The following is a 55,953-nucleotide window of genomic DNA, read 5'->3' on the forward strand; positions in this document are numbered from 1 at the left end:
GGCCAGGCCCATCGTGGCCGCCTCCACAAACAACGCAAAGGCGGCGTGCTGCTGGCCGGCGTCAAAACGCTGGCAGTCATCCATCAGCAGCAGGCTTGGGTGGGCGGGCAGCTCCCAGGGCAGCGGAGTGTCCGCGTCATACCACCCCACCTGCGCGCCCGCCGCCTGCCAACGCTTGGCCAGGGCGCGCAGCACATGCGTCTTGCCGCAGCCCGGCGGGCCCCACAGGAACACGGGCGGCGCCCCGGTACCCAGCGTCAGGACGTGGGTCAGCGCCGCCACGTTCGCGCCGGTCAGCAGGTTGTCAAAGGTGTAGTCGGGCTCGGGGCCCAGCGACAGCGGAATTTGCTTCAAACGACTCAAGCCTTGGGTGGTGGGCGCGGGCCAGGAACGGCACAGCATGCTGGGCGTGCAGTCCAAACGCATGCCAGGCGTGCAGTCCGACAACATGCCGGGCGTGCGGTCAGGCCGCAGGCTGGGTGGCGGTGAACGCCGGCCCCGCCCGTCCAGAAATGACCCCAGCGGGTCACCGGGACAGCAGCTCGGATTCTAAAGGGGCGCGGGGGTCCTGCCCGGGAAGCCTCCCGCCACCGTGCAGAACGACCGCCAACCGCCCCTTCAGTGAAAGGTGGCCGGCCCGTCCCGATCGCGGATCTGCTGGACGCATTGCGCCAGCTCCGTCTTCTCCGCGTGGTCTTCCGGCAGCAGCGCCACCAGGCGTTGCTGGACCGTCAACAGGCGCGGCAGGTCGCCCTGCTCCAGGTGGATCTGCTTCAGGTTGCGCAGCATGCGTGCCAGGATCTGGCGGGGGGATGCCGTGCCCAGGAAGGAATCCAGCGACATCGGCTCGCCGGGTGCCAGTCCTGCCCGGTCCCGCCAGGGGCTGAGGAATTCATCCAGTTCGCTGCGCCCCAGCGACCGCCCGCTGAAGGGATCCAGCACCACCTCGCCCTGTGGCAGGCGCAGCTTCATGAGGAAGTGCCCGGGGAAGCTGACCCCCTTCACCCGCAGGCCGACATGGCCGGCCAGTTCCATATAGATGATGGCCAGAGTGATGGGAATGCCCCGGCGAGTGGCGAGCACTTCGTGCAGGTAGCTGTTGCTGATGGCGTAGTAATCATTGACGTTGCCCGCAAAGCCGAGCTCGCCATGGAAGTACTGGTTGAGCATGCGCAGCCGGTGGCTGGGCGGCGAGTCCGCTGGCAGGCGCCGGCGCAGACGCTCCCCCAGCCGGTCCAGCTCGGCCAGCACCTGCTGCACATCCAGGTTGGGCATGTCGTCCAGCGCGATGGCCGCTGCGGCCTCCGCCAGATTCAGACCCTCGTCATCGGCCACCAGAGTGGCGAAATAGTCGAGGGCCGACGGGACCTTCCACTGCAAGGGCAAACTCATGGTGGTGGAGTCTACCCCCGCTCGATGGGCCTAGGGCCCATCGAGCCGCCCAAGGGGGCTCGGGCCACCTTGGGGCGGCGCGGATGATGGACCCCCGGCTGTTCGGGCCTCGGGCCCGCCCATCCGCCCCCCGTGGGGGCTAAGGGCCACCTTGGGGCGGCCCGGCGGTGGCCCTCTTCGCATACCAGAGCCCCGCTTGTACGACGCTTCGCGCGTTCGGCGCGACTCAATGCATCGAGGAGCCTTGGCCGAGAGCCCCCAACGCGGAGGGGCCGGTGGGGCCGGAGGGACTCGGTGCCCCGTGAATTGGGCTCAGGCGCGGCGCATGAAGTGGCGGACCTTGATGCCGGACATCAGCAGCAGAGCAAAGTACAGCAGGGCCGACGCCCCCAGACTCACCGCCATCCAGCCCGCGCGCACCAGTTCACGCTCGCCCAGGGCAACCCAGTCAAAGTGGCGGGCCAGCCACCATTGCAGCCCCCCCATGGCCACACTCGCAATGACCACGCGCAGCGCAAACCAGAACCAGCCCGGCGCAGGCCTGTAGCTTCCCAGCTTGCGCAGGCCCCAAAGCAGCAACGCCGCGTTGATGACCGCGCCCAAACCAATGGACAACGCCAGGCCAGCCACGCCAATCTTCAACCAGAAAACAAAAACACCGTTCATCACCTGGGTCAACACCAGCACCAGTAGCGCCACACGTACCGGTGTGCGCGTGTCCAGCCGCGCGTAATAACCCGGCGCCAGAATCTTCACCCCCACCAAACCCATCAAGCCCACGCCATACCCCATCACCGCCTGAGCGGTATGGCTGACATCGGCCGCCTTGAAAGCCCCACGCTGGTAAAGAACCGCCACCAACGGCTCCGCAAAGACCAACAACGCCACCGCACAGGGCAAGGCCAGCAGCAGCACCAGGCGCAGCCCCCAATCCAGCAGATCAGAATATTGCTGCGTGTCCCCCTGCGCCTGCGCCGACGAGAGCTGCGGCGTGAGCACCACGCCCAGCGCCACCCCCAACAAAGCAATCGGAAACTCCATCAGGCGGTCCGCATAGGTCAGCCAGGAAGCCGCCCCCTCCCCCACCGAGATCGCAATCTGGGTATTGATCACCAGCGACAACTGCGCCACCGCCACCCCCACCAGGGCCGGCGCCATCTGGCGCAACACCTGGCGCACCCCCGGGTGCGCCACCGCTTCACGAAACCCGGACAGCCGCCAGCTGATATGCGGCATCAACCCCGCCCGCTTGAGCGCCGGGATCTGCACCACCAGTTGCAGCACCCCACCAATCACCACACCAATGGCCAGTGAATAGATAGGGCGATAGCCCCAATCAGCCAGCAGCGGAGAAAGCCCGTAGCCCGCCGCAATGGAGGAGAGGTTGAACAGCACAGGCGTCACCGCCGGCACCACAAAACGCTTCCAGGTATTGAGGATGCCGGCCGCCAGGGCCACCAGTGACATGCACCCGATGTAAGGGAACATCCAGCGCGTCATGGTGACGGCAGCCTCATGCGCCGACTCGTTCAGACTCGCACCCAGTGCCAGCACCAGCAGCGGCGCCACCGCCACCCCCACAACACAGGTCACCAGTTGCACCCACACCAGCACGGTGGACACCGCATTCATCAGGCCATGGGTCGCCTCATCACCATCGCGCGCCCGCGCAGCAGCCAACGCCGGCACAAAGGCCTGCGAGAACGCGCCCTCGGCAAACAGGCGGCGGAACATGTTGGGAATGCGGAACGCCACCTGATAGGCGTCGGTCAGCGCATTGGCGCCAAACAGCGCCGCGATCATCTGCTCCCGGACCAGCCCCGTGATCCGGGACATCAAGGTGAAAACCGACACCACCGAGGCGGTACGCAACAGGTTCATGAGTGATCTGACGTGCCCCGGGCGGAAACAACAGTGGACATATGTCACGGCAGCAACCAGGCCGCGCCACGGCCGTCCGCCGTCGTATTGCCCCTGGGCCGAGAATGGGGACGGCGCATTATCAGCCTGCCTTTGGTCAGCTCCCTTTGATTTTCACTGGCGCACTGCTATACTCTTCGTCTTTGCACCATCTGGACACTCAAGACAATGGCAAGCTCTTCCAAAGCCAAGAAGAAAACCGTGCGTCTGGCCTCGGGCCGTAAGCGCGCACGTCAAGACGTCAAGCTGAACGCCGCCAACACGGCGCTGCGTTCCAAGTTCCGCACGGTCATCAAGAACGTGCAAAAGGCGATCGTCACTGGCGACAAGGCCAAGGCCGCCGACCTGTTCAAGGTTGCCCAACCCGTGATCGATTCGGTCGCTGACAAGGGCATCTTCCACAAGAACAAGGCAGCTCGCCATAAGAGCCGCCTGTCCGCCAAGATCAAGGCGCTGGCCGCCTGATAGCGACAACCAGCTCTGGTGCAAATAAAAGCCCGCTCCGGCGGGCTTTTTCAATGGGGCCCGCTTCGTGGCGGGTCTTCTCATTGAAGACTCGCCCAGCCCACATGCCGACACACGGCTCAAAAAAGGCCCGCTACCGCGGGCCTTTTGTTCTTCACGCACGCAACGGCATTGGCGAGCTGCCCACCACATCCCGGGCATGCAGCCAGTCCACCACGTTGCGCGCCACCCAGTCGCCATCGTCCAGCGGCAAGTCATGCCCCGCCTGCGCATGCAGGCGAAGCGGCACCCCCCAGGCCCGGCTGATCGCCTGGGAACAGCGCCAATCCACCAATTCATCACCCTGGCTGCACAACAGCAACATGGGCGCAAAGGGCGGGTTGAAGCTTGCGCGGTAACGCACCGCCGCCAGCAGCTGGCGCAAGGCATTGCGCCGGCGCACTGGATGCTCGCGTTGCAAACTCACCCAGTGATCCAGCACCTGTTCAGGCTGTCGCTGCAGGCGCGTGGTCATGGCCAGCACCCTCGCCTCCCGCTGCCGCAGGCTCAGCCGAAAAAGACTGAGCGCCAGCAATGACCAGTAGTTCGATGGCCGCAGGCGACGAAAGAAGGCGCTGAACGGACGCAGGCTGGTGTTGACCAACACCACCGCCTCCAGCTCCTTCGGATAGCGGCTGGCCCAGTCGCTCGCCACCATCGCACCGAGAGACATGGCCAGTACGTGATAAGGCGTCGGCACACCACGGCGCTTCAGCTCCGTACGGCACGCTTCCACCATGTCAGCCACGCGCGTGGGGCTGTCCACCTGGCACAAACGGCCGTTGCCCGGCAGGTCCAATAGCTCCAGCCGCACCTCCGGCTGCTGCGCACGCAGCGCGCGCAACAAGCGCACGGGAAAGTCACCCCAATGGCCACTCTCCCGCGTCAGCCCTCGCAGTAGCACCCAGGTCGTTGTGCTCATCCCCGGTTCCGTCGATACCAGCGAATCAGGGCCTGCTCCCCGTGGTCCCAGCGCGTGTCCGGCCCCGGCAGCCACCGGGAGGCGCTCTGTGTGGCGCGCGTCATGAAATCCATCCAGGCCATGTGTCTCCGTAGCACCCGCTGCTGTCTGTGTTCGATCAGCGGATTGAACATTCCGTGCCGGGAGAGTAGCTGCCTGGGATTTTTCTTCACCCACCGCCATGACCCCATTTCGAGCGTCATCGGCAGGAAGATCCCCCTATCCAAGGTGAGCGCCTCGTCATAAAGATGGTCCCAAAGATCGCCATGTGCCAGGTAGTGGCGGCTCTGTGGCTCCATGACGTAGGGATGCGGCGACAGGCCCTGGTCCAGCACCTCGCACAGCGCGTGCACCTCAGCCAGATGCGGCATCGGCCGACGGCTGCGCGCATAGGGAAACCAGATGCGGTCGTGCAGGCCGAAACCCGAGTGGCAATCAATGCTCAGGGAAAACGGCCGACCCAGCAACTCCTCCCGCATCAGCCGGCACAGGGCATCACTCTCCGGCTGCAGCGGGGCGCCGGCAGGGCCGCGATACCAAGGCAGCATCGGCCCGAGGCGATGCCCGCCCACCAGCCAAGGCACAGGCCGGTCCGCATCCTGCGGTCCGTTGCGCATCAGATCCACACCGGCCGGATTGGCGCGGCTGCCCTTCAGGATGCCGCCGGGATTGACCAGCGGCATGAACACCAGCCGCAGGGATTCCAGCTGCTGATGAAGGCCCACATCCCAGCGCAAGCGTCGCACCAGACTACTTAGGTAGGCCAATGCCACCTGCGCGCCTATGCGCTCCAGGCCATGCACGCCACCGATCACCGCCATCGCCGGCACGGACGGATCAGGATTCCCCAGTGTGACCGCCAGGACCGGCAAGTCGCCCTCCGGCACCCGCACACGCGCCAGTTCCCGGCAGTGCAGCAACGCACCACCCTGCTCTATCAGACGCAGCAGTTCATGGAGTTCAGGGAGAGCAGCAACGGCGGCGGACGCCGTTTCGGCGATGACCACAGCCATGGAGATGGGAGGAGGGTTCGGACGAAACCCAGCACCCTATGCGCAAACCGCCCGTCAGGCGATGGCCCGATCGGATCAGGGCTTGGCAGGTGGGTCCGGCAGCAGGCAGGCGTCGACCACCTGCAGCTTGTTGTCACGAGCGAAATTCATGACGAAGTCCCAGGCCATGGGCTCCACCGACTTCAGCGCCTCGTTCACGATGACGCATTTCACGCCATTGATGACGCGGGGCACGCAGTAGGGGGAGTAGCCGAGGTGGGCATCCCGGCCCGACCGCACGCCGCCCGGGCGGAAGCAGGACATGGCGCCTGCCAGACGCTCAGCCCAATCGCTCGGTCGAAAGGTGCGGCCATCCGTCGTGATTCCCTGGATGAACACTTCTCGCGGCTTGGGCTGCTCAGTCATGCGTCACTCGATCATTCCTAGCCCACGCCAATGGGCCGCAGGCAAAAACGTTATTGTGCCTTGGATGTGTTGCGTCGCAGCACACGGGGGGCATGCGCAGGCCGATATCCCGTGCGACATGCGACGCAAGCGGGACATTTTTCAAACCTGGCCCGTAGAATCAATCGCTCCTTTCGAGGAGCTTTTTCGTTGGTTTTTCGTTGTTCAGCCGGGCTTACCAGCCCGTGCAGCAACCCTTTCCACCCTGCTCTCACCACTGTTGCTGGAGACTTGATGAACGCCCAGGAGTCCACGTTCGCCGCCCCGACCGAACCCCATGTCATGCACACCTATGGCCGGCTGCCTTTTGCGCTGTCCCATGGTGAAGGCCTGACGGTGTGGGATACGGCTGGCCGACGATACCTGGACGCGTTGTCAGGCATCGCCGTCAACACGCTGGGGCACAACCACCCCCGGCTGGTGGCGGCCCTGCGGGACCAGGTCGGCAAGCTGATCCACACCAGCAACTACTACCACGTCCCGCTGCAGGAGCAGCTCGCCGCCAAGCTGTGCGAGCTCTCCGGCCTGACCAACGCCTTCTTCTGCAACTCCGGCCTGGAAGCGAATGAAGCCGCGATCAAGATCGCGCGCAAGTTCGGCCATGACCGTGGCAACGAGAACCCGGCCATCGTGGTGTTCGAGAAGGCTTTCCACGGCCGCTCCATCGCCACCTTGTCGGCCACCGGCAACCCCAAGGTGCAGGCCGGTTTCGGCCCGCTGGTGGAGGGCTTTGTCCGCGTGCCGCTGAACGACCTGCCCGCCCTGGAACGGGCACTGGCGCAGCACCCCAACATCACCGCCATCTTCCTGGAGACCATCCAGGGCGAAGGCGGCATCAACCCGGCACACATGCAGTTCCTGAAGGACCTGCGACGCCTGTGCGACCAGCACAACCTGCTGCTGATGCTGGACGAGGTGCAATGCGGCATCGGCCGCACCGGCAAGTGGTTCGCGCATCAGTGGGCCGGCATCCAGCCGGACGTGATGCCGCTGGCCAAGGGGCTGGGTTCGGGTGTCCCGATCGGCGCCGTGGTCTGCGGCCCGCGTGCGGCGAAGGTGATGGGCCCGGGCAACCACGGCACCACCTTCGGCGGCAACCCGCTGGCCATGCGTGCTGGCGTGGAAACCCTGGCGGTCATGGAGGCGGACCAATTGCTGGCCAACGCCTCCCGGATCGGCGCGGAGCTGAAGGCCGGCCTGGAAGCGGGCCTGGCCGGTGTGCCGGGCTTCATCGAGGTGCGGGGTTATGGCTTGATGATCGGCATCCAGCTGGACCGCCCTTGCGGCGCGTTGCTGGTCCAGGCCGCCGAGGAGGCGAACCTGCTGATCAGCGTCACCGCCGACTCGGTGGTGCGTCTGCTGCCGGCGCTTGTCATCACGAGCGCGGAGGCCGCCGAGATCACTGCACGCCTGGTGCCGTTGATCAAGCGCTTCCTGTCCGCCCCCGCACCATGAAACCAGGGAACAGCCTGATGCGTCACTACCTGCAGTTCAAGGACCTGCGCGCCGAGGAATACGCCTATCTGTTCGACCGGGCCTCGATCATCAAGCGGCGCTTCAAGAACTACGAGAAGTACCAGCCGCTGGTGGACCGCACACTGGCGATGATCTTCGAAAAGGCCAGTACCCGTACGCGGGTGAGCTTCGAGGCCGGCATGTACCAGATGGGTGGTTCGGTGGTGCACCTCACCACCGGCGACAGTCAGCTGGGCCGCGCCGAGCCCATCGAGGACAGCGCCCGCGTGATCAGCCGCATGGTCGACGTGGTCATGATCCGCACCTTCGAGCAGAGCAAGATCGAAAGCTTTGCGGCGCATTCGCGGGTGCCGGTCATCAACGGCCTGACCAACGAGTACCACCCCTGCCAGATCCTGGCCGACCTGTTCACCTTCATCGAACAACGCGGCATGGACCGACGCGGCGCCATCGACATGGACTGCCTCAAGGGCCGGGTCGTGGCCTGGGTCGGCGATGGCAACAACATGGCCAACACCTGGCTGCAGGCGGCCGAGATCCTCGGCTTCACGGTGCATGTCAGCACACCCAGCGGTTATGAGATTGATCCGGCGGTGGCCGGCATCAAGGACCGCAACTGCTACAAGGTCTTCAAGGACCCGCTGGAAGCCTGCCGTGGCGCCGATCTCGTGACGACCGACGTCTGGACCAGCATGGGCTATGAGGCGGAGAACGAGACCCGCCGCACCGCCTTTGCGGACTGGTGCGTGGACGCCGAGATGATGGCGCAGGCCAAGCCGGACGCCCTCTTCATGCACTGCCTGCCGGCTCATCGCGGTGAAGAGGTGGCCGCCGAAGTGATCGACGGACCGCAATCGGTGGTGTGGGACGAGGCCGAGAACCGCATGCACGTCCAAAAGGCGCTGATGGAGTACCTGCTGCTGGGCCGCATCGGCACCTGACGGTCACTTCACGGGCGCTGGCGCCGGGGATATGGGGCCTACCGGCGACCCCAGCGGACGCAACCCGTCCTCATAGGTGCCGGCCGGGTAGTGCCGCTGCAGCACCTTCCAGAAGGTACCTGTGCGGGCGGCGCGCTCCAGCGCCTCGGTCAGCACTTCCCTGTCATGGGCGGGCAGGTGGCGGGAGAGATAGACCCCACTCTCCCCCCACCCGAGCTCGCTCATGGGTTCGTAGCGCAGGCGCTCCAGCATGGCCCGGGTGCGGGTTTCCTGCATCAGCGTGCCGGCAAAGATCGAGGGCGTCATCAGCGTCACATCCGCCATCCCACGTTCCATCGCACGCGCCACGGCGACAGGGTCGGCCTCCAGCACCAGCCGGCGCTGTTCCCGCAGGGAATGGACCAGCTGCTGGTAGGCCTCGCCATAGTCGAAGCCCCGCACCAGGGCCACGCGCAGCTCTCGTCGTTCCGCCAGCTCGCGCATGCTTTCCACCGGCGGGCGGTCCGACAGCAGGGAGATCAGCACCGGGCGCGCGCGCGCCATCGCGATGAAATCCCCGCGCACATCGCGCTGGGACGTCCGCGTGGCCGGCACCAGCAGATCGGCACTGCCGCTGCCGAACATGGCCTCCTGCCGTGCACGCGGCACCACGGAGAAATCGAAATGGCAGCCGGTCTCCGTACTGATCTTGCGCAGCAGTTCGGGATAGACCCCACCCAGCGCGCCGCCGGAGGTCACCACGCTCATGCCGATGGGCGACATCGGCACCCGTATGGTTCGGGAACACTGGGCACGCACCGGCCCCGCCCCCATCAACAACGCCATCGTTGCCAGGGCTGTCACCACACGCCGACGCGCCACATCCGATCGGCCAAGGCCAAGCCAAGGACCGTCGCGGATCCCGAAATCCTGCTTACGCATGTTGTTCAACGCTCCCAGTGGCAGGGCTGCCCCGATCACCCGAATGGGCTGGGGTGCCCCATCTAGGGAACCTCTGCATAACGCTCGCGAGGAGTGATGCAGAGCTTCCCTGGAGGCATAGAGTAGCAAAGAGCACTGTCGGCGGTGCAGCCTCCATGCCGGGGGGCCTCTCTAAGGGGGCGGCACGTCGGTTGCCCGCGCTGCGTCCTGCGTTCCTGTGGCCGCAATCCCTCAGCCCATCGTCAGCCAGACATGGCATGCTCCAGTTCCAATGAAGACTGCATTGATTTCCGATCTGCACGCCAACCGTGAAGCCCTCACCGCCGTCCTGGCGCATGCGCGGGCCCAGGGCGTGGACCGTTTTGCCTTGCTGGGGGATTACGTGGGGTACGGCAGCGACCCCGCCTGGGTGGTAGACCAGGTGCGCGCGCTGAAGACCGACGGTGCCATTGTGGTGGTGGGCAACCATGATGTGGCGGTAGCGCGCGGCCCCAGCCCCACGATGAATGACGACGCCCGCACAGCCATCGAATGGACGCGGCTCCGGCTGGACGCCGAGCAATTGCGCTTCCTTGGCGAACTGCCCCTTCATCAGGTCAGCGACGACTGCCTGTTCGTCCATGCCAATGCCTTCGACCCCGCCGGCTTTGCCTATGTGCAGGGCCGCCTGGAGGCCATGCGCAGCCTGCATGCCACCGACTGCCGCTTCACCTTCTGTGGCCACATGCACGAGCCCATGCTCTACCACCTCTCCGGCACCGGCAAGGCGGGCGACTTCCGGCCGCAGCCCGGCGTAGCCATTCCGCTGCTGCCCAACCGCCAGTGGCTGGTCATCCCCGGCGCGTGTGGCCAGCCCCGGGATGGCAACCCCGCCGCCTGTTACGCCGTCTTCGACCACGAGCAGGGTGACTTGAGCTTCCAGCGCGTCCCCTACGACGTCGATGCCGCCGCTGCGGCCATCCGCGCCGCCGAAGGCTTGCCCCCTGCACTGGCGGAACGCCTGGCACAGCGGCTGTTGCTGGGACGTTAAGCGCTCGATGACCGAAGCGCCAGCCCCGATCACCCTCCCCTTGCAGCCTGGTCAGGTCCTGGACGGCTTCGTGCTGGAAGAGCGGCTGCACCAGGGCGGCATGGCCAACCTCTGGAAGGTCCGGCGCGAGACGCCCCTGCCGGATGCCGCGGGCCAGGACCTTCCGCTCATCATGAAGGTGCCCCGCATCAAGGGCGGCGAGGACCCGGCCAGCATCGTCGGCTTCGAGGTGGAGCAAATGATCCTGCCCGCGCTCAAGGGGCCGCATGTGCCGCGCTACGTGGCCCGCGGCGATTGGCGCCGGCAGGCCTACATCGTCATGGAGCACATCGAGGGCGACAGCCTGCGGCCGTTGCTGGACCGGGCGCCGCTGCCGCTGGTGGAGGTGGTGGAGATCGGCATCCAGGTGGCACATGCGCTCACCGACCTGCATCTCCAGCACCTGGTGCACCTGGATATCAAGCCCAGCAACATTCTTCGGCGCGCCGACGGTTCGGTGGTGCTGGTGGACTTCGGGCTCTCCCGCCACGACTTCCTGCCCGACTTGCTGGAGGAGGAGTTCTCCCTGCCCATCGGCACCGGGCCCTACATGTCGCCCGAGCAGGTGCAGTTTGTGCGCAACGACCCCCGCAGCGATCTCTTTGCGCTCGGCGTCATGCTGTATCACCTGGCCACGGGTGAACGCCCGTTCGGCCAGCCGGCCTCGGTGCGGCAACTGCGCCGCCGTCTTTATGTGGAGCCCATCCCGCCCCGCGCCATCCGGCCGGAGCTGCCCCCCTGGTTTCAGGAAGTGGTGCTGCATTGCCTGGAAGTGCGTGCCGAGCGGCGTTACCAGAGTGCCACGCAGTTGGCGCTGGACCTGCAGCGCCCGGATGCGGTGACGCTGACAGCTCGTGCGCATCGCCTTCAGCGCAGTGGCTTGGTGCGGCGCTTCAAACGCTGGTTCCTGGCCCTTGGCGCGGAGCCGGAGGCGCCGGCCTCGGTGGGGGCCCAGGTCTCACGCAGCCCGGTCATCATGGCGGCCGTGGACGTCCAAAGCGCCAGCGCGGGCCTGTTGGAGGCGCTGCGCGATGTCGTCCAGCGCCTGCTCCTGACCGAGCCTGGCGCGCGTCTGGCGTGCGTGGGCGTGATGAAGACCGCGCGTATCGGCATGGACGAACTCACCGACGCCCAGGGGCGCAGCCACCACGTGCAGCAGCTCATCGCCTTGAAGAACTGGGCCCATCCCATGACCCACGGCCTCGCCCTGGAGGATGGCCGCCTGACCTTCCATGTGCTGGAAGCGCCGGATGCCGCAGACGCGCTCATCGAATTCGCCGCCAGAACGGGCGTGGAACACGTCGTCATCGGCGCACGCGACGGTTCCGCACTGCGGCGCTACCTGGGCAGCGTTTCCACCCAGGTCGTGACGCAATGCGCCTGCACGGTGACAGTGGTGCGGGAACCGCCGCTGCCAATGCCGCCGGCGGCGATGTGAGCCCTCTACACTGGCGGCATGTCCTTCACTGCCGCCACCAACCCCTGCACCCGGTGCGGCGCCTGCTGCGCCAGCTTCCGCGTTGATTTCTCGCGCCAGGAGCTGCTCAGCGAAGGGGGCACGGTGCCGGATGGGCTCACCGTGGACGTCACCGACCAGCTCTGCCGCATGCGTGGCACCGACCATGCCTCACCGCGCTGTGCGGCCTTGCAAGGCCAGGTGGGCGACAGTGCCGGCTGCGGCATCTACGAATGGCGGCCATCGCCGTGCCGTGAATTCGGCATGCGGGCGCCCCTGGGCCTTGGCGACGAGGCCTGCAACCGCGCGCGTGCCCGGCACGGGTTGCCGCCGCTGTAGCCCATGGGCCCTCTGGCCGGCCCTTGCGCCCGCAGGTCAATGCAGCTTGGCCTTCAGGCTCTCCAGCTTGGCCGCATACAACTTCCGCTGCGGCACCGAGGTACTGACCTCCTCGGCCTTGGCAAGTGATTCACGCACGTCATCCCAGCGGCCCAGGCCGACATTGGCCAACGCCAGCCAAAAATAGAACTCGTGATAGTAGGCGGAGCGGTCGATCTCCTTCAGGAAGAAACGTCGCGCGCCTGCGTAGTCTCCGGCCCGCATGGCTGCGACGCCCATGTCAAAGAACTTGAAGGGCGGATACGGCTCCAGCCTGGCCAGCTTTTCTTCCCACACCTGGGCCTCGGCCAGACGGTCGGAATGCCGCAGCAACTGGGCCAGGTTGCCCATCGCCTGCGTATTGCCGGGTTCGCGCCGCAACACCTCCCGGAAGGCCTGTTCGGCAGGGGCGATATCGCCATGGCGTCGGTACACCACGCCGAGCGTATTGAGGCCGGCCGTCATCCGCGGTGCCTGCAGCCAGGCGGCGCGTGCCCACCAATAGGCGCGATCCAGTTGGCCCAGCGCCATCCACTCGGCAGCGCGGTTGTTCATGTACATGGCCAGCACGGTCGGTTCGTCCAGGTCCATGGCCCGTTGGCGGCGGATCTGGGCCCCCGGCAGGAAGTCCACCACCAGCATGGGTTCCTGGTCCCCGAGCACCTTGAAATCGCTGGGGCGCCGCCCCAGCCCCACATTCACGTGGCCGGACACGACCTGCAGATCACCGACCCGGCTGTACTGCTCCTCCTGGTAGATATGGCGGAACGTCACCGGCACACCCAGCTCGCGCGCGAACGATGCCGTCATCAACGTGAGCGACAGGCAATTGCCCATGCGGGCCTCAAACGCCTCGCCGGCAGTGCGGGTCATTTCCGCGTCGTACTCCAGCTTTAATTCCCCGGGCGATGCCAACGCATCCACCAGCACCTCGCGGGGCTCGCGGCCACGCAGGCCACGGGTCAGCCGCGCCTGGATGAACGCTCGCATCGCAGGGCTTGGCGCCAGGATGCGATCGGCGCTGATCACCTCCTGGCTCGGCGCAAACAGTTCGTCATGCACCAGCGTGGCGGGTGGTGTCGTCTCCTGGACCGGCGTCATGGCGCAGGCGCAGAGCAGCAGCGTGCCGAGTGCAGACAGACAAGCCCAACGTCCCCGCATGGCCACCCTGCGCAGGCCGTCTGCGATCGATCGCCTCGAAAGATCCTGACGCGCCAGGGCTCCCGGCGCGTCGGTCCCGACATCCACGTCCATCGCGTTCATCATCGGCTCCGGTACAGCCTCTGCAGGGGGCTGCTGGTGTCGATGCTAGACCTGTCACGGGGCGCCTGCACGGCCTTGCGACGAACGGGGGGGAGTCCCACCTTGAATCGGGGAGCCTCGCCGGGTCACCGCAGGGCATGCCGACCGCGTCATGGGTAGCGGAAGGCGGCGAGGCGCTTCACTCAGAAGCTGTGGCGCATACCTACCGACAGCAGGCTCGGATGGGACCCCAGGGCAGCCCCCGGGCTGTTGATCGCGAAGTCGTACTGCGCCGAGTCGTCGTTGCGGATCCGGCTGGCAAACGCGAACACCGACGTCCGCTTGGACAATGCGTATTCAGCGCCGACCGTCAGTTGGGCGGCCCCTGTCCCTGAGCCGCTCTCGACATGCCCGATCCCGACGCCGACGGGCCCCTTCCCGTGGCCTGCCACTGACAGCCCCCCCAGCAGGCTCACCGCCCCCAGCTTGTGCACCACTGACACATACGCGGCATCCCGCCGCAGGCTGCCCGCGTCCGTCCGGTAGTCCAGCCGCTCCACCACCCCAGCCACCCGCGTGTTCCCCCAGGACCAACTGGCCCCGAGCTTCCAGCCTCGGTCCGTGGTGGCTGCTGTCTGGTAGTGCCGATGCAACTCATGGGCCAGCACCGCCGTGAAGCCACCGTCCACGTACGTCGTCGACCCGGACCACAGTGAGGGCCTCGCCCCCGTCACCGGCGACACATCTTCCCCCGGTGAATAGGCAAGCTTCCCGGACCAACCTTGCCAGGTCGGTGTCCAGTACTGGAGAACGTTTTGCTGGCGACGGTCGAACGAGCTGGTATCGCTGATGTTGTTGACGATCGGCGCCGACCCATTGCCAAGCAGCGACATGTAGCCGGCAGTGGTCGGGTAGAACGGGTCAAAGCTCGCGGTGGCTGCGTTGTAGGGCAAGGTCCACACGCCCGCGAAGGCCGTGCCCCAGGGGCCGGCCAGGCCGATGCGCGTGTCGCGGTTGGCGATGCTGGTGCCGCCGCCGGTGTCCAGTAGCACCGAGCCTTCGATCTGCCAGACGAGCGTCAGACCGTCACCGAGAGCCTCATCGCCTTTCAGGCCGATCACCGACCGATAGTTGCTGAGTCGCGCCGTCGATCCTTGGCCGCCGCCACCGACCGACTCCATGCCCAGGTTGAGACGGCCATACAACGTGGCGTTGTCTGCGGCCCTCGCGTGAGACGAGGCAACGGCCGCACACAGCACAGTGAGCGCCGTGGCGGCCGAGCGGGTGGTCCAGGGGGCGCGGCATGCGCGCGATGCGTGGGGGACGGCTCGATACTTCATGTGCCCATGCTCGGCGCTTGCCCGGCGTGGGCACAGACCCAGGCTAGCGGGACGTATACGCCACGCATGGCGAGGGTTGCGCCTCAGCCATTCGGGTGATGCGGCGCATCAGCGTGCGGGCGTGCGCGACGACAGCGCGGGCGGCGTGTAATCGGGCCTGAAGCGACAGGTGCCGCTGACCCTGGCCCGGGCACGCTCGCAGTCGCGGGCCAGGCCGGTGGGGGTGGGTCGATCGCCCCCCACCACCCAGGCCGACAGCGCGCCGATCAGGGCGGCATACGTCGGGTCGCTGAGATAGCTGTGTTCGCGATCGTCGGTATAGGCCTGCACCAGATCGTCCCCGTGGCCTGCGGCTTCCATGATGTGGCCGAAGGTGTCCTGCAACTCGACAAACGCGGTCGGGTCGTGGATGGCATGAACGGTCAATACCGGGACAGGAATACGCCCGCTCAGGCCGGCATCCCGCGTGAACGCGGCCACGGCGGCAGGTTCCGCAGCGACCCGCTCCACACCGGCATTGAGTGCCTTGTCATCCGCCGACCCGTGATACACCACGCCGAGGTTGCCGAAGGGGCTGGCGCCACCCGTGCGCTTCACCACGATCTCCCGGAAATGGAAGGTTGCCCAATTCATGTGGGCCACCACGCTCCGTTCAGGAATCCGCACCACATCCAGCAGCGTCTGGAGTTTGCGCTGCTGCTCCGCCGAGCGCTCGCGCGCCGGTTTGTCGATACCCAGGCAGGCGTTGATCCGCTGTGACAGCGCCTCGGCGGTCAATGTCGAATGCTCAGGCAGCCCGATGTTCAGCGGGTACGCAGGCTCATCGGCCCGAGGGTGGTTGTGGCAGAGGTATTGGTAGACCACGCGCAAATCCAGCCGGAAGTCGTAGCTGCGCGGTCCGCCGCCCAGCACACCGGCCGTCAACAGCACTCCGTCATAGGGCCGCCCCACGGTGAACAATTCGGCGCCCTTGGCGGCGACGCCCGCACCCCAGGACTGTCCGTGCAGCCATACATGCCGGGGCTTGCCCAGCACCTGCTGGACGATCAGGCGCAGCCGCTCCGTGTCCTCGGCTGCCGCAGTGACCGCGACGCCACCCTGGCGATAACTGGACGCGGCCCAGGCGTAGCCCAGCCTTGGGAACACGGACCAACGGGTGAGGTCCTCCTCCACCCGCTTCGCCTGCGGCGCCCCCAGGAAAGGGCCGCCATGGTCATGCAGGACCAGATCGCCATTCCAGCCCGTCGGCACCGCGATCAGGTAATAGGCGCCAGCACTGTCCTGCCCGGAGAGACAGCGGGTGCCGGCGTCCACGCCTGGCGGGCATTGGGCTGTGGAGGGGGGATCGGAAACCGGCTGCATGGCCGCCATCGCCGGAAGCGCCGCCACCAGGGCGGCCTGCGTGGCCCACCTGACGAGAACTCGCCAAGAGGCCCGGGGGGTGGTGTTTGGTGGCAGAAGCGGGCAGCGCAAGCGACGGGAGCGACGGGAGCGGCGGAACGGGCGACTGTTCATGCGCCGATGATAGGGAAGCGCTAGCGTCACGGGGGCGCTCAAAGCCTGGGCCGGTCCTGCTGACACGGGTTGGCAGCACCCCAAACATGACCATTGAAATGCTGGATGGGCATACAGTATTCTTCCTACTTAGACACAGAGCAGGAAGGAATGAGTCATGCGCAGATATGAAGTCATCCTGGAGCGGGTGCCCATCCCGTTCCACGAGCGGGACCTGGCCCGCACCATTGCCAGCCAGGTGCTGGATGCACGGTTGGGCGGGCCTCAAGGTGTGGTGGATGCCCATGCGGCCTGCATTGCCATCACGGGTGGTGACACCCGCTGGACCATCCCTGAATCCGCCTCCCGGGTCGAGTGCGCCGCCGTCAAGCGCTGGCGGCGTGCCACAGAGGCTGCGCTGGACGCCATCGACAAGGCGTTCGCCCATGTTTTCATGGGCATGTCGGAAGACGACGTGGCCTTGGCCCGGGTGGACGAGCACCTCAGTATTCGGCCGTTGCAGGATGCATCGCCCGCGCCTGCGCAATTGCTGGCAGAGGCCCGCGTCGGGCTGCCCTGGGCGGCCACGGCGGCTGTACTGGTCACGGCCGTGAGCAACGCCGCAGCAGTGGCTCATGCCGGGGCCATGGCGCGTTAGTGTCGGGAGTTAGGGAGCTTCGCATTCACGCCCGCCAGCGAAGTGGCCCCCGCTGGGGTTAAAGCCTGGTGGATTGGAGAAGCGATCGCGTCCGGCCCATGGGCGGGTAAACGAGGCGCTGGGAAGCACAGTCGATCTGCGCGTCCTTCGTCGCTCTCCAAAGCGCGTTAGCGGCACGCTGCAAGGGCTGGCGGCTACGGTACAACTCTGGGATGAGCGGAAGCCTCATGCTGTAGGCATCGCTCGCCGCGCAGGCATGCCTGTATTTCTTGCCTCGCACACTGCTTTTCTGCGCCACCACGTCCTTCTCCGCCGGCCAAAGTTGAACGCGACGGAGTCGGGCAATGGCTACCATGGCGCCTTCGTCTTCCTTATCCATCAGGTTGCCGTCCCCCACCAGCCGATCAAAGAAGCCGGTGTACTTGTCCCGTACATCCCGAGTGTCGGAAAGACTCATCAGCGCATTTCTCAACTGATGCGGATTCCGGGAGGTCCGAACCAAGGTCTCCAGCAAATCACACATCGCTCCACTCGCGTCAGGCAAAGATCTCGCGGAGGTGGCCAGCCTCAGCAAATAGGGGGTCGTCACATCATCCCGTTCAATAAGCTGCGAGAACACGCGCTCGGGCATCAGAAACTCTGCGTCCACCAGGGCTGCCAACAGGCCGGCATACGTGACGGCGAGCTGATGAGCGGAACGCACACCCGCCGGAGCCGTGAGCCCCCCCGTGGTCGACGGAACATTCAACGCTTCAGACATGAAAGCGACCATTGAAGAGGCGGTGAACCATCCTGCGCGGTCGGCCACGTCCCTTGAATGCCCGAGGTCGGCAATCATCGAACTGGCGGCCTCCAGAAAATCAAGGACGGCAGTACGGTCCTTAAAGCCGACGGTTTTGAGCTTCTCCCACGCATTATCAGTACGGGCCGCTTCGTAGCTGGGCGGCAAGCCGCAGACATCAGCCCGTGCTGTCGACGGCTCCTCCTGCGTAGGATAGGGCGGCGGCGCGCTGCCATTCACCTCAGGTTCGAAGATGCCGAGGGTTCTGGCTGGCGGGGCAAGGTTGCCTCGTTGGGGCAACTCATCACGTTGCGGGAACCAAGCACTCGGCACACTCACCCCAGGAAATCCGAACATAGATCTCTGCCTTTGGATACATCGGCACGGCGCCGCCGCATCTAGTACGTCAAGGCCCGAAGAAGGGTTCCCCGTGGGAGCCTCAGAACGCGGCGATCCCGGTCTGCGCCCGCCCCAGGATCAGTGCATGAATGTCATGCGTCCCTTCATAGGTATTGACCACCTCAAGGTTCACCAGGTGGCGCGCGATGCCGAACTCATCGCTGATGCCATTGCCGCCCAGCATGTCGCGGGCCATGCGGGCAATGTCCAGTGCCTTGCCGCAGCTGTTGCGCTTCATGATGGAGGTGATCTCCACGGCGGCGGTGCCCTCGTCCTTCATGCGGCCCAGGCGCAGGCAGCCTTGCAGGCCCAGCGTGATCTCGGTCTGCATGTCTGCCAGCTTCTTCTGCACCAGTTGGTTGGCGGCCAGCGGCTTGCCGAACTGCTGGCGGTCCAGCACGTATTGCCGCGCGGTGAACCAGCAGTTCTCCGCCGCCCCCATGGCGCCCCAGGCGATGCCATAGCGGGCGCTGTTGAGGCAGGTGAACGGGCCTTTGAGGCCGCGCACATCGGGAAAGGCGTTCTCTTCCGGGCAGAACACCTCGTCCATCACGATCTCGCCGGTGATGGAGGCACGCAGGCCCACCTTGCCGTGGATGGCGGGAGCGCTCAGTCCCTTCCAGCCCTTCTCCAGCACGAAGCCGCGGATCTGGCCGTCGTCGTCCTTGGCCCACACCACGAACACATCGGCGATCGGGCTGTTGGTGATCCACATCTTGCTGCCACTCAACGCGTAGCCGCCATCCACCTTGCGGGCGCGCGTGACCATGGCACCGGGGTCTGAGCCGTGGTTGGGTTCGGTCAGGCCGAAGCAGCCGATCCATTCGCCGCTGGCCAGCTTGGGCAGGTATTTGACGCGGGTGGCCTCGTTCCCGAATTCATGGATGGGGACCATCACCAGCGAACTCTGCACGCTCATCATCGAGCGGTAGCCGCTGTCCACCCGTTCCACTTCGCGCGCGATCAGACCGTAGCAGACGTAGTTCAGGCCTGCGCCGCCGTAGGTCTCGGGGATGGTGGCGCCCAGCAGGCCCAGTTCACCCATTTCCCGGAAGATGGCGGGGTCGGTCTTTTCATGGCGGAAGGCCTCGACCACCCGCGGGGCCAGGCGATCCTGGCAATACGCTTGCGCGGCTTCCCGCACGGCGCGTTCGTCATCCGTGAGTTGCTGGTCCAGCAGCAGTGGATCGTCCCAGTGGAAATGGGCCTTGGGTGCCTTCGAAGTCTTCGCGGTGGAACTCATGCTTGTCTCTCTATGACACGGCGCCTGAGGTGGCGGCCATGCTGCATGGTAGTTCGCCGGAGAACGCCCCTGTGTCACCACCATGCCAACCAGCAGTCCATCCAGCCCTGCAGTCCCCGCCATACGCGCAAGAAGTCCGCCCACGCGGTCCACGTTCCGGGAAAGCAACGGCCCGGTGCCCTTTTCCGCAAGTCAAGGAATGAATGGCCCGCGAAGCGGGACAGAAGGGACATGGAGGAAAAGGGTGCCGGGTCGTTGCTGATCAATCCCCGTTCGCCACCTGCACCGCCCGCACCAACGCCGCCCGCACGTCTTCCGGAAGCGGCTGTGACTGCTGAGTCTCAAGGGACGTGCAGACCAGCACCTGTCCGAATGCCACCCGTGTGCCTTCAGGGCCATCAAAGCTGACCCGCAGCGTGATCGAACGCCGACCGACCCGTTCGATCCACAGCCGTTGGGTCAGCGTGTCGCCCTCGCGGCTGGCGCGCTCGAAGCGTGTCTGCAACTGTACGGAGGGCAGCGATATCCGGCGCGGTTCCAACAGCGAGGCGTAGCGCACACCCAGGCCGTCGTTGAACCAGTCTTCGACAAATGCCTGCAGCAGCTCGAAATATCGTGGAAAGAACACGATGCCCGAGGGGTCGCAATGGCCGAAGCGCACAAGCGTCTCGCGTTCGAACACAGGCTGCATGGGCAAGGTCTCCAGACGTCAGGTGGCCGCGATACCGCACCGGGGGTTCACCCAGCGTAGCGGCCTCGGGGCTTTTTTACCTGACACCAGCCTGGCAGTCCCTCAACGCTGGTGGCCACATTCCCCCACTTGCAGAATCCCATCCCCCTTGTTGGAATTAACCGACACCACGGCCCGAACGCCCACGCTAAGGTGCGCGCCATTGCCCGGTGCACTCACGCCGCCGCGCCCAAGCCATGAGCCAACAGACCCTCTGGGACATCTCGCCCGTCATTGCGCCGGACTCGCCCATCTTCCCCGGCGATGAACCGTATTCCCTGCGCTGGACCGCCCGCCTCTCGCCGGACTGTCCCGTCAACCTGAGCGCCATCACCCTGTCGCCGCATGTCGGTGCCCATGCCGACGCGCCTCTGCACTATGCCGACGGTGCCCCCACCGCCGCCGAGGTGACGCTGGACCCCTACCTCGGTCCGTGCCGCGTCATCCACGCCCTGGGCTGCGGCCCGCTCATCCGCATCGAGCACCTCCAGCACGCCGCGCACCACCTGCCGCCCCGAGTCCTGGTGCGTTGCAACACCCGGGCGGACACCGTCTGGAACCCTGATTTCAGCGCCTACGCACCCGAAACCGTGGAATGGCTCGCTGCTCAGGGCGTTCGCCTGATCGGCCTGGACACCCCGTCTGTTGACCCCGCCACCAGCAAGACCCTGGACAGTCACCAGCGCCTGCTCCGCCTGGACCTGCGGGTGCTGGAGAACCTGGTGCTCGATGATGTTCCCGAAGGCGACTACGAACTGATCGCCCTGCCGCTCAAGTTGGCAGGCGCCTGTGCGTCCCCGGTACGTGCGGTGCTGCGCTCGCTGTAGCCGCACCAGCGCAGCCTCACGCCAGGTTCCCGCCGGGTTCACGCCAGATTCGCACCAAAAACGCGCCAGACACGCGCCTCATCGCCTCTTCGCTCGCCCCGGTTCTCGCCCCCTTCTCGCCCCTTCTTCTCGCCCCCATGACCACACGACAAGACTGCCTGGCACTGGATGCCGCCGACCCGCTCGCGCCGCTGCGACATCAGTTCAGCCTGCCCCCTGGCGTCATCTACCTGGACGGCAATTCCCTGGGCGCCATGCCCGCCGCGACCCCCGCGCGGGTACAGCAGGTGGTCGCGCAGGAGTGGGGCCATGACCTCATCAAGAGCTGGAACAGCGCGGGCTGGATCGACCTCCCCACCCGCATCGGGGACAAGGTCGCCCGCCTGATCGGCGCGGGCGCTGGAGAGGTCGTGGTGGCGGATTCCACCTCGCTCAACCTCTACAAGGTCCTCACGGCAGCCCTGCGAATTGCCAAGGCGGACGCGCCCCAGCGCACGGCCATCGTCTCCGAGCGCAGCAACTTCCCGACCGACCTCTACATTGCCCAAAGCCTGGCCGAGCAGCACGGCATGCGCCTGGTGCTGGTAGACAGTGCCGCAGAAATTCCGACCCTGCTCAATGCCGACCTGGCGGTCCTGATGCTCACCGAGGTCAACTACCGCACCGGTGCGTGGCACGACATGCGCGCCCTCACCCGGGCCGCCCATGAAGCCGGTGCACTCACGGTCTGGGACCTGTGCCACTCCGCCGGGGCCGTGCCGGTGAACCTGACCGGCGCGGACGCGGACTTCGCCATCGGCTGCGGCTACAAATACCTCAATGGCGGCCCTGGCGCGCCTGCCTTCGTGTGGGCGCATCCACGCCATGCAGACCGCTTCTGGCAGCCTTTGTCCGGCTGGCTGGGCCATGCCTCGCCATTTGCGTTCACCACGGACTACCGCCCCGCACCCGGCATCCGCCGCTACGTCAGTGGCACACCCGCCATCATCTCGACGGCCGCACTGGAATGCGGGGTGGACACCTTGCTGGCGGCAGAGCCGCTGGGCGGCATGCAGGCCTTGCGACGCAAGTCCGTAGCGCTGACCGAGCTGTTCGCCGATCTGGCCGAGGCGCGTTGTGGTGCCCTGGGCATCACGTTCGTCTCGCCGCGCGAGGCCGACCGGCGAGGCAGCCAGGTGTGCCTGGCCCTGACGCCGACGCTGGCACACGCCAGCTATGCAGTGGTGCAGGCGCTGATCGAGCGCGGCGTCATCGGGGACTTCCGTGCCGGGGACCCCAGCCGCCTGGACCAGGTGCCGCACATCCTGCGCTTCGGCTTCACCCCCTTGTACGTCGGCTTCACCGACGTCTGGGACGCCATCGAGCATCTGTACGACGTGCTGACGCGGGAAGAATGGCGTGAAGCTCGTTTCAACCAGAAGGCGGCCGTGACATGAGCTGCCCCCACCACCCGCCGACACCCGGGGGCGCTGCGGACGCCACGGGCGCCCCTGGCAGTCCTGGCACCACTGAGCGCATCGTGCAGGAGGAAGGCGCCCAGCTCGATTTCTCGCGCGACATGAGCTATGGCGACTACCTGCATCTCGACCAGGTGCTGAGCGCCCAGCATCCCCTGTCGCCCGACCACAACGAGATGCTCTTCATCATCCAGCACCAGACCTCGGAGCTGTGGATGAAGCTGATGCTGCACGAGCTGCAGGGCGCCGTGGCGCAGGTGGCCGCCGACCATCTGCCCGAGGCCTTCAAGATGCTGGCGCGCGTGTCGCGCATCATGGAGCAACTGGTGCATGCCTGGGACGTCCTGGCCACCATGACACCGCCGGAGTATTCAGCCATCCGGCCCTACCTCTCCAACAGCAGCGGCTTCCAGAGCGCCCAGTACCGCCGCATCGAATTCATGCTCGGCAACAAGAATGCCGCCATGCTCAAGCCCCACGCGCACCGGGCGGACCTGTTGGCCGGCGTGCAGGCAGCGTATGAGGCGCCGTCGCTGTACGACGAGACGCTGCGCCTGATGCAGCGCCGTGGCATCACCGTGCCGGCTTCCCATCTGCAGCGGGACTGGACCCAGCCCTACGCAGCGGACGACGGCGTGAAGGCCGCCTGGCTGCAGGTCTACCGGGACCCCAAGGCCTGGTGGGATCTCTACCAGATGGGCGAAGAGCTGGTGGACCTGGAAGACGCCTTCCGGCTCTGGCGCTTCCGCCATGTGACCACGGTGGAACGGGTGATCGGCTTCAAGCGCGGCACCGGCGGCACGGGCGGCGTGAGTTACCTGCGCAAGATGCTGGACGTGGTGCTCTTCCCTGAACTCTGGGCGCTCCGTACGGAATTGTGAGCGAAGGGTGAAGGCGCCATGCCAAAAGGCATGGTGGCGTATCCCCTCCTACAATTGCCGGTCGTTGTTGCAGCTCACGAGGCTCACCCCATGGATTCCCGCATTTCCCAGATCAAGCTGCGTCTTTCCCGTCTGCGGGATGCCCTGCGCGACGCCGATGCCCACGCCATCCTGGTGCCCTCCGCAGACCCCCATCTGTCGGAGTATTTGCCGGAACGCTGGCAAGGCCGCGAGTGGCTGTCCGGCTTCACCGGCTCCATGGCCACGCTGGTGGTGACGCGCGACGAGGCCGTGCTGTTCGCCGACAGCCGCTACTGGACGCAGGCCGAGCGTGAGCTCGACGGCAGCGGCATCTCGCTGTTCAAGATTCCCACGGGCGCAGCCACCCATCACGTGGGCTGGCTGGCCGAGAAACTTCAGCCGGGCCAGACCCTGGTAGTGGATGGCCAGGTGCTGGGCCTGGCCATGGCGCAGCTCCTGCGCGCCACACTCACGCCCCGCCAGATCAAGATCAACACCGGGCTGGACCTGCTGGAAAAGACCTGGGAAAACCGCCCCGGCCTGCCGGACGCACCGGTGTACGAACACGCCGCGCCCCAGGCCACCGTGAGCCGTGCGGACAAGCTCGCCCAGGTGCGCGAGGCCATGGCCCGCCACGGCGCCTCCCATCACCTGATCTCCAGCGTGGACGACGTGGCCTGGCTGTTCAACCTCCGGGGTTCGGACGTCAGCTACAACCCGGTCTTTGTGGCCCACGCGCTGCTGAGCGCCGACAGCGCCACGCTGTTCGTGCAGCCGGGAAAGATCGACGCCGCGTTGGCAGCCCGCCTGGCGGCCGACGGCGTGTTGGTGAAGCCCTATGCCGAGGCGCGTACCGCCCTGGCGCAACTGCCGGCCACCGCCGTCGTGCTGATCGACCCGCGCCGCGTGACCCTGGGTCTGCGTGAGTCGCTGCCTGCAGCCACCCGCGTGGTGGAGGCCATCAACCCGAGCACGCTCTTCAAGAGCCGCAAGAACGCCGCCGAAGCGCAGTACGTGCGTGAGGCCATGGCGCAGGACGGCGCCGCCATGTGCGCGTTCTACGCGTGGTTCGAAGGCGCCCTGGCCCGAGGCGAGAGCCTGGACGAGTTGAAGGTGGATGAGCGTCTAAGCGCCGAGCGCGCCAAGCGCCCTGGCTTTGTGGGCCTCTCGTTCTCCACCATCGCCGGCTTCAATGCCAACGGTGCCCTGCCCCACTACCGCGCCACGCCCGAGCATTTCTCGGAGATCAAGGGCGACGGCCTGCTGCTGATCGACTCCGGCGGCCAGTACCTGGGCGGCACCACCGACATCACGCGCGTGTGGCCCATCGGCCAGGTGTCGGAGGCCCAGCGCCGCGACTACACGCTGGTGCTCAAAGGCACCATCGCCCTCTCCCGCACGGTGTTCCCGCGCGGCACGCTGAGCCCCATGCTGGACGCCATCGCGCGCGCGCCGCTGTGGGCCCACGGCCTGGACTATGGTCACGGTACCGGCCACGGTGTCGGTTACTTCATGAACGTGCATGAAGGTCCGCAAAGCATCTCCAAGGCCGTACCGGACGCCAACATGGCCATGGAACCCGGCATGATCACCTCCATCGAACCCGGCCTTTACCGGCCGAATCAATGGGGTGTGCGCATCGAAAACCTGGTGTTGAACGTCCAGCTGGACACGCCGGAAAACGGCCAGTTCGGCGACATGTTGGCCTTCGAGACGCTGACACTGTGCCCGATCGACACGCGTTGCATCACGGTGGCGCTGCTGTCGGACGAGGAACTGGGGTGGCTGAACCGTTATCACGCGGACGTTCGCAGCCGCCTGACCCCACTGGTGCAGGGCGAGGCGCTGGCCTGGCTCAACGCGCGGACCGAACCGCTGGCGCGCTGAGCCGGCACGGGGCGCCGGTGCACACCGGCCTTCCCCGCCGTTGGCACTTTTCTCCCGACAAAAGCGTGGCTTGTGCCACGCTTTTTTGTTGCCTGGCAGCTGGAAGGCTGCGCGCACGCCCACTAGACTGAAATCGAGAGCTTCAGACGACGCCGCACCGGGCTTTCATCAGACCGACGTGATGGAAGATGTGTCGCGTGTTGCCATGGGCCGAGCACCGATCAATGATCCGAGGAGACAACCATGGACATCAGACTCTGGGACTCGTATCAGCAGTGGAGCGCACGCCGAACCCATCATCGGCAGGGCCTGCACGAATTCCCTGACGGCGCCCTGCATATCTCGCTGCTGCTCGCGGTGGTGGCGGTTGCCGTCCTGGCCGCGGTGGAACTGGCCAGCGTCGGCGCGGCCGCCTGGCGGCTGGAGACCGTGGTGATTCACGGCAAATCGCAGCAACTGCCCCTGCCCAGCCAGCCGATGCCGCTTCAGCCTGCGCGCTGACAGCTGGCGGCCCCATGCGGTCGCACCGATGCTGGCGCACTGCTCCCGGCGCACGGCCCCACCGGGCCGCCACGGGCGCATTGGCCGGGCGCTGCCATGACATCTGCCATCACATCTGCCGGAACAGGTGCAGGTAGCTGCGGCTGACCGGCAGCACCTCGGGGCGGGCCTTCAAATGGAGGTCCGCCGTTTCGTTGGGTCCGCGGGTGACGTGGCTGATCGCATGCAGGTTCACCACCACCGACCGGTGAACCTGCACGAAGCGCTGGGGGTCCAGCCGTTCGATCAGCTCACGGATGGGTGTGCGGATCAGCGCTTCGCCGTCCATCGTGGCCACCAGCGTGTATTTCTCATCGGAGCGCAGGAACAAGATCTCGTCGACCGGGATCAGCTTGAGCGTGCTGCCCACCGATGCCCGTATCCATTGCAGCGGGCCGGTGTCAGAGGCGAGGCCCCCCGCCTCCTGCGCAGCCGCCGGCGGTACGACCGGGCGCGCCATGCGGCGTGCGAGTTCCTCGATCACGGCCTCCAGGGCCACCGGCGCGGCCGCCGGTGAGGCGACAGACAGCCGGGCCTTCAGACGCTCCACGGTCTCGGCCAGGCGAAGGTCTTCCAGCGGCTTGACCAGATAGTCGATGGCACCGCGATCAAAGGCCTGCAGCGCATAGTCCTGATAGGCCGTCACAAACACGATATGGGCCTGTCGCGCAATCTGGCGGGCCGCATCCATGCCGTTGAGACCCGGCATGTGCACATCCAGGAAAACGATGTCCGGACGGTGCTGTTCGAACAACTCCACCGCCTCACGCCCATTGCGCGCCTGCGCCACCACGGTCAACGCGGGCCAGACATCCGCAAGGCTGCGTTGCAGGCAATCCCGCAGCAGCGGCTCGTCATCGGCAATCAGGGCGGTCGGGGCGGCAGCACTCATGGTGGTTGTCTTGTTCAATGCGGTGTGAACCGGATGTCTGCCCTCAGGCCATGAGGCTGATTCTCGGTGAGCGTCAGCCCCGCCGAGAGCCCATAGAACAAGGTCAGGCGCTCACGCAGGTTGCGCAAGCCGGTGCCGGCCCCCATGTCCTGCGTCATGCCCACGCCGGTGTCGCTGACCCACAGCCGGACCTGGCCGTCGAGCAGTTCGCCGCCCACGTCGATGCGGCCGCCATCCTCCCCGGGATCGATGCCATGGCGCACCGCGTTCTCCACCAGGGTCAACAACGCCATGGGCGGAAAACGCAGGCCGCTCAGCGCCGGCGACAGATCCACGCTGTAGCTCAACCGGTCGGGCATGCGCAGATGCATCAGCTCCAGATAGGCCTGCACCAGCGAGACTTCGTCCGCCAGCGTGGTGCTCTCCCCCTGCAGCCGCGGCATGGCGGCGCGCAGGTAGGCGATCAGGCTGCGCAGCACGGGAGCGGCCTGGGGGGACCCCGTTTCCACCAGCGCGCGGACATTGGCCAGCGTGTTGAACAGGAAGTGCGGTTCCACCTGGGCCTGTAGCAGCCGCAGCCGGGCATCCAGTGCCTGGCGTTCCAGCTCGCTTCGCTCCAGTTCGAAACTCAGGGCCTGGTTGCGCGCCTCCGCATCGCGCTGGCGATACAGCGCCCCCATGGCCAGCAAGGGCCCGACGACCAGACCGGAGCCGGCAATCCACATGAAACCCATCATCCGGGCTTCCGACTGCACCAGGCTGGCCAGGTCCCCGCCCACCGCCACCAGATACACCACCAGCGTGGCCACGGGCACGGCAGCAGCCACCACCACCACCTGGAACAGCCAGCGTGCCCACCAGCGCGGCAGGCGCCGCGGCCACTGACCAGCTGCGGAAAATGCCAACAGCGCCAGCATGCCCACGAACATGGTGCGCCCCAGGAGCACCGGGAAAGGGGTGATGAAGATGGGGTCGAGCACCAAGGCCGCCACGGTGGCCAGCGCCAGCGCCAGCAGCACCCGCTGTGGTGTCAGGTACGAGACAAAGCCCTGCCAGGGCTGCGCAACCGCGCGGGCAATGGGCGTTGGTGGGGACGCGTGGGGCGAAGAGGACATGCCCGCACGATAACGGCGGGGCGGCGGCCCACCAAGGGTGGGTGCGCGGTCAGGCGACGAAAGACGGTCTGGGCCGCTTGAGCGACGTGCGGCTACGCGGCAATCGCACGGGGGCATGGCTGTCTGGGGAGCACTGCGGCAGACGGGGTTTGGCGCCGGGGCGGTCTCCCGCCGCGCCACGGGGCCGGGCGGTGCCGACCAGGCGGGTTTGGCCGATGGCGTAGATCGTCCGCCGAATGCGTGGCGCCGAGGTGCTGCACATGGCGGACCTCAGGCTCGCATGCCGATGCTGCACATGACGGCTTCCTTGCCGGCATTGATGGCAAACCGCAGCGCCTCGGCCGGGGTGGCCCAGCCATAACCACCCGCCAGGTTTTCATCCCGGTAGGCCTCGCGCTTGTCCGGGGCCCGGTCCTGGCGCATGACCACTACGGCCGCCACGTAACCGAACTGGCGTGGGCGCTCGATGGCGCCGGCATAGATGCGGTAGTCCCCCGTATCGACTTCAGCGAAATGCATGTCCGTCTCCTGCGCGGCCTGGCGACCACGATGGCGAGACTGTGCGCGTGAAGCGGAGGATGGGCTACCCACCTGAGGTGGGCCCTCCAAAGGGGGTGATGCGGGGGGGTGGGCTGGGGGTGGACGGCGGACAGTGCAGACGAACTGTCGCCCATTCAGAAACGCGGCGACACAGGGCGGGCAGCTCAGTCGTCGCCGCCCTGGGCAACGGCGGCGTATTCGCGCAATTCCTGGTTCACCCGGGCCGGCACCGGCGGCGCGGCCGGGCGTTCCATGCCTTCAGGGAACTGTTCCAGGTCATACGCCTGCTGTTCTGCCGCCGAGATCACACCGTCTTCATTGCCATCAGCGGGGGCGTAGATCAGGTTGGGCACCAGGGAGAGCGTGCTTTCGCTGGTCTCGGCCGCAGTCGTATCAGTCGCATCAGCCGGTGCTGTCGATGCGGTGCTGGCCGCAGACCCGACCGAGCCGGCAGCAGCAGGTGCGGCGGCCGATGGGGTAGCAGGCGCGGCCGCAGCGCGAACGGCAGCAGCAGCCGGTTGAGATGCTTGCGTCGCCTGGGCGGCCTGGGCAGGCTGCGCCGTCTGAGTGGCCAAAGCGCTTGGAGAAGCAGCAGCAGACGTGGAAGCGCGCGCGGCCAGCGAGGTGCCGGCGGCGGACAGGGTGACCACTGCGGACGCTTCAGGCGCGTCCGAGGGACTGACGGACTCCTGCTCGCGGCTGCGTAGCGGCGCAGCGCTTGAAGCGGAGCTGGTCGCGGTGGTTGCGAGAGCAGAGATCATGATGAGCCTCCACGAAGGATTCCGCGGAAACGGTCAGCGGATACCGAGCGGGAAAACCTCCCCCGCCTACGTGCCTTTACGGGCATGTTCGGTTTTTCGGCACCAGTGGCCTGGACTTTAGGGCGATTTTTAAAACAAACCAATTTTTTTGCGGTCCGGCCGATCAGCTCGGGATGGAGCCGGATTCAGACGCCAAAAACAAAGGGTTTACCCTTAATTTCAACCGTCGTGGATGCATACGGCCGGCGCTCAGCACCGCTCTCGCAACGCGGCGATCTCAACACCGCAGTCACTCCACCGCCGTCACAGGACGGCGTAACGCCCCGGCTTGTGGTTCACCGCAATAAACAGGTTCATGACCACGGCCGCCAATACGGAGTACGCCACCCGGTCCGGTGAAATGACGGTCAGGGCCAGCAGCACAATGGCGCAATCCATCACCATCTGCACCTTGCCTGCCCGCCAGCCCTTCGCCTTTTGCAGATAGAGCGACACGATGGTGGCGCCACCCAGGCTGGCGCGGTGCCGGGCCAGGAACAGGCAGCCCGACCCCAGCAGCAGCCCGCCCAGCACTGCCGCGTAGGCGGGATGCAGGCGATCGATGGCAAACAGCCGAGGCGAAAACTCCGTCAGCAGCGACAGGATCGCAATGGAGATGAAGGTCTTGAGGGTGAATTCCCGGCCCATTCGTGTCCAGGCGAACCAGTAGAACGGCAGATTGATCACGAAGAACAGTTTGCCCAGGCTGATGCCTGTGGCGTAGTGCAGCACAAAGGCCGCGCCAGCGGTGCCGCCCGTGAGCAGCCCGACCTGGGCAAACAGGATCAGCGCGAGCGACACGAACAGCGTGCCGGTAAAGATCGCCTGCGCATCCTCAAACGTGGAGTGGGAGCGGATGGTCAGGTCGCCCATCGTCGCCAGCGCCGGGGTGGTGGCGGTGGCGTCATGGGGGGTGGGTAGGGGTAGGTCACTCATCCCGTAGACGAAGCAGAAAACGTGCCCGGGAGTATCGCGCTTGCGGCGCGCTTCAAGTCCCGTGCAAGCTCCGTTCAGGGCCCCTTCAAGCTTTCTGCACCAGCGCCATCACCTCTTCGAAGGAGTAGGCCGTGTGATGTGGCCGCTCATTGGCGATCGGGTTGTGGGTTGCTTGTCCAGCGGGCATCACCATTACGACATGCGCTGCCGGCAACTCCGACAGGCATTGGTTGAGCAGCACGCTGTCCTGCGCCAATTGTTCGTCCACGGCCGCGCCCACGACAAACACGGTTCCGATCGCTTCGAGCTTCGCTTCGTCCGGCGGTCCGGTCAGTTCCTGTGCGGTGACATGACGAGCGTCGAAGCGGCCATCACGCAGCACCCGCACCAGGATTTCGGCCATCAGGTGGGCGCCTCGGCCCCCCATGCTCACGCACAGCATGACCGAACCGGCGGGCACATCCATCGCGCCCTGCCAGCGGCCTTCGGTGTTGAGACGGTCCTGCCGCATGCGCAGGCCCAGGTCGCTGCCGTCCAGCACGGCGCCAGCCCGTCGCCGGGCATGCGGGGCGTGGGTGAGCGCCGCAAACACCTGCAGGATGACCTGCTGCGCGGCCAGACGCTGTTCGGGGCTGATGAGGTTCTGCTCCATGTCCTGCCGCGCCAGGTCCAGCGCCGGCATCACCACCTTGTCGCAGTAGGTGGCCAGCGTCCGGCGTTTCAGGAAGGCACGCGCGTTGGCCACGATCTCCACGGCGTCGCCGCTGAGACTGCGCTGGTAGAACCGTTGCGAGAGGTCCAGCGCCGGGGCATCGCCCAGGAGCACGTCCAGGAAGGACAACGCCGCCACATGCCGGCCCGCCACCACCAGGCACAGGGTCAGCGGCGTGGACAGCAGCAGCCCGACCGGCCCCCACAACGCACTCCAGAAGATGGCGGAGACCACTACCGAGAACGGCGACAGGCCGGTGGCGTGGCCGTACAGCTGGGGCTCGATCACGTGCGCCACCACCACCTCCACTGCCAGGAAGATCAGCAGCGTCGACCACATCAGGTCCCAGCCGGGCGCCATGGCGGCGGACATCACCCCGGCGCACACCGCAGCGGCCGGGAAGCCCACATAGGGGATGAAGCGCAGCAGGCCGGCCAGCACCGCCCAGATCATGGCGTGCGGCACACCCATGGCAAACAGCAGCAGGCCAATCACCAGGCCCACGCCCACATTCACCAGGAACTGCGAGACGAAATAGCGCGACAGCCGCTGCCCCGCGTCATTGAAGGCGCTGGTGGCCGCGCGCACATCACGCCCGCCCACCAGCCGGATCATCCGGTCCCGCAGGGCGTCCTGCTCCAGCAGAGCAAACACCAGCACCAGCACCACGATGCCCACCACGCCTACCGGGCCCCAGACGGCGGCCAGGAACTGGCGTATGAGAGTGGCGCTGCTCTCCGCTTGGCGCTCGGTGGGCCGGTCGGCGGACCGGTCCGCAGGCTCATCCGCTGCTGCATTGGCATCCGCATTTGGCCCTGCACGGCCCCCGGACGGCACCGCCATGTCCCCGATCATCCGCCCTGCCCGCCCCTGGGCTTCGTGCAGCTGATCCAGGGTCAGCATCCGCAGCTGGGCTACCTTGGCGCGCACATTGGCCTCGTAGGCCGGCAGTTCGCGCGACATGGCGCCGAGTTGCACCAGGATGACCATCGCGATGCCGCTCACCACCAGCCCGGCCAGTGTCAGCGTTCCGATGGCGGCCGTGGTCTGGTTCAGGCCCAGGCTGCGGAGCTTGCGCACCACCGGCGCCATCAAAAAGCTCAACATGCCGGCCAGCGTGATGGGTTCCAGCACGTCGCGGCCCAGGTACAGCACGGCCAGCACTCCCAGCCCGACCAGCAGTTTCACGGCCAGCGGCGTCGCTGCCGTCGGCTTAGAAGTCGCGTTGTGCATGATCAGGCGACCTTCTTGGCCATGAAGACGCTGTTCGGGTCTTCTGCGTAGTCGCCAAACGGGCCGCACCGCTGGTAGCCCATGCGCTCATACAGGCCGATCGCTTCGGGCTGAAGATATCCCGTCTCCAGCGTGAACTGCCGGGCGCCGCGTGCCCGAGCCTGCGTTTCCAGCACCTCCAGCAAGGACCGGGCAATGCCCTGGCCCCGATGGGAGGGCTTGGTATACATGCGCTTGAGCTCGGCAAACGCCGGCCCGACGACGATGGCGCCGCAGCCGACGGCCGCGCCCTCAGCATCCCGCGCCACGGCAAACACCACGTTGGGCTGCGAGAGCGCCGTCATGTCGATCCCGTGGTGGCTCTCCGCCGGGTACAGGGGCACCTGATACGCGTCCAGCGCTTCGATGAGCGCGAGAACGTCAGGCTGATGGGCGGGTTCGATGGCGATGGAGATGGCGGTGGACATGCGGCATGGGGCCATAAAGACGGCCGGCGGGGATCAGGGATTTTCCGTGCCGCGAGTCTAAGGGAACCGCCGGCCTGGCCGCGCGCGTGCTCAGGCCACGCGGAACACCGACACCACTTCCGACAGCCGCTGCGCCTGTTCCTGCAGCGACGTGGAAGCCGCGCTCGACTCTTCCACCAGCGCCGCGTTCTGCTGCGTCATCTGGTCCAACTGGGCCACGGCCTGGTTGACCTGATGGATGCCATCACGCTGCTCGTTGGAGGCCGAGGCGATCTCGCCCATCAGGTCCGTCACCCGACGCACGCTGGTGACGATTTCTTCCATGCTCTGGCCCGCCTGGGCCACGTCATCGGTCCCGGCCTCCACCGTTTCCACTGACCTGGCAATCAGGCCCTTGATCTCACGGGCCGCCTCGGCACTGCGCTGCGCCAGCGCGCGCACTTCGGAAGCCACCACGGCAAAGCCCTTGCCATGCTCACCCGCGCGGGCCGCTTCCACAGCCGCATTCAGCGCCAGGATGTTGGTCTGGAAAGCGATCCCGTCGATGGCACCGATGATGTCGGCAATACGGCGCGAAGCCTCACTGATGCTCGCCATGCGCTGCACCACCTGCCCCACCACCTCACCACCCCGGGTGGCCGCCGCTGCGGCATGGGTGGCCAGCTGGTTGGCCTGGCGCGCGGTGTCGGCGGATTGGGCCACCGTGCCGGTGAGCTCTTCCATGCTGGAGGCGGTCTGCTCCAGGTTGGAAGCGGTCTGCTCGGTCCGGGCGGACAGGTCCAGGTTGCCTGAGGAGATCTGCGACGAAGCGGTCGATACGGCGTCCACGCCATGGCGCACCTCCCCCACCACCTGCCGCAGTTGCCCCACCATGCGTGAGAGCGCTCCTTGCAGTTGGGCCACTTCGTCATGGCCGCGGGCCGCCAGCGTACCGCGCAGGTCCCCCTGCGCCACCGCTTCGGCCAGCTTCACCGAGGCCGCCAGGCGACCCACGATGGCGCGCGTGATGGCCACGGCCATCACCAGGCTCAGCACCATGGCGGCCAGCGTCAGGCCGCCGATGACCCACCGGCTGCGCGCAGCAATGTCCACGCTCTGCTGGTTGGCGGCTTCGCTGCCGTCGCTTTCCAGCTGGATCATGCGCTCGATGCCCTTGAGCACCACGTCGTAGCCCGCCTGCCCGTCCTTGATCGCCTGCATGGAACCCGCGTGGTCATTGCGCCGGTTGACTTCCACCACCTTGTCACTCAACACGGTGTAGGCCTGCCAGCTGTTGCGGATCTGGCGGACGGTGTCGAGTTCCTCCGGCGTGCTGGAGAGCTTTTCTTCGTCCTGGATGCTCTTGAGCACATCGGCGCGCACATCCAGCAGGCCCTTCTCGTTCTGACCCCGGTCCGCATCGGTGGAGAGCAGCAGGCGATATTCCTTCATCCGGTGGCGGATGAACTGATAACGAATGACCTGCGCTGCCGACAGCGACGGCATCCAGTTGCTACCGACCGCCGTGGCCGCGTCGCTCACACGCGAGAGTTGAAACAGGCCCGTACCGCCCATCACCGCCGTGAGCAGCACCACGCTCATGAACGCCAACCCGAGCTTGGCACCCACGCTCAATCGGTCCAACCAGTTCATCGCTACTTCCCTCTTGATCGTTGAAAAATTGTTGTGCGCATGGCGCCTCCCGGCACCATGAAAATGGCCCCGGCAACACTAGGCCGCCGAGGCCGCAGACGTCCACACGGATGGCGCTCAGCCACCCGCAGCCGGCATCAGATTTCCTTCAGCAGCGTCTCGGCAATGCGCAGGCTCAACGCCGCACCCGTCAGCGTCGGGTTCATGCACGAGGCCGAAGGCATCACACCAGTGCCAGCGATGAAGAAGTTCGGATGGTCGTGGGTGCGGCAGTCACGGTCCACCACCGAATCCTTCGGGTCGTCGCCCATGATGGTCGTGCCCATGATGTGCTGGCGATCCTGATGGCCGGTGTCCATCTTGAGAATGTCGGCGTTCATCAGCTTGGCCATCTTCTGCAGGTCCTTGACCGCGAAGTCACGGCCTGCATTCCAGTAGTCGTTGACGCTGTAGTAGATCTCCGGCACCGGGATGCCCAGCGCGTCCTTGTGCGTCTTGCTGGGCACGATGCGGTTTTGCGGCTGGGCTTCGGTCTCGAAGTCCACCGCCACGTTCAGCGAACGGGCGGACTGGCGACGAATCTCCTCGTCCAGCTTCGATCCCATCACGCCCTTGGCCAGCAGGCCTGCGGCGATCTGCTGCGTCGGCACGGTGTTGCGGAACTTGGTCTTGTAACTGGGGATGTCCTTGCGGAATGCGCCATCGCGGTAGTTCAGGTAGACCAGCAGCTCGGTCGGCCCCTGGCCCGGCCACACATCCTCATTCATCATGATGTTCATGCTGATGCCGGTGTGGCCCATCAGGTTGCGGCCCACTTGGTCGGAGGAGTTGGCGATGCCGTTCGGATACTTCTCCGAGGTCGACATCAGCAGCAGCTTGGGGCCTTCGATCGCGTACGCGGCCAGCACGAAGTGGCGTGCTGTCAGCGCCACGCTGGTGCCGTCGGGTTTCTTGTAATGCACCCGCGTGATCTTGCCGTCGTCACCCGCCTCGATGCGGTAGACCACCGCGTTCTCCAGCAGCTTGGCGCCGGCACGTTCGGCCTCATCGATGTGCATCGAGCCGTCGTACTTCGCACCGATCGGGCAGACCGGATTGCAGTTGTTGTTGCCGGCACAGACCGGCCGGTTGCCGTAGGGGCGCGAGGCGCGGCCGTGCGGCTCGATGACCGGGTTGTAGCCGCCCGGCTTGAGCATGTCGGCCACCCGCTTCATGAAGTAGGGCTCGTTGAGCGGCTTCATCGGGAAAGGCTTGGAGCGCGGCGGGCTGGCCTCACCACCGTGGCCGCTTTCGTCCTGGCCGTCCTGGCCGGACACGCCCAGTTCCTCTTCCGCCTGGCAGTAGTAGGGCTCCAGATCGTCATAGCCGATCGGCCAGTCGCGGCCCCGGCCATACAGGCTCTTGAGCTTGAAGTCGTTCGGGATCATGCGCCACAGCGCCGAGCCGAAGTGCCAGGTGGTCCCGCCCACCACACGCAGGTACTTGGTCGGATAGGCCACCGGACCGGTCTGGCGCAGGTAAGGCCCGTAGGTGGACGGGATGTGTGGCGGATTCGGGAATGGCGAGCCCGCGCCCTGAAGCTTCATGTTGGCCAGCGAGAGCTTGACCGGCGCGTTGCGGAAGGTTTCCACCACGTCGGCGCGGCGCACGCGCGGCCCGGCTTCAAGAATGATGACGGACTTGCCCGCCTTGGCGATGCGGCTGGCGATCAGGCCGCCCATCACCCCGGACCCGATGACGATCAGGTCGGCGTCGTACTGTTGGCTCATGACTTGTGTTCAGTGTTGGGGGCGTGGGCGGGCGTCGTAGCTGGCGTCGTAGCGGGCTTCGTAGCTGGCGTGGTGGCCGGCGTGGTCGCGGCGGTGGACTGGGAGGGCTGTTCGCCCCAGGAGTCCGGACCGGCGCCGTAGGTCGGGATGACCAGCATGTCCTGGGTGGGCCGGTACATCAGCGCGTTGGCGTAGCTGATGAGTTCGGCGTCAGCGTCCTGGCCGACGATGCCCAGGTACCAGGCGGAGACGATGCGCGACATCAGCGCACGCAACGGATCCTGGAGCTCCGGCGCCGCCAGCAGCGCGTCCACATGGGCCGGCTTGCCCGTGTTGATCAGGCCCAGCAGGGCCTGGGCACTGGTGGTGAACTGCGGGTCGCGCTTTTGCAGTGCCGCCTGATAACGGCTGGCCAGTGCCGGATTCAGCGGCTGGCCCCCCGTCAGAAAAATCGACAGGCTCAGGAAGTCCGCCGCGGACAGGGCCGCGCCGCCCGCGGCCGCTGCGGTGGCGGCCACACCGCTCTGGCCGGCCAGCAGGCCGACGCCCCCGAGGGCCAGCGCCGCACCGGTCAGCGTCACGCCTTCCAGCAAGTTGCGGCGGGAAAGCTTGAGGCCCTGGTTGTCTTGTTCGTTCGTCATCGCAACTCCTCAATGCGCGCGCTGGCCACGACGGCGCAGCAACGCAATGACTGCAGCCAGCAGCAGCAAGGCCACCAGCACCATCGCCGGCACCATGGCCGGCCGGGCCTTGACCAGGAAGGGCTTCGGGCCGCCTTCGCGGGCCACCCGCACGTCGTCGGCGCTGACCTTCACGGCGTGATTGCCATAACGGGTGAGCACGTAATTGCTCAGGTCCGCGATTTCCTGGTCGCTAAGGCGGTCGGTATAGGACGCCTCGTCGCCAAAGGCCGGCATGAAGTGCGGCTTGCCCTGCACGGTGCGGTTCACGCCATGCAAGATGGTGGCAATGAGGTTGTCCGCACGGTCACCCCCCGTGGCGGTGTTGTTGAAAAGCGAGGGGTACTCGTTGGAGCTGGTACCGGTGCCATTCGCCTGATGACAATGGGCGCAACTGCCGCTGAACACCCGCCATCCGGCATCGGCACCCTGGGTCAGACCGCGCATGTCGAATTCATCGTGAGCGGCTTCACCGTAGCCGTAACGCGGCTTGGCGGCGTCCCCGCCCACGGGAGCCACCTGCTTGAGGTAGGCCACGATGGCCTTGAGATCTTCATCAGGCAGGTGCTGCAGGCTGTGCTCGATCGCCTCGGCCATCGGGCCGGCGGCCTGGGCCTTGCCCTGCACACGGCCGGTCTTCATGTATTGCAGCAACTCGTCGTCACTCCAGCCACCAACACCCTGCACGGGGTCCGAGGTGATGTTGGGCGCAAACCAGGGGCCGACCGAACCGCCCGACAGGAAGGGCTTGCCGACCTGTTCCGCCATCAGCATGTTGCGCGGCGTGTGACAGGCGCTGCAGTGCGCCAGCGCGTTGGACAGGTAGGCGCCGCGGTTGACCAGCTCCGGCTGCGCAGGGTCGGGCTTGAAGCGCTCGTCCTTGAGGAACAGCGCATTCCAGACCGCCATCGAGGCGCGGATGCTGAAGGGGAACGGCAGCTTCGTCTCGGCCACGGGCTGGTCGACCGGCTTCACGGCATGCATGAAGTAGGCGTAGAGCGCTTGCGTGTCCGCATCCGTGAGCTGGGTGTAGGCCGTGTAGGGCATGGCCGGGTACAGATGGGTACCGTCCTTGCGCACCCCTTCACGCAAGGCCGCACGGAACTGCGCCAGCGTGTAGCTGCCAATGCCATGGCTCTGGGACGGGGTGATGTTGGTGGCGATGATGTCGCCCATCGGGGACTCGATGCCGTATCCGCCAGCGAATGGCGCCCCTCCCTTGGGGGCGGTGTGACAGGCCGCGCAATCGGCGGCGATCGACAATTGCCGGCCGCGCTCAATCAGCGCCGCCTCAGGCTTGGCGTCCTGGGTGTCCTGGGCACGGGCCAGGCCCGGGCAGGCGCACAGCGAGAGCAGCAGTGAAAGCGCTGCGCAGCCCTGTGACTTCATGCTTGTCCATCTCATCGTTTTCGACTCGTCCTCGGTGTTGGGGCGGCCCTCTCCACTGAGAGACCCACGCGCAATATGGGCGCAAGCCCTCTCGGGAGCCACCCACCTTTGGAGGAGTTTCCGTACGCCTGCTTCGGCTTGGACAAAGCAAACAGCCGTCTAACGCACGATTCGTGAAGATTGGTTGCTGCAGCGCACAAGCGCTTGATTTGGACTGGTGGTCGCCCGGATAGAGGCAAGCGTTGCCCGCAGCGCACACAATTTGTTGCGCATGCACATCGGGCGGCCGGGCGAAAGTCCCACAGCGCCACTCGGGCATAGACGCCTGGCGAATCAGGACATGTCAACGCCCAGGCGGCGGAGGATGAGCTTCTCCAGTTCCAACACGGCCAGCAGACCGACCCCCGCCAGGACGATCAGCCCGCCAGTGAGCAGGTCGACCGGCGCCGTGTGGAACAGAGTCCCCAAGGGGGGTGCGTAGGTGTAGAGCAGCTGCAACAGCACGACGCCCCCCACCCCCATCAGCACCGCCGGTGTGCCGAAGAGGCCGCGCAAGGTGACCGAGGTACCGGGAAGGTAGCGCACGCTGAACAGATAGAAGATTTCGAACACCACCAGCAGATTGACGACGATGGTGCGCGCCAGGTCGATGGTGTCCCCACGCGCCAGCGACCACTCGAAGGCGGCGAAGCTGCCCGCCGCAAAAAGCGTGGAGACGAAGGCGACACGCCATAACAGGAAGGGTCGCAACAGGGGGGCGTCCGGCCTGCGCGGCGGGCGCCGCATGAGATCGGGCTCTGCCGGTTCGAAGGCCAGCGTCAAGCCCAGGGCCACAGCGGTGACCAGGTTGACCCACAACACCTGCACTGGCGTCATCGGCAGGGCCGCGCCCAGCAGGATGGCGGCGATGATCACCAGGGCCTGCCCGACATTGGTCGGCAAGGTCCAGGCAATCACCTTGCGCAGGTTGGCGTAGACGGTTCGCCCCTCCTTGACCGCCGCCACGATGGTGGCGAAGTTATCGTCGGCCAACACCATGCCGGCCGCCTCCTTGGCGGCGGCCGTGCCGCTGTTTCCCATCGCCACGCCAATATCCGCGCGCTTGAGCGCCGGCGCGTCGTTGACGCCATCACCGGTCATGGCAATCACGCTGCGGTCGGCCTGCAGAGCCTTCACCAGGCGCAGCTTGTGTTCCGGGCTGGTGCGCGCAAAGACCGTGGAGCGCCGGGCCACCGCCACCAGCTCCACATCGTCCAGATGCTCGACCTCCTGGCCCGTCGTGACCCGGATGGGGTCGTCCAGGCCCAGTTCCCGGGCAATGGCGGCGGCGGTCGCCGCATGGTCTCCGGTGATCATCTTGACCCGGATGCCAGCCGCCCGGCACTCGGCCACCGCCTGCCTGACCTCCGCACGTGGCGGATCGATCATGCCCAGCAGCCCGAGCAGCGTCAGGCCGTGAACGTCGCCCATGTCCAGCGCGCAGAGATCATTCGGTGCGTCGCGCGCGGCAAGCGCCAGCACGCGATAGCCCTGGGAAGCCAGTCGTTCCACCTCGGCGTCCCAATAAGCCCTCTCCAAGGGACGCGACCCGCCCTCATGCCGTTGGTCGATGCATCGATCCAGCACGGCTTCCGGCGCGCCCTTCACGACCATCCAGGGCGTGGCCGCCTCCGGGTGGTGAAGCGTTGCCATGAAGCGATGCGCGGCGTCAAAGGGCACCTCGGCAATGCGCGGCCATTCCCGCTCCAGCATCGCGAGGTCGTGGCCGCAGCGCCGGGCCAGGGTCAGCAGGGCGCCCTCCATCGGATCCCCTTCGATGCGCCACTGCTCGCCGTCGCGCACCAGGTGGGCGTCGTTGCACAAGGCGGCCGCTCGGCTGAAGGCGAGCAAGGCCACTTCACCGGTGGCATCGATCGGAGACCCGCGCCGTGACACCGCGCCCACCGGGGCATATCCCATGCCCTGGACCTCGTAGCACGCTCCGTCCAGCGATACCTCGCGCACGCTCATTTCATTGCGCGTCAGGGTGCCGGTCTTGTCCGAGCAGATCACCGAGACGGCACCCAGTGTCTCTACGGACGGCAGATTGCGCACGATCGCCTTGTGCCGGGCCATGCGCTGCACCCCCATGGCCAGCGCAATGGTCATGACCACCGGCAGGCCTTCCGGGATCGCTGACACCGCGATGCCCACCACCGCGATGAAGGCGTCGGCCACGTCGTACTGCCTCACCCACACCGCGAAGCCGAACACCGCTGCGGCGATCACGAGGATGGCCACGGTGAGTTGCCTGGCGAAGCGATCCATGGCGCGGGTCAGCGGCGTGGACAGGGCCTCCACATTCCGCAGCATCGTGCTGATGCGTCCCAGCTCGGTTTGCACGCCGGTGGCAACCACCACCCCCACGCCCTGCCCCGCCGCCACCAAAGTGCCGGAGTAGGCCATGCAGGAGCGGTCCCCAAGAGATGCCGACGCGGCCACGGGGCTGATCTGCTTGTCCGCCGCCACGGATTCGCCGGTCAGCATCGCCTCGTCGATCTTCAGGCTGCTGACCCGCAACAGACGAAGGTCGGCCGGCACGCGTTCGCCGGGCTCCAGCACCACGCAGTCCCCCGGCACCACCTGCTTGGCCGCCACCGATACGCGCTGGCCGCCCCTCAGCACCGTGGCCCCGTCGGACACCATCGACTGCACGGCCGCCAAAGCCTGCTCCGCCCGACCTTCCTGCACGAAGCCGAACAACGCGTTGATCAGCACCACGGCCAGGATCACGCCGGTATCGACCGGATGCCCCAATAAGAAGGTCACAAGTGCCGAGATCAATAAGACATAGATAAACAGATTATGGAATTGAGACAGGAAGCGAAAAGCCCATCCCCGCTGCCTGCCACGCCCGATTTCATTGGGACCGATTTCATGAAAACGATCGACCGCATCGGGAGTTCCAAGTCCTAGCGACGTGGTTTTGAGCATTGTCAAAACCTCGGCGCCGGGCAAGGTATGCCAAAGCGTATTCAGTTCGCCGAACTTCATCAGCTGGGTCCTTTCAACCATCACGGGGCGACCCTATAACAGGGCACCTCCCCTGAGTTAAAAGAATCACCCAAACAACACAAAGGACCTTGCCAATTCTCAATGCAGGTGGGGTCGGCGAGGAACTGCGCAGCTACTTTCAGTCAATTTGCGATGCATCAAGTTTGAAGACTGAAACCCTGCCCTTTGCCTTGAACGCAAGCGTTTGCGGCGTATCGTTGATCTCAACGACGGCCCCATTGCCGCTTGCAATCCGGCCGACAAAGGTTCACCAAAGGAGAATGAATCATGTCTGATTCAGTTGCAAAGCTCAAGCTACCGGCGCTGATTGCGTTGGTGGTGGGCTCGATGATCGGGGGGGGTATATTTTCACTCCCCCAAAATATGGCAGCCAGCGCCGCACCCGGCGCAATCTTGATCGGCTGGGGAATCACGGCGGTTGGCATGTTGATGCTGGCCTTCGTTTTCCAGAATCTGGCCAACCGAAAGCCGGAACTCGATTCCGGCGTTTACGCTTACGCCAAGGCCGGTTTCGGAAATTTCATGGGATTTTCATCAGCCTGGGGATATTGGATTTCCGCCTGGCTTGGTAATGTTAGTTACTTCGTGCTGTTGTTTAGCACTCTTGGGTATTTCATTCCCGGGTTCGGCGAAGGAAATACGCCGTTGGCGGTGGTTTGCGCCTCCGTGGTGCTGTGGGGCGTGCAATACCTCGTCCAGCGCGGCATCAAGGAAGCCGCCTTCATCAACCAGCTCACCACCATTGCCAAGATCGTGCCGCTGATCATGTTCATCGTGATCGCGGCCCTCGCGTTCCGGATGGACCTCTTCACGGCTGACTTCTGGGGCCGCGGCAACGTGGAACTGGGCAGCGTGATGAACCAGGTGCGCAACATGATGCTGGTCACCGTCTGGGTGTTCGTCGGCATCGAAGGCGCCAACGTCTACTCGGCCCGGGCCGAACGCCGGCGCGATGTCGGGCGCGCCACAGTGATCGGATTCGTCGGGGTGCTGGCACTGCTGGTCCTCGTGAATGTGCTGTCCCTGGGCATCATGTCCCAGCCTGATCTGGCCCAACTGCGCAACCCGTCCATGGCCCAGGTGCTGGAGCATGTCGTGGGCCACTGGGGTGCCGTCCTGATCAGTGTCGGCCTGGCCATCTCGCTGGCGGGAGCCCTGCTGTCCTGGACCCTGCTGTGCGCGGAGATCCTGCATGCCGCCGCGAAGGACCACACCATGCCGGCCTTCCTCCGCAAGGAGAACGCCCGGCACGTGCCCGCCAACGCGATCTGGCTCACCAACGGCCTCATCCAGCTCTTCCTCATCGTCACCCTGTTCAGCAATTCGAGCTACCTGAGCCTGCTGTACCTGGCCACCTCGATGATCCTGGTGCCCTACTTCTGGTCCGCAGCCTATGCGGTACGCCTGGCCTTGAGCGGCCAGGGTTACGAAGGCGAGGCCCCGGCACGCCGCCGTGACCTGGTCATCTCCGGCATCGCCCTGGTCTATGCAGCCTGGCTGATCTATGCCGGTGGCCTGCAATACCTGCTGCTGTCCTGCCTGCTCTACGCCCCTGGCGCCGCGCTGTTCGCGATGGCCCGGCGTGAACAAGGCCTGCGCGTCTTCACACGAACAGAGGCGGTGACCTTCGGTGTGGTCCTGGTGGGTGCACTCAGCGCCGCCTACGGGCTGTACGCCGGCCTCCTGCACCTCTGATCCAACCCCTTCAACTTCCTTACGGAGAACATCATGTCTGCACATACCCTGGGCGTTCACTCGGAAGTCGGCCGTCTGCACAAGGTAATGGTCTGCTCACCCGGAATGGCCCATACCCGTCTGACCCCGAGCAACTGCGACGAACTTCTGTTTGACGACGTCATCTGGGTGAGCCAGGCCAAGCGGGACCACTTCGACTTCGTCACCAAGATGCGCGAACGCGGCGTCGAGGTGGTCGAGATGCACAACCTGCTCAGCGAAGTCATGGCCAACCCCGAAGCCCGCGACTGGGTGCTGGATCGCAAGCTCACTGCCAACCTCGTGGGCCCCGGCCTCAACAACGACGTGCGCGGCTGGCTCAAGAGCCTGGAGCCACGCCGCATGGCGGAATACCTGATCGGTGGTGTCTCGATCACCGATCTGGTCAATGGTGTCGGCGAGTCCGGCTCGCTGCGCATGTTGGCGGACTTCATCGGTCCCACCAGCTTCCTGCTACCGCCGCTGCCCAACACGCAGTTCACCCGGGACACCACCTGCTGGATCTACAACGGCGTCACGCTCAACCCGATGTACTGGCCCGCACGCCGGCAGGAAACACTGCTGACCACCGCCATCTACAAGTTCCACCCCGACTTCGGGGGCCAGCCCATCAACGTCTGGTACGGCGACCCCGACCAGGACCACGGCGCGGCCACCCTGGAAGGCGGCGACGTGATGCCGATCGGCAACCGGGTGCTGCTGGTGGGCATGGGCGAGCGCACCTCACGCCAGGCCATCGGCCAATTGGCGATGAACCTGTTCCAGAACAATGTGGTGGATCGCATCATCGTCGCCGGGCTGCCCAAGTCACGTGCCGCCATGCACCTGGACACGGTCTTCAGCTTCTGCGACCGGGACCTGGTGACCGTCTTCCCGGAGGTGGTCTCGCAGATCGTGCCCTTCAGCCTGCGCCCCGACCCGTCCAAGCCCTTGGGCATCGACATCCGCCACGAAGACAAGCCTTTTATCGAGGTCGTTGCGGAATCGCTGGGCCTCAAAGAACTGCGCGTGGTGCAGACCGGCGGTGACGCCTACGAAGCCGAGCGCGAGCAATGGGACGACGGCAACAACGTCGTCTGCCTGGAACCTGGTGTCGTGGTCGGTTACGACCGCAACGTGCACACCAACACCCTGCTGCGCAAGGCCGGTGTGGAGGTGATCACGATCAGCGCCGGTGAACTTGGCCGCGGCCGGGGCGGTGGCCACTGCATGACCTGCCCCATCGTCCGCGACCCCGTCGATTACTGACCTCTCAACCCTTCCGGGCGCGCGCCCGTGGGTGGTGCGCGCCCCAACGAACCCATCATTCAAGGAGAAACATCATGGCCTTCAACCTCAGCAACCGCAATCTGCTCAGCCTGATGCACCACACGCCGCGTGAGCTGCGTTACCTGCTGGACCTCGCCCGCGACCTCAAGCGTGCCAAGTACACCGGCACCGAGCAACCGCTCCTGCGCCGCAACAACATCGCACTGATCTTCGAGAAGACTTCCACCCGCACCCGCTGCGCCTTCGAGGTGGCCGCCCATGACCAGGGCGCCAGCGTCACCTACATCGATCCGGGCTCCTCCCAGATCGGCCACAAGGAAAGCATGAAGGACACCGCCCGCGTGCTGGGCCGCATGTACGACGCCATCGAATACCGTGGTTTCAAGCAGGAGGTTGTCGAAGAGCTGGCCAAGTACGCTGGCGTACCGGTGTTCAATGGCCTGACCGACGAATACCACCCGACGCAGATGCTGGCCGACGTCCTCACCATGCGTGAACACAGTGAGCGGCCCCTGCACGAGATCAGCTACGCCTACCTGGGCGATGCCCGCAACAACATGGGCAACTCGCTGTTGCTGATCGGCGCGAAGCTGGGCATGGACGTGCGGATTGCCGCCCCCCGCGCCCTGTGGCCCCTGGAAGAACACGTCAAGGCCTGCCAGGAGTTCGCCAAGGAATCGGGCGCTCGCATCATGCTGACCGAAGACCCGGCAGAAGCCGTCAAGGGTGTGGACTTCATCCACACCGACGTGTGGGTCTCCATGGGTGAGCCGGTGGAGGTCTGGGGCGAGCGCATCGAGCAACTGCTGCCTTACCAGGTCAACATGGACATGATGCGCGCCTCCGGCAACCCGCGCGTGAAGTTCATGCATTGCCTGCCGGCCTTCCACAACTGTGAGACCAAGGTCGGCCGCCAGATCGCCGAGAAGTATCCGCACCTGGCCAACGGCATCGAAGTGACGGAAGAGGTCTTCGAATCCGAATGCAACATTGCTTTCGAGCAGGCCGAAAACCGCATGCACACCATCAAGGCCGTGCTGGTGTCCACCCTGGCCGACCTGTAAGGAGCACATCATGAGAATCGTCATTGCCTTGGGCGGCAACGCCCTGTTGAGACGCGGCCAGCCGATGACGGCCGAGAACCAGCGTGAGAACGTCCGCATCGCCTGCGAGCAGATCGCCAAGGTGGCCCCGGGCCGCGAGCTGGTGATCGCGCACGGCAACGGGCCGCAGGTGGGTCTGCTGGCCCTGCAGGGCAACGCCTACGACCCGGCCAACCCCTACCCTCTGGATGTTCTGGGGGCCCAGACTGACGGGATGATCGGCTACATGATCGAACAGGAGCTGGGCAACCTGCTGCCGTTCGAAGTGCCGCTGGCGACTGTCCTCTCGCAGGTGGAAGTCGATCCGCTGGACCCGGCGTTCATGAACCCGACCAAGCCGATCGGCCCGGTCTACGAAAAGGAAGAAGCCGAGCGGCTGGCCAGCGAAAAGGGTTGGAGCATTGCGCCCGATGGCGACAAGTTCCGCCGTGTGGTTGCCAGCCCGCAACCGCAACGCATCTTCGAGATGCGTCCGGTGCGGTGGATGCTGGAGCATGGCACGGTGGTCATCTGCGCTGGCGGCGGCGGCATCCCGACCATGTATGAGGGCAACCGCCTGGTCGGTGTGGAAGCGGTGATCGACAAGGACCTTTGCTCCGCCCTGCTGGCGCGCGAGCTGGAGGCGGACCTGCTGGTCATCGCCACCGACGTGGACAGCACCTACGTGGATTGGGGCAAGCCCACCCAACGCGCGATTGCCGAGGCCCATCCGGACGACCTGGAGCTGCTGGGATTTGCTGCCGGCTCCATGGGGCCCAAGGTTCAGGCCGCCTGCCAGTTTGCACGCCGGTCTGGCCACACGGCGGTCATCGGCTCCCTGGCCCAGATCGAGGCGATCGTTGAAGGTACCGCCGGCACACGTGTGAGCACGAGCGCCAAGCTCCGGTACCGTTAAACAGTCCGCATCACCGGCGCCCGTTGCCGATGAACCTGCGTTGACCGCAAGTTCAGCCGCATGGGTGCCGTGATGTGGCGACTGCCTCATCAGGAGGACAGACATCATGGAACATACGTCAAGCGCCACTCTCAGTGCGCTCCCCGGCGCCCTCTCAAGCGCCCGCTCCGGTGCGAACTGCTACACCACGAAGGGATGGATCCAGCAGGTGGAAGCCGTGGATCTCGAAATCGTGCAGCTCGCCATGCTGTGCAAGGTGAAGCTGCTGAGCAGCGGTGTCATGGAACAGGTGTTGGACAACAACGCCACTGTCGCGGGGAATGACAACCCCAGGGCATTTACCAAACTGCGCGGGCTGTTGTTCCTGCACTTCGAGATAGAACAGCGGCTGACAGGCTGCTGCGCGACCGCGGCCCATGCCAAGGCGCTGGTTCGCTTGGTCCAGGATTCACTGGCGCGCCGGTTGGGCGACAAGGTCAACGTGCTGCGCTGACGGCGATCTCCCATCCGGACCAGCATCCCGCACCCCGGGTAACTCGCGGCTAGCAAAGCGACGGCGGCGCCGCCCTGTACTTCCTACGCCGGTGCCCGCCAAGACCGAGGTGCTCAACGACATCAACGGTGACCTGGTCAACCTCTACCGGGTGGTACAGCACCACCTCGAGGAGTTCGTTCGGCAGTTCAAATGGGCCTTGTCGAGTCGAGAGGTTTTCAAGTGGATGCAGCTCACGCATGTGGAGACCCTCACGGACATCCAACGCGCAGCGCGCTTTTACTGCCTGCAGCGGCACGCCTTCGGCGGCCGGGTGGCTGGCCAGACCTTCGGGACGGCGACCACTGGCCCGGCCATCAACCTCTGCCGGATCGACCGGACAAGCGCTACACGCACAGCCTTTCAAGCGGCACATCGATTTCAGCCTGATGAGCGTCGTACTCGCCTTTCAAGTACGCAAGAAACTGCGTAAGCAGGACGTGGTATTCCTCGTAGTCCGCACGTTCTTCCGGCCGGATGGTTTCGCTCCGCATCAAACCTTCGTGATACAGCCCGGCGTCGCGGACTGCCTGCAGAAGCATCGGCGCATAGCCGTTGGGAATGGTGATCATGCGACTTCCTTCACCGCGTTCTTCGCCAGCTCAGTCAGAAGCCGTTTGAACTGCTCCAGTGGCATATCGAAGGCCGGGGCGATCGTGTAATGGGTTGCGCCATAGTTTATGTTCTCCCTGTCTTTCACGATTGCCAGCACGGCGGGAAGAGGTGTCCCTGCACTGATTCGGAAGCAAGACCAGTCCTTGCCGGCCGGAACGCCCGGCTTGCTGGCCAGGTCATCGACCGCATCAAGCAGCGCAAGGTGCGTGGCCTGCATCTGTTGATGACCGAGAGTGGACTGCCGCTACGACGGGGACCTTGGACAAGCGGTTCGTTGTGGCCCGCAGGGAGGCCATTGCCGCCGCAGTGGAAGCAGGACGGCTCGCGCTGGCAGAGCGGATCCGGATGCTCCAGTTCCGCGATACCCGAGCGAAAGGGCGGCCAGCGACGTGGAACACCTGACCCTCGCTTCAAAGCTGCTCGGACACACCAAGGAGCATGTGGCGAAGACGGTCACAGGCGACGCGGGGAGGTCACCAAGCCCACGAAATCGCCAAAGTTGCGGAAACGATGATGCAGAAATCGGGGCGATTTCGGAGTTTTAGGCAATAAAAAAGCCAGTCCTCAGACTGGCTTAGTACCTTGATCTATAAAGGCTTCTTTGGCGGGAAGGGGGGGATTCGAACCCCCGGTACGGGGATACCGTACGCCTGATTTCGAGTCAGGTACATTCAACCACTCTGCCACCTTCCCTGAATAGGTGTCTCGCGGGTTGCGTGCGAGAAAGACCAAGAGTGTAGCAGCGTTTTCAGGGCACGAACAAGAGTCTAATACGCCGCGTGCCGACTGCGTGCGAGCCCTGCGCAAACCGCGTACGAACCGCGTGCAAGCCCTGCGCAAGGGCTCGCACGCCAGCGCAGCCTCAGGCCGCCTTCAGCACCGCCACGCCACCCATGTAGGGCCGCAGCGCTTCAGGCACTTCAATGCTCCCATCTGCCTGCTGATAGTTCTCCAGCACCGCCACCAGGGTGCGCCCCACCGCCAGGCCGGAGCCATTGAGCGTGTGCACCAGTTCGTTCTTGCCCTGGGCGTTCTTGAACCGCGCCTGCATGCGGCGGGCCTGGAAGCCCTCGCAGTTGGAGCACGAGCTAATTTCGCGGTAGGTGTTCTGCGCCGGCAGCCACACTTCCAGGTCGTAGGTCTTGGCCGCGCCAAAACCCATGTCCCCGGTGCACAGCGACATCACACGGTAAGGCAGGCCCAGCTTCTTCAGCACCGCCTCGGCATGGCCCACCATCTCTTCCAGCGCCTCGTAGCTCTTCTCGGGGTGGGCAATCTGCACCATCTCCACCTTGTCGAACTGATGCTGGCGGATCATGCCGCGCACGTCCCGGCCACCGCTGCCCGCCTCCGAACGGAAGCAGGGGCTGTGGGCCGTCAGCTTGATGGGCAGTTGCGCCGCATCCAGCACCTGCTCGCGCACGCTGTTGGTCAACGAGATCTCCGAGGTGGAAATCAGGTATTGCTCCACAGCCTCTTCATCGCCGCCACGCAGCACCCAGAACATGTCTTCCTTGAACTTGGGCAACTGGCCGGTACCCTCCAGCACCTCCCGGTTCACGATGTAGGGCGTGTAGCACTCGGTGTAGCCGTGCTCCTGCGTCTGCACGTCCAGCATGAACTGCGCCAGCGCACGGTGCAGGCGGGCGATTTGGCCCTTCATGAAGGTGAAGCGCGAGCCCGACAGCTTGGCGCCGGTCTCGAAGTCCAGGCCCAGCGGCGCCCCCAGGTCCACGTGGTCACGCGCCTCGAAACCCAGTTCGCGCGGCGTGCCCCAACGGCGCACTTCCACGTTGCCCTCTTCGCCTGACCCCACGGGCACGCTCTCGTGCGGCAAGTTGGGCACGCTCATCAGCAACTGGTTGAGCTCGGTCTGGATGGCGTCCAGGCGCTCGGCGCCGGCCTTCAACTCGTTGGCAATGCCTCCGACTTCGGCCATCAGCGCGCTGGCGTCCTCGCCCTTGCTCTTGAGCTGCCCCACCTGCTTGGACAGCGAGTTGCGCTTGGCCTGCAGTTCTTCGGTGCGCATCTGCACCTGCTTGCGTTCTGCTTCCAGCGCCTTGAAGCGGTCCACGTCCAGGTAGGGTTGAGGGGTCTTGCGAGCCTGCAGACGCGCGATCACGGCGTCCAGGTCCTTGCGCAATTGGGTGATGTCCAGCATGGGTGTTCTCTTCGATGTTCTTGGATGCTCAGGGCGGCAACCGGTGGCCGGCACCGCTTGCCAAATGTTCGATCAATGCGCGCCCGATACCTGGGGGAGGCCAGGTCCGGCGGCCAGACGTCAAGATCGTTCGCTGGTGACCTCAGCCATCGACTTGTCGCCCAGGCCCATGGGCAGCGGGAAGCGCACATGCTCCTCCACGCCCGGCAGCTTGCGCACGCTGGTCGCACCCAGCGCCCGCAGGCGATCAATCACGGCCTGCACCAGCACGTCCGGCGCCGAGGCGCCCGCCGTCAGGCCCACCTGTGAACGGCCCTCCAGCCATTCGGGCTGCAGGTCGTCCGCCGAATCCACCATGTAAGCCGGTGTACCCAGGCGCTCCGCCAGCTCGCGCAGGCGGTTGCTGTTGGAACTGGTCGGGCTGCCCACCACCACCATCACCTCCACCTGCGGTGCCAGCACCTTGACTGCATCCTGCCGGTTCTGGGTGGCGTAGCAGATGTCCTGCTTCTTGGGCTCCCGCACCAGCGGGAAATGGCGCTTCACCGCCGACAGGATCTCGGCGGCGTCATCCACGCTCAGGGTGGTCTGGGTGACCACGGCAATGCGGGAGGGATCCTTCACCTGCACATGCGGTACGTCCGACGCCTCTTCCACCAGGTAGATGCCATCGCGCAGTTGGCCCATCGTGCCTTCCACTTCGGGGTGACCCTTGTGGCCGATCATGATGAACTCATAACCCTCCCGGTGCAGCTTGGCCACTTCCACGTGAACCTTGGTCACCAGCGGGCAAGTGGCGTCAAAGACCTGGAAGCCACGGTCCGCCGCTTCCTTGCGCACCGCCTGGCTCACGCCGTGGGCGGAGAACACCAGCGTGGCGCCGGGCGGCACGTCGGCCAGGTCCTCGATGAAGATCGCGCCCTTGTCCTTCAGGTCATTGACCACATACGTGTTGTGCACGATTTCATGCCGCACGTAGATGGGGGCGCCAAACTTCTTCAGCGCCCGCTCAACGATCTCGATGGCGCGGTCCACGCCAGCACAGAAGCCTCGCGGCTCGGCCAAGATGATCTCTTTGTCTGCCTGCATCAAAGCTCCGCTCACAGCACGCCAATCAGTTGGACTTCAAAGCTCACCGGCTGGCCGGCCAAGGGATGGTTGAAATCGAAGAGCAACCAGTCCGGCCCCACCTCGCGCACCACGCCCGCATACTGGCTCTGCCCGTCCGGCGTGGGGAACTGCACCACATCCCCCACCTGATACACCTCGGTCGGGTCTCCCAGCTCGCGCATCAGGCTGAGCTTGACCCGCTGCATCATCTCCGCATTGCGCTCGCCAAAGGCTTCGCCCGCGGCCAGTTCGATGGTGGTACGGCTGCCCTCGGCCAGGCCGAGCAGGCGCGCCTCGATGGCAGGCGCCAGCTCGCCGGTCCCCAGCGACAACGTGGCGGGCTTGTCGTCGAAAGTGTTGATCACATCCTGGCCATCCGGGCCGGTCAGCCGGTAATGCAGGGTCAGGAACGATCCAGGTTGGACGAGGTTCACAAGTCAGGGGTATTTTGGAAATCGAAACCGGATTTTAGGCTTGGGCGGTGCCCAACTCCCGAGAGCGCCCCAGATGACCTTCCTCAGCCACCCCGCCGACGCCCGCCCACGCGAAAAACTGCTCGCACGCGGCCCCGAATCCCTGGCAGACACCGAGCTGCTGGCCATCCTGCTGCGCACGGGCGTCAAGGGCCAGCCGGTGCTGGCCCTGGCCCGCAACCTGCTGGACCGCTTCAACGGCCTGGCGGGGCTGCTGCGCGCCTCCCCCGAAGCCCTGTCGCAAGTCCACGGGCTGGGGCCCTCCAAGCAGGCCACACTGGCCGCCGTGATGGAACTGGCCCGCCGGGGCCTGCGCGAAGACCTGGCCGAGCAGCACGTCTTTCAGTCGGTGGACGCTGTGCGCACCTTCCTCCGCCTGCACCTGGACGCCTTGCCCCACGAGTGCTTCGCCGTGATGTTTCTGGACATCCGCCACCGCCTGATCCGTCTGGACAACATGTTCCGGGGTACCCTATCCCATACCATTGCGTATCCCCGCGAGGTGGTGAAACGTGCCCTGGCCCTCGAAGCCGGTGCGGTGATCCTGGCCCATAACCACCCCTCCGGCGTTGCCGAGCCCTCTGAAGCGGATATCTCGCTGACCCGGGCAATGAAGCAGGCGCTGGCGCTGGTGGACGTGCCGGTCCTGGATCATTTCGTGGTCGGCGCGGGCAATGCTGTCTCCATGGCCGAATTGGGTATGTTGTGAATGATCGCCTGCGCAGCCTGCAAGACCTGCAGACGCTGCACCGAGAACTCCGGATCCGCCAGCGGGCGGAAGAAGAGCGCCGCGAAAAGGCGGCGGCGCAGGCACGCCTGCGCGAGCAGGAAGCGCGCATCTTCGAGTTGAGCGTCGGGCCGGTCGTGAAAATGCCGGAGGCCAATCGCGCGGTCCTGCAGGCGGAGCGGCCCGCCCCGGAGCCCGTGCAACGCCTGCTGGATGAACAGCAGGCCTGGCGGCAGGCCCTGTCCGACGATTTCGATGTGGATTCGCTGCTCGAGACCGACGAGACCCTCTCCTTCCGTCGCCCCGAGATCGGCCAGGAGTCCGTGCGCAAGCTGCGCCGGGGCCACTGGACACTCCAGGCCCAGATCGACTTGCATGGCCTGCGGCGGGACCAGGCCCGCGAAGCCCTGGGCCAGTTCATCCACGACAGCGCGCGGCGCGGCCTGCGCTGCGTGCGGGTGGTGCACGGCAAGGGCAATGGCTCACCGGGGCGCGAACCCGTGCTCAAGGCGCGCGTGCGCCGCTGGCTGGTTCAGAAACAGGAAGTGCTGGCTTTCGTTCAGGCCCGCGCCAGTGATGGCGGCAGCGGCGCCTTGATGGTGCTGCTCAATGCCACCTGAAACGCCACCTGAGACGCCGCTTGAGCTGCGGCGGCCTCAGGTGCGGGACGTCGCGCGGGCCGAGGCGCTGCTTTAGAACCGCCCCTCCAGGCCCGTTGCGTTGTTTTGCGGAACATCCCGTTGACGGCTTTACCGGCCGCCTCTAGTCTGGCCCCACGCCGGCGTTGTTGACATCCATTCTCAACTTCGTATCCATCGCAAGCGATGGGGAGGGAAACGCATGCCTGCAGCAATCGCTCGCCCCTGGGGCACGTCCAGCAAGACCCGTACGGCGGGGCTGATCGTGGTGGCCTTGGTCCATGTGGCCATGGTGGCCGCCCTGGTCGAGGGGTTCAGGCGCCACGCCGCGCCGACGCCCCCGCCGATCACCCAGGTCTCTATCGAGCAGGCGCCACCCGAGACGCCGAAGCGCGACCTGCCCGCTCCCGCAGAAACGCCTCAGTTCCCGGCAGTGAAGCCGTTCCTGGTGGCCATTCCTGAGGAGCCGGTGATCATGCCCAGCAGCCCCCCCGGCATCACGCCTGCGAGCAACATCGCCACGGAAGCTTCCAGCACCGCGGAGCCATTGGGGCCATCGACATCGTCCGGCGCTGCTGGCAAAGGCGCCGTCCAGCCCGCGCTAAGCGAGCCCGTTTCGCCGGGCATGGTCTGCACCGCCATGGGCGTACCGGAAATGCCTTCGGTGAGCTGGACGGGTGAAGCCACTTTCCATGTGGTGGCCGACGTGCGTGCCGGGCGGGTGGTCAGCACCGAGATCCGGGCATTGCAAGGCAGCATGGATGCCCGCACAAGACGGGCCTTCAGCAACGCGATCGACACCGTACTGAAGCAACGCTACGTGTGCCCCGGCGATCACCGCTTCCAGCAGGATTTCGCCTTCCGCGTGGACTGACGTTGTGGCTGGCCCGCGCATCCCGCGCGGGCCATTGGCCTCAATGCAGCGTGGTGCTCACCATGAGCGTGCTGGCCGACGTGAAGGCATGCAGCAGACGCTCGGGCTGAAAGGCACCGACCGCATCCGCGCCTTGCCAGTGCGTATCGATGGCGTGTTCCAGGCCCTTGAGCACGCAGAAGGACATGAACGCGCCTTCGGCCTCTTCGCTGTCCATATCCACCAGTTGCAGGCGCAGGCAGGCGGACCGGAGGAACTCGAGCATCAGCCGAGGGTTGGCCGTGTCGGGGCAGCGGCCGGCACAGATCTCGATGTCCTGGCGAGCATCTTCCGACAGCCACAGTCGGCCATCTTCAATGCGGACATGGAGCAGGTCGGGATTGGCATGGATGCCGACCACATCGTCGTCATACGGCGTGAACATCATGGGCTCTACGGTAGACGAAGCCGCGCCCCGCGTGCTCATCGGGCCCGTGACGTAGCCGGCGGTGCTGTTAGAAATGCACGGGAGTGGGCCCCTGTGATGCCCGTGGCGCCCCAACAGTGAGGTTTAGCGCCTCAGAACACCTTGCGAACCGGCGGCGCCTGATTGACCATCCAGTCCGCCGTGTTGGCGAAGGAGGCCCGAAGCCGCTCACGCAGCGCATCGTCCAGGCCGCATTCGGCCATCGCCTGCGTCATGCAGGCCATCCACTGGTCCCGCTCCACGTGGCCCACCCGAAAGGGCATGTGCCGCGCGCGCAGCCGCGGATGGCCAAAGCGCTCCACGAAATAGTCCGGGCCGCCCAGCCAGCCGCACAGGAACCAGAAGAGCTTGTCCCGCGAGCCGTCCAGCGAGGTGGGATGCACCGAGCGCAATTCGGCGAAACCGGGCTCCAGGTCCATGAGGTCATAAAACCGGTCCACCAACTGGCGAACCGCCTCCTCGCCGCCAACCCATTCAAAGGGTGTGGCCGGAGCCGTCTTTTCTTCTTGGGTCATGAGGCCGGAGAAAGGGACAACAAAAATGAGACATCAGGGCCCGGGGCGCCCCGGCATGCCCTCGCCAGCATCAGGGATGCCCGGCACTCTGCTCCAGCAGCTTGGTGGCCAACGCACGGATCGCCTGGGCGGCATCCGCGCCGGGATAGTGCTCCAGCAGCAGTTGGCGCTTCAGCACCGCCTGGCGCACCATCTGGTCGTTCTTGACCTCGGCCAGCAACTCCAGCTTGAAGGTCTGCCCCGGAATCGGGCCCACAAAACGCTGCAGCACCTGCTGCAGCTGGCCGCAGATCAGCTTGCCCTCGCCGGGCCGGTTGGCCTGGTTGATCACCAGACCCACATGGCGACGGTTCTGCTGCGTGGCCAGCACCTTGATGGTGGCGTAGGCATCCGTCAGCGAGGTGGGTTCGGGCGTGGCCACCACCAGCACATCGGTGGCCATCGAGACGGCAAACAGCACCACGTCCGAAATGCCGGCGCCGGTGTCCAGCACCACCCAGTCAAAACGAGGCTTGACCACCTCCAGGATGTGCAGGAGCTTGTCCCTCACATCAGGCGTCAGCCGGGAATACTCCACCATGCCGGAACCGGCCAGCAACACATGGAAGCCTCCGGGCGCCGGCAGGATGGCCTGTTCCAGGGTGCAGCGCTCGGTAAAGACATCATGCAGCGTGAGCTTGGGATGCAGATTCAGCACCACATCCAGATTGGCCAGGCCCAGGTCGGCGTCCAGCACCAGCACACGCTCACCACGCGCGGCCAGAGCCGCCGCCAGATTGGCGGACACAAACGTCTTGCCCACGCCGCCCTTGCCGCTCGTCACGGCCAAGGTGCGAGCGCCTCCACGGGCAGGTCTTGCAGCAGGAGCTGTTGTCATGCTCATTCACTATCCTGTTGCGTTACAGCGAACAACATGCCTTTTTCCTCGGCCGTGACCAGGGAATCGATATGACTCTCCAGGCAGGCACGGTTGCGGCCCTCGGCCTTGGCACGGTAGAGCTGGCGGTCCGCCCGCTCCGTCCACAGCAACGCTGAGGACCTCACCCACTGCGGCGCAAAGGCTCCTCCGATGCTGATGGAGGTGGTCAGCGGTGCCGCCTGGCCGACCTCCACGGTCAAACTGTCCACCCGGTCACGAATACGCTCCGCCACCGTGACACCAAACGTCGCCGGACAGTTGGGCAGGATGATGGCGAATTCCTCGCCGCCAATCCGCGCCACCGTGTCCATTGGCCGCACCATCTGACTGATGGACCGAGCCACGGCGCGGATGACCTGGTCCCCCGCTGCGTGGCCATGGTTGTCGTTGATGGCCTTGAAATGGTCAATATCCAGCACAAGCAGCAAGGCAGGCTCGCCGGAACGAGCAACCCTGTCCAACTCACGATCAAGCGCCATCTCGAAACTGCGGCGATTGACCAGGCCGGTCAGGGCGTCCTTGCTGGAGAGGTCGCACAACGCGTCCAGAATGCCTTGCAACCACACTTCCGTGTAGGGCTCGGCATCCGGCAGCATGGCGCCAGCCTGCTGCAGCAGCTGCAGGGCAAGGTCCAGACGCAATGCTTGCGCAGGAATGAGGCGGGGCGGTTGATCCAAAGCGATCCGAGGCGTACAGCGGGTGTTTCGACGCAGTCTAGCAGTGCATCC

At 65.7% G+C, this 55,953-nt stretch carries 54 protein-coding genes, 1 tRNA gene and 1 pseudogene (1 of these 56 only partly in view); 21 read left to right on the forward strand and 35 right to left on the reverse strand.

The features are described from left to right. From hda to murJ, 3 genes are all read right to left on the reverse strand, one after another. Positions 1–354, reverse strand: partial view of a DnaA regulatory inactivator Hda gene (gene hda / locus BMY53_RS02950; protein WP_092943791.1) — the 5' portion only. 324 nt of this gene lie to the left of the window's left edge; only the first 354 of its 678 coding nucleotides appear in the window; it begins with the start codon at positions 352–354; its stop codon lies off the left edge, out of view. A 264-nt stretch (positions 355–618) separates the two neighbouring features. Next, positions 619–1,392, reverse strand: coding sequence for a SirB1 family protein (locus BMY53_RS02955; protein WP_092943403.1), 774 nt, complete (start codon positions 1,390–1,392; stop codon positions 619–621). A gap of 312 nt (positions 1,393–1,704) precedes the next feature. Then, positions 1,705–3,273: a murein biosynthesis integral membrane protein MurJ gene (gene murJ / locus BMY53_RS02960; RefSeq protein ID WP_092943405.1), complete on the reverse strand. Its 1,569-nt coding sequence runs from the start codon at positions 3,271–3,273 to the stop codon at positions 1,705–1,707. A 207-nt stretch (positions 3,274–3,480) separates the two neighbouring features. Between murJ and rpsT the strand changes: the two genes are divergently transcribed. Next, positions 3,481–3,777: a 30S ribosomal protein S20 gene (gene rpsT / locus BMY53_RS02965; protein ID WP_092943407.1), complete on the forward strand. Its 297-nt coding sequence runs from the start codon at positions 3,481–3,483 to the stop codon at positions 3,775–3,777. 154 nt (positions 3,778–3,931) lie between these two features. Here the strand turns inward: rpsT and BMY53_RS02970 are convergent, their stop codons facing one another. The 3 genes from BMY53_RS02970 to BMY53_RS02980 form a co-directional block, all read right to left on the reverse strand. Next, positions 3,932–4,738 carry an alpha/beta fold hydrolase gene (locus tag BMY53_RS02970; protein WP_092943409.1) on the reverse strand — a complete coding sequence of 269 codons (807 nt, stop codon included), beginning with the start codon at positions 4,736–4,738 and terminating at the stop codon, positions 3,932–3,934. Further along, positions 4,735–5,790: a M14 family zinc carboxypeptidase gene (locus tag BMY53_RS02975; RefSeq protein WP_092943411.1), complete on the reverse strand. Its 1,056-nt coding sequence runs from the start codon at positions 5,788–5,790 to the stop codon at positions 4,735–4,737. Before BMY53_RS02975 ends, BMY53_RS02970 begins: the two co-directional genes overlap by 4 nt. 75 nt (positions 5,791–5,865) lie before the next feature. Further along, positions 5,866–6,195: a DUF3579 domain-containing protein gene (locus BMY53_RS02980; RefSeq protein WP_092943413.1), complete on the reverse strand. Its 330-nt coding sequence runs from the start codon at positions 6,193–6,195 to the stop codon at positions 5,866–5,868. Between the two features lie 273 nt (positions 6,196–6,468). On the opposite strand from BMY53_RS02980, the gene BMY53_RS02985 reads away from it, so the two are divergent. Next, positions 6,469–7,689 carry an aspartate aminotransferase family protein gene (locus BMY53_RS02985; RefSeq protein ID WP_255370004.1) on the forward strand — a complete coding sequence of 407 codons (1,221 nt, stop codon included), beginning with the start codon at positions 6,469–6,471 and terminating at the stop codon, positions 7,687–7,689. Then, entirely contained in the window at positions 7,686–8,651 is a 966-nt protein-coding gene (gene argF, locus BMY53_RS02990; RefSeq protein ID WP_092943415.1) for an ornithine carbamoyltransferase, read from the forward strand. The genes BMY53_RS02985 and argF overlap by 4 nt, the downstream gene beginning before the upstream one ends. 3 nt (positions 8,652–8,654) lie before the next feature. Here argF and BMY53_RS02995 read toward each other — a convergent pair whose 3' ends face one another. Then, positions 8,655–9,413, reverse strand: coding sequence for a substrate-binding periplasmic protein (locus BMY53_RS02995; RefSeq protein ID WP_092943417.1), 759 nt, complete (start codon positions 9,411–9,413; stop codon positions 8,655–8,657). A 430-nt stretch (positions 9,414–9,843) separates the two neighbouring features. On the opposite strand from BMY53_RS02995, the gene BMY53_RS03000 reads away from it, so the two are divergent. Genes BMY53_RS03000 through BMY53_RS03010 form a run of 3 tightly spaced genes read left to right on the forward strand, consistent with a single transcriptional unit; the run spans position 9,844 to position 12,436 of the window. Continuing rightward, on the forward strand, positions 9,844–10,602 hold the full coding sequence (locus BMY53_RS03000; protein ID WP_092943419.1) for a metallophosphoesterase family protein: 759 nt from the start codon (positions 9,844–9,846) through the stop codon (positions 10,600–10,602). Between the two features lie 7 nt (positions 10,603–10,609). Then, positions 10,610–12,079, forward strand: coding sequence for a serine/threonine protein kinase (locus BMY53_RS03005; RefSeq protein ID WP_092943421.1), 1,470 nt, complete (start codon positions 10,610–10,612; stop codon positions 12,077–12,079). Positions 12,080–12,097: 18 nt separating this feature from the next. Then, entirely contained in the window at positions 12,098–12,436 is a 339-nt protein-coding gene (locus tag BMY53_RS03010) for a YkgJ family cysteine cluster protein (RefSeq protein ID WP_092943423.1), read from the forward strand. A gap of 36 nt (positions 12,437–12,472) precedes the next feature. Here BMY53_RS03010 and BMY53_RS03015 read toward each other — a convergent pair whose 3' ends face one another. The 3 genes from BMY53_RS03015 to BMY53_RS03025 form a co-directional block, all read right to left on the reverse strand. After that, positions 12,473–13,738, reverse strand: coding sequence for a tetratricopeptide repeat protein (locus tag BMY53_RS03015; protein WP_143073891.1), 1,266 nt, complete (start codon positions 13,736–13,738; stop codon positions 12,473–12,475). Between the two features lie 182 nt (positions 13,739–13,920). Continuing rightward, positions 13,921–15,057: a porin gene (locus BMY53_RS03020; protein WP_092943427.1), complete on the reverse strand. Its 1,137-nt coding sequence runs from the start codon at positions 15,055–15,057 to the stop codon at positions 13,921–13,923. A gap of 108 nt (positions 15,058–15,165) precedes the next feature. Next, complete coding sequence (locus BMY53_RS03025; protein ID WP_143073892.1) at positions 15,166–16,419, reverse strand: hypothetical protein; 1,254 nt, start codon at positions 16,417–16,419, stop codon at positions 15,166–15,168. 310 nt (positions 16,420–16,729) lie between these two features. Between BMY53_RS03025 and BMY53_RS03030 the strand changes: the two genes are divergently transcribed. After that, positions 16,730–17,209: a hypothetical protein gene (locus BMY53_RS03030; protein WP_092943431.1), complete on the forward strand. Its 480-nt coding sequence runs from the start codon at positions 16,730–16,732 to the stop codon at positions 17,207–17,209. Positions 17,210–17,267: 58 nt separating this feature from the next. Here the strand turns inward: BMY53_RS03030 and BMY53_RS03035 are convergent, their stop codons facing one another. The 3 genes from BMY53_RS03035 to BMY53_RS03045 all read right to left on the reverse strand — a co-directional run bounded on the left by BMY53_RS03035 (position 17,268) and on the right by BMY53_RS03045 (position 20,323). Further along, on the reverse strand, positions 17,268–18,347 hold the full coding sequence (locus tag BMY53_RS03035; RefSeq protein ID WP_143073893.1) for a hypothetical protein: 1,080 nt from the start codon (positions 18,345–18,347) through the stop codon (positions 17,268–17,270). A gap of 82 nt (positions 18,348–18,429) precedes the next feature. Next, positions 18,430–19,632 (reverse strand): acyl-CoA dehydrogenase, encoded by a 1,203-nt coding sequence (locus tag BMY53_RS03040; RefSeq protein WP_092943435.1) that lies wholly within the window; start codon positions 19,630–19,632, stop codon positions 18,430–18,432. A gap of 262 nt (positions 19,633–19,894) precedes the next feature. Continuing rightward, positions 19,895–20,323: an acyl-CoA thioesterase gene (locus BMY53_RS03045; protein ID WP_092943437.1), complete on the reverse strand. Its 429-nt coding sequence runs from the start codon at positions 20,321–20,323 to the stop codon at positions 19,895–19,897. A 236-nt stretch (positions 20,324–20,559) separates the two neighbouring features. Here BMY53_RS03045 and kynB point away from each other — a divergent pair, with 236 nt between their 5' ends. The 5 genes from kynB to BMY53_RS03070 all read left to right on the forward strand — a co-directional run bounded on the left by kynB (position 20,560) and on the right by BMY53_RS03070 (position 25,936). Continuing rightward, positions 20,560–21,189, forward strand: coding sequence for an arylformamidase (kynB, locus tag BMY53_RS03050; protein ID WP_092943439.1), 630 nt, complete (start codon positions 20,560–20,562; stop codon positions 21,187–21,189). Between the two features lie 137 nt (positions 21,190–21,326). Beyond that, positions 21,327–22,625, forward strand: coding sequence for a kynureninase (gene kynU / locus BMY53_RS03055; RefSeq protein ID WP_092943441.1), 1,299 nt, complete (start codon positions 21,327–21,329; stop codon positions 22,623–22,625). Continuing rightward, complete coding sequence (gene kynA, locus BMY53_RS03060; protein WP_092943443.1) at positions 22,622–23,527, forward strand: tryptophan 2,3-dioxygenase; 906 nt, start codon at positions 22,622–22,624, stop codon at positions 23,525–23,527. Before kynU ends, kynA begins: the two co-directional genes overlap by 4 nt. Before the next feature lie 90 nt (positions 23,528–23,617). After that, the gene (locus tag BMY53_RS03065; protein WP_092943445.1) at positions 23,618–25,435 is read left to right on the forward strand and encodes an aminopeptidase P family protein; all 1,818 of its coding nucleotides are present in this window, start codon (positions 23,618–23,620) and stop codon (positions 25,433–25,435) included. 243 nt (positions 25,436–25,678) lie between these two features. After that, entirely contained in the window at positions 25,679–25,936 is a 258-nt protein-coding gene (locus BMY53_RS03070; protein ID WP_092943447.1) for a hypothetical protein, read from the forward strand. A gap of 109 nt (positions 25,937–26,045) precedes the next feature. On the opposite strand, the gene BMY53_RS03075 is transcribed toward BMY53_RS03070, so the two are convergent. From BMY53_RS03075 to BMY53_RS03130, 12 genes are all read right to left on the reverse strand, one after another. Next, positions 26,046–26,867, reverse strand: a complete 822-nt coding sequence (locus tag BMY53_RS03075) for a LytR/AlgR family response regulator transcription factor (protein WP_092943449.1) — start codon at positions 26,865–26,867, stop codon at positions 26,046–26,048. A 14-nt stretch (positions 26,868–26,881) separates the two neighbouring features. Continuing rightward, complete coding sequence (locus BMY53_RS03080; protein WP_177200689.1) at positions 26,882–27,982, reverse strand: sensor histidine kinase; 1,101 nt, start codon at positions 27,980–27,982, stop codon at positions 26,882–26,884. 270 nt (positions 27,983–28,252) lie between these two features. Next, a complete protein-coding gene (locus BMY53_RS03085) occupies positions 28,253–28,501 on the reverse strand; it encodes a hypothetical protein (protein WP_092943453.1) in 249 nt (82 codons plus the stop codon). Positions 28,502–28,686: 185 nt separating this feature from the next. Beyond that, on the reverse strand, positions 28,687–29,283 hold the full coding sequence (locus BMY53_RS25315) for a hypothetical protein (RefSeq protein WP_143073894.1): 597 nt from the start codon (positions 29,281–29,283) through the stop codon (positions 28,687–28,689). Between the two features lie 303 nt (positions 29,284–29,586). Next, a complete protein-coding gene (locus BMY53_RS03095) occupies positions 29,587–30,195 on the reverse strand; it encodes a YitT family protein (RefSeq protein ID WP_255370018.1) in 609 nt (202 codons plus the stop codon). Positions 30,196–30,343: 148 nt separating this feature from the next. After that, a complete protein-coding gene (locus tag BMY53_RS03100) occupies positions 30,344–32,203 on the reverse strand; it encodes an AI-2E family transporter (protein ID WP_092943459.1) in 1,860 nt (619 codons plus the stop codon). A gap of 2 nt (positions 32,204–32,205) precedes the next feature. Beyond that, positions 32,206–32,670, reverse strand: a complete 465-nt coding sequence (locus BMY53_RS03105; RefSeq protein ID WP_177200690.1) for a GNAT family N-acetyltransferase — start codon at positions 32,668–32,670, stop codon at positions 32,206–32,208. A 90-nt stretch (positions 32,671–32,760) separates the two neighbouring features. After that, positions 32,761–34,302, reverse strand: a complete 1,542-nt coding sequence (locus BMY53_RS26655) for a methyl-accepting chemotaxis protein (protein ID WP_092943461.1) — start codon at positions 34,300–34,302, stop codon at positions 32,761–32,763. Positions 34,303–34,439: 137 nt separating this feature from the next. Continuing rightward, the gene (locus BMY53_RS03115; RefSeq protein WP_092943463.1) at positions 34,440–36,071 is read right to left on the reverse strand and encodes a GMC family oxidoreductase; all 1,632 of its coding nucleotides are present in this window, start codon (positions 36,069–36,071) and stop codon (positions 34,440–34,442) included. After that, entirely contained in the window at positions 36,068–36,712 is a 645-nt protein-coding gene (locus BMY53_RS03120; protein WP_092943465.1) for a sugar dehydrogenase complex small subunit, read from the reverse strand. Before BMY53_RS03120 ends, BMY53_RS03115 begins: the two co-directional genes overlap by 4 nt. Before the next feature lie 9 nt (positions 36,713–36,721). Beyond that, a complete protein-coding gene (locus tag BMY53_RS03125; protein WP_092943467.1) occupies positions 36,722–38,140 on the reverse strand; it encodes a cytochrome c in 1,419 nt (472 codons plus the stop codon). A 333-nt stretch (positions 38,141–38,473) separates the two neighbouring features. Continuing rightward, positions 38,474–41,173: an HAD-IC family P-type ATPase gene (locus BMY53_RS03130; protein ID WP_092943468.1), complete on the reverse strand. Its 2,700-nt coding sequence runs from the start codon at positions 41,171–41,173 to the stop codon at positions 38,474–38,476. A gap of 288 nt (positions 41,174–41,461) precedes the next feature. On the opposite strand from BMY53_RS03130, the gene arcD reads away from it, so the two are divergent. The 6 genes and pseudogenes from arcD to BMY53_RS03160 form a co-directional block, all read left to right on the forward strand. Beyond that, complete coding sequence (gene arcD / locus BMY53_RS03135) at positions 41,462–42,889, forward strand: arginine-ornithine antiporter (protein ID WP_092943470.1); 1,428 nt, start codon at positions 41,462–41,464, stop codon at positions 42,887–42,889. A 33-nt stretch (positions 42,890–42,922) separates the two neighbouring features. Then, positions 42,923–44,176, forward strand: coding sequence for an arginine deiminase (gene arcA / locus BMY53_RS03140; protein WP_092943472.1), 1,254 nt, complete (start codon positions 42,923–42,925; stop codon positions 44,174–44,176). Positions 44,177–44,250: 74 nt separating this feature from the next. Beyond that, on the forward strand, positions 44,251–45,261 hold the full coding sequence (locus tag BMY53_RS03145; protein ID WP_092943474.1) for an ornithine carbamoyltransferase: 1,011 nt from the start codon (positions 44,251–44,253) through the stop codon (positions 45,259–45,261). A gap of 10 nt (positions 45,262–45,271) precedes the next feature. Further along, positions 45,272–46,195, forward strand: a complete 924-nt coding sequence (gene arcC, locus BMY53_RS03150; RefSeq protein WP_092943476.1) for a carbamate kinase — start codon at positions 45,272–45,274, stop codon at positions 46,193–46,195. Positions 46,196–46,412: 217 nt separating this feature from the next. Next, positions 46,413–46,688, forward strand: coding sequence for a hypothetical protein (locus BMY53_RS03155; RefSeq protein WP_218151164.1), 276 nt, complete (start codon positions 46,413–46,415; stop codon positions 46,686–46,688). Between the two features lie 62 nt (positions 46,689–46,750). Beyond that, positions 46,751–47,070: pseudogene (locus BMY53_RS03160) on the forward strand (DNA adenine methylase); the annotation flags it as partial. Between the two features lie 4 nt (positions 47,071–47,074). Here BMY53_RS03160 and BMY53_RS03165 read toward each other — a convergent pair. The 6 genes from BMY53_RS03165 to BMY53_RS03190 form a co-directional block, all read right to left on the reverse strand. Then, complete coding sequence (locus BMY53_RS03165) at positions 47,075–47,299, reverse strand: hypothetical protein (protein WP_218151165.1); 225 nt, start codon at positions 47,297–47,299, stop codon at positions 47,075–47,077. After that, complete coding sequence (locus tag BMY53_RS03170) at positions 47,296–47,559, reverse strand: Tse2 family ADP-ribosyltransferase toxin (RefSeq protein ID WP_092943480.1); 264 nt, start codon at positions 47,557–47,559, stop codon at positions 47,296–47,298. Before BMY53_RS03170 ends, BMY53_RS03165 begins: the two co-directional genes overlap by 4 nt. Before the next feature lie 385 nt (positions 47,560–47,944). Continuing rightward, positions 47,945–48,035 (reverse strand) — tRNA-Ser (locus tag BMY53_RS03175). Positions 48,036–48,204: 169 nt separating this feature from the next. After that, a complete protein-coding gene (serS, locus tag BMY53_RS03180) occupies positions 48,205–49,503 on the reverse strand; it encodes a serine--tRNA ligase (protein ID WP_092943482.1) in 1,299 nt (432 codons plus the stop codon). A 120-nt stretch (positions 49,504–49,623) separates the two neighbouring features. Continuing rightward, positions 49,624–50,592: a 4-hydroxy-3-methylbut-2-enyl diphosphate reductase gene (ispH, locus tag BMY53_RS03185; RefSeq protein ID WP_092943484.1), complete on the reverse strand. Its 969-nt coding sequence runs from the start codon at positions 50,590–50,592 to the stop codon at positions 49,624–49,626. 11 nt (positions 50,593–50,603) lie between these two features. Continuing rightward, positions 50,604–51,047: an FKBP-type peptidyl-prolyl cis-trans isomerase gene (locus BMY53_RS03190; RefSeq protein ID WP_092943486.1), complete on the reverse strand. Its 444-nt coding sequence runs from the start codon at positions 51,045–51,047 to the stop codon at positions 50,604–50,606. 73 nt (positions 51,048–51,120) lie between these two features. Between BMY53_RS03190 and radC the strand changes: the two genes are divergently transcribed. The 3 genes from radC (at position 51,121) to BMY53_RS03205 (ending at position 53,325) form a co-directional block, all read left to right on the forward strand. Continuing rightward, complete coding sequence (gene radC / locus BMY53_RS03195; protein ID WP_092943488.1) at positions 51,121–51,795, forward strand: RadC family protein; 675 nt, start codon at positions 51,121–51,123, stop codon at positions 51,793–51,795. Beyond that, the gene (locus BMY53_RS03200) at positions 51,792–52,433 is read left to right on the forward strand and encodes a Smr/MutS family protein (RefSeq protein WP_092943490.1); all 642 of its coding nucleotides are present in this window, start codon (positions 51,792–51,794) and stop codon (positions 52,431–52,433) included. The genes radC and BMY53_RS03200 overlap by 4 nt, the downstream gene beginning before the upstream one ends. A 220-nt stretch (positions 52,434–52,653) precedes the next feature. Further along, positions 52,654–53,325: a hypothetical protein gene (locus BMY53_RS03205; RefSeq protein WP_092943492.1), complete on the forward strand. Its 672-nt coding sequence runs from the start codon at positions 52,654–52,656 to the stop codon at positions 53,323–53,325. Positions 53,326–53,365: 40 nt separating this feature from the next. On the opposite strand, the gene BMY53_RS03210 is transcribed toward BMY53_RS03205, so the two are convergent. The 4 genes from BMY53_RS03210 to BMY53_RS03225 form a co-directional block, all read right to left on the reverse strand. Further along, positions 53,366–53,752: a hypothetical protein gene (locus BMY53_RS03210; protein WP_092943494.1), complete on the reverse strand. Its 387-nt coding sequence runs from the start codon at positions 53,750–53,752 to the stop codon at positions 53,366–53,368. Between the two features lie 131 nt (positions 53,753–53,883). Beyond that, positions 53,884–54,306, reverse strand: a complete 423-nt coding sequence (locus BMY53_RS03215; protein ID WP_092943496.1) for a group II truncated hemoglobin — start codon at positions 54,304–54,306, stop codon at positions 53,884–53,886. Between the two features lie 70 nt (positions 54,307–54,376). Further along, on the reverse strand, positions 54,377–55,189 hold the full coding sequence (locus tag BMY53_RS03220) for a MinD/ParA family protein (RefSeq protein ID WP_310732095.1): 813 nt from the start codon (positions 55,187–55,189) through the stop codon (positions 54,377–54,379). Further along, positions 55,186–55,902, reverse strand: coding sequence for a GGDEF domain-containing protein (locus BMY53_RS03225; protein ID WP_310732096.1), 717 nt, complete (start codon positions 55,900–55,902; stop codon positions 55,186–55,188). Before BMY53_RS03225 ends, BMY53_RS03220 begins: the two co-directional genes overlap by 4 nt. Between the last annotated feature and the right edge of the window lie 51 nt (positions 55,903–55,953).

Source organism: Roseateles sp. YR242 (assembly GCF_900109745.1).
GTDB lineage: Bacteria > Pseudomonadota > Gammaproteobacteria > Burkholderiales > Burkholderiaceae_C > Roseateles.

Bases quoted from the DNA above. Each gene is read 5' to 3' on its own strand.
- BMY53_RS02955 (WP_092943403.1), bottom strand. From the start codon at position 1,392: ATGAGTTTGCCCTTGCAGTGGAAGGTCCCGTCGGCCCTCGACTATTTC.
- murJ (WP_092943405.1), bottom strand. From the start codon at position 3,273: ATGAACCTGTTGCGTACCGCCTCGGTGGTGTCGGTTTTCACCTTGATG.
- rpsT (WP_092943407.1), top strand. From the start codon at position 3,481: ATGGCAAGCTCTTCCAAAGCCAAGAAGAAAACCGTGCGTCTGGCCTCG.
- BMY53_RS02970 (WP_092943409.1), bottom strand. From the start codon at position 4,738: ATGAGCACAACGACCTGGGTGCTACTGCGAGGGCTGACGCGGGAGAGT.
- BMY53_RS02975 (WP_092943411.1), bottom strand. From the start codon at position 5,790: ATGGCTGTGGTCATCGCCGAAACGGCGTCCGCCGCCGTTGCTGCTCTC.
- BMY53_RS02980 (WP_092943413.1), bottom strand. From the start codon at position 6,195: ATGACTGAGCAGCCCAAGCCGCGAGAAGTGTTCATCCAGGGAATCACG.
- BMY53_RS02985 (WP_255370004.1), top strand. From the start codon at position 6,469: ATGAACGCCCAGGAGTCCACGTTCGCCGCCCCGACCGAACCCCATGTC.
- argF (WP_092943415.1), top strand. From the start codon at position 7,686: ATGAAACCAGGGAACAGCCTGATGCGTCACTACCTGCAGTTCAAGGAC.
- BMY53_RS02995 (WP_092943417.1), bottom strand. From the start codon at position 9,413: ATGTCGCCCATCGGCATGAGCGTGGTGACCTCCGGCGGCGCGCTGGGT.
- BMY53_RS03000 (WP_092943419.1), top strand. From the start codon at position 9,844: ATGAAGACTGCATTGATTTCCGATCTGCACGCCAACCGTGAAGCCCTC.
- BMY53_RS03005 (WP_092943421.1), top strand. From the start codon at position 10,610: ATGACCGAAGCGCCAGCCCCGATCACCCTCCCCTTGCAGCCTGGTCAG.
- BMY53_RS03010 (WP_092943423.1), top strand. From the start codon at position 12,098: ATGTCCTTCACTGCCGCCACCAACCCCTGCACCCGGTGCGGCGCCTGC.
- BMY53_RS03015 (WP_143073891.1), bottom strand. From the start codon at position 13,738: ATGAACGCGATGGACGTGGATGTCGGGACCGACGCGCCGGGAGCCCTG.
- BMY53_RS03020 (WP_092943427.1), bottom strand. From the start codon at position 15,057: ATGAAGTATCGAGCCGTCCCCCACGCATCGCGCGCATGCCGCGCCCCC.
- BMY53_RS03025 (WP_143073892.1), bottom strand. From the start codon at position 16,419: ATGCAGCCGGTTTCCGATCCCCCCTCCACAGCCCAATGCCCGCCAGGC.
- BMY53_RS03030 (WP_092943431.1), top strand. From the start codon at position 16,730: ATGCGCAGATATGAAGTCATCCTGGAGCGGGTGCCCATCCCGTTCCAC.
- BMY53_RS03035 (WP_143073893.1), bottom strand. From the start codon at position 18,347: ATGTTCGGATTTCCTGGGGTGAGTGTGCCGAGTGCTTGGTTCCCGCAA.
- BMY53_RS03040 (WP_092943435.1), bottom strand. From the start codon at position 19,632: ATGAGTTCCACCGCGAAGACTTCGAAGGCACCCAAGGCCCATTTCCAC.
- BMY53_RS03045 (WP_092943437.1), bottom strand. From the start codon at position 20,323: ATGCAGCCTGTGTTCGAACGCGAGACGCTTGTGCGCTTCGGCCATTGC.
- kynB (WP_092943439.1), top strand. From the start codon at position 20,560: ATGAGCCAACAGACCCTCTGGGACATCTCGCCCGTCATTGCGCCGGAC.
- kynU (WP_092943441.1), top strand. From the start codon at position 21,327: ATGACCACACGACAAGACTGCCTGGCACTGGATGCCGCCGACCCGCTC.
- kynA (WP_092943443.1), top strand. From the start codon at position 22,622: ATGAGCTGCCCCCACCACCCGCCGACACCCGGGGGCGCTGCGGACGCC.
- BMY53_RS03065 (WP_092943445.1), top strand. From the start codon at position 23,618: ATGGATTCCCGCATTTCCCAGATCAAGCTGCGTCTTTCCCGTCTGCGG.
- BMY53_RS03070 (WP_092943447.1), top strand. From the start codon at position 25,679: ATGGACATCAGACTCTGGGACTCGTATCAGCAGTGGAGCGCACGCCGA.
- BMY53_RS03075 (WP_092943449.1), bottom strand. From the start codon at position 26,867: ATGAGTGCTGCCGCCCCGACCGCCCTGATTGCCGATGACGAGCCGCTG.
- BMY53_RS03080 (WP_177200689.1), bottom strand. From the start codon at position 27,982: ATGTCCTCTTCGCCCCACGCGTCCCCACCAACGCCCATTGCCCGCGCG.
- BMY53_RS03085 (WP_092943453.1), bottom strand. From the start codon at position 28,501: ATGCATTTCGCTGAAGTCGATACGGGGGACTACCGCATCTATGCCGGC.
- BMY53_RS25315 (WP_143073894.1), bottom strand. From the start codon at position 29,283: ATGATCTCTGCTCTCGCAACCACCGCGACCAGCTCCGCTTCAAGCGCT.
- BMY53_RS03095 (WP_255370018.1), bottom strand. From the start codon at position 30,195: ATGGGCGACCTGACCATCCGCTCCCACTCCACGTTTGAGGATGCGCAG.
- BMY53_RS03100 (WP_092943459.1), bottom strand. From the start codon at position 32,203: ATGCACAACGCGACTTCTAAGCCGACGGCAGCGACGCCGCTGGCCGTG.
- BMY53_RS03105 (WP_177200690.1), bottom strand. From the start codon at position 32,670: ATGTCCACCGCCATCTCCATCGCCATCGAACCCGCCCATCAGCCTGAC.
- BMY53_RS26655 (WP_092943461.1), bottom strand. From the start codon at position 34,302: ATGAACTGGTTGGACCGATTGAGCGTGGGTGCCAAGCTCGGGTTGGCG.
- BMY53_RS03115 (WP_092943463.1), bottom strand. From the start codon at position 36,071: ATGAGCCAACAGTACGACGCCGACCTGATCGTCATCGGGTCCGGGGTG.
- BMY53_RS03120 (WP_092943465.1), bottom strand. From the start codon at position 36,712: ATGACGAACGAACAAGACAACCAGGGCCTCAAGCTTTCCCGCCGCAAC.
- BMY53_RS03125 (WP_092943467.1), bottom strand. From the start codon at position 38,140: ATGAAGTCACAGGGCTGCGCAGCGCTTTCACTGCTGCTCTCGCTGTGC.
- BMY53_RS03130 (WP_092943468.1), bottom strand. From the start codon at position 41,173: ATGAAGTTCGGCGAACTGAATACGCTTTGGCATACCTTGCCCGGCGCC.
- arcD (WP_092943470.1), top strand. From the start codon at position 41,462: ATGTCTGATTCAGTTGCAAAGCTCAAGCTACCGGCGCTGATTGCGTTG.
- arcA (WP_092943472.1), top strand. From the start codon at position 42,923: ATGTCTGCACATACCCTGGGCGTTCACTCGGAAGTCGGCCGTCTGCAC.
- BMY53_RS03145 (WP_092943474.1), top strand. From the start codon at position 44,251: ATGGCCTTCAACCTCAGCAACCGCAATCTGCTCAGCCTGATGCACCAC.
- arcC (WP_092943476.1), top strand. From the start codon at position 45,272: ATGAGAATCGTCATTGCCTTGGGCGGCAACGCCCTGTTGAGACGCGGC.
- BMY53_RS03165 (WP_218151165.1), bottom strand. From the start codon at position 47,299: ATGATCACCATTCCCAACGGCTATGCGCCGATGCTTCTGCAGGCAGTC.
- BMY53_RS03170 (WP_092943480.1), bottom strand. From the start codon at position 47,559: ATGCAGGCCACGCACCTTGCGCTGCTTGATGCGGTCGATGACCTGGCC.
- serS (WP_092943482.1), bottom strand. From the start codon at position 49,503: ATGCTGGACATCACCCAATTGCGCAAGGACCTGGACGCCGTGATCGCG.
- ispH (WP_092943484.1), bottom strand. From the start codon at position 50,592: ATGCAGGCAGACAAAGAGATCATCTTGGCCGAGCCGCGAGGCTTCTGT.
- radC (WP_092943488.1), top strand. From the start codon at position 51,121: ATGACCTTCCTCAGCCACCCCGCCGACGCCCGCCCACGCGAAAAACTG.
- BMY53_RS03205 (WP_092943492.1), top strand. From the start codon at position 52,654: ATGCCTGCAGCAATCGCTCGCCCCTGGGGCACGTCCAGCAAGACCCGT.
- BMY53_RS03210 (WP_092943494.1), bottom strand. From the start codon at position 53,752: ATGATGTTCACGCCGTATGACGACGATGTGGTCGGCATCCATGCCAAT.
- BMY53_RS03215 (WP_092943496.1), bottom strand. From the start codon at position 54,306: ATGACCCAAGAAGAAAAGACGGCTCCGGCCACACCCTTTGAATGGGTT.
- BMY53_RS03220 (WP_310732095.1), bottom strand. From the start codon at position 55,189: ATGAGCATGACAACAGCTCCTGCTGCAAGACCTGCCCGTGGAGGCGCT.